The following is a 55,132-nucleotide window of genomic DNA, read 5'->3' as shown; positions in this document are numbered from 1 at the left end:
ACCTCGCCGTCCTGGACGGCGTCGACACGCTGTTCCTGGAGAAGGTGAGCGGCCGCCGGTCGATGCCGATCATCTCCCGCGTCGGCGGCCGGCTGCCCGCGTACTGCACCGCGACCGGCAAGCTGTTCCTCGCGCTCGGGCCGCAGGAGCGGCTGGACCGGGTGCTGGACGCCGGCCTCGTCCGGCACACCCCGCACACGATCGTGATGCCGGGGCTGCTGCGCCGCGAGCTCGCCCGCACCGCCGACCGCGGCTACGCGGTGAACCGGGAGGAGTCGGAGGCGGGGGTGTCCGCCGTCGCCGCGCCCATCCTCGACCGCCGCCGCCGGGTGATCGCCGCCCTGTCCATCACCGGCAACGTGTGCCGGCTGGACCTGGACCGCCTCGCCCCCGCCGTGCGGACCGCCGCGCTGTCGCTGTCCCGGGAGCTCGCCCGCGACGGCGCGCCACCGCTGCCGCCGCGGTTAAGAACCTCCTGAGCGGCGTCTAAGCGTCCTCTCACCCTCCGCTCAGAATCGGTGGCCCACAGTGGTGGCCGGACCTACCGAGGGAGTGCGGATGACGGAGGCGGGCGCGGGCGCGCCGCGGATCCTGGTGGCCGACGACGACCCGGCGGTGCGGTCGGCGCTGGAGCGGGTGCTGCGCTTCAACGGCTACGAGGTCGAGCTCGCGGCGGACGGTCTGGAGACGCTCGAGGCGATCGACCGGGCCGCTCCGGACGCCGTCGTGCTCGACTGGATGATGCCGAACCTGGACGGCATCGGCACCTGCCGGATGCTGCGCGGACGCGGCGACGACCTGCCGGTGCTGCTGCTGACCGCGCGGGACGAGCTGGACGACCGGATCGCCGGGCTCGACGCGGGCGCCGACGACTACATCGCCAAGCCGTTCGAGCTGGAGGAGCTGACGGCGCGGCTGCGGGCGCTGCTGCGCCGCTCGCGCGGGTTCGGCGCGGAGCCCGGCGGCGACGAGGTGCTGCGGTTCGCGGACCTGGTGCTGAACGTCGACACCCGGGAGGTGCGCCGCGGCGGGCGGCCGCTGCACCTGACCCGCACCGAGTTCGACCTGCTGGAGCTGCTGATGCGGCGGCCGCGGCGGGTGCTGGAGCGGGCCCGGATCCACGAGGAGGTGTGGGGGTTCGACTTCGGCCGGTCGTCGAACTCGCTGCACGTCTACATCGGCTACCTGCGCCGCAAGACCGAGGAGCACGGCGGGCCGCGGCTGATCCACACGGTGCGGGGCGTCGGGTACGCGCTGCGGGAGGGCCCGGTATGAGGGTCCGGTGGCGGCGGCGGTGGCACGGGCCGTCGCTGCGGGCGCGGGTCGCGCTGCTCGCCGCCGGGACGGTCATCGCCGCGATCGTGGCGACGTCGTGGGTGTCGTTCACCATGTTCACCGGGCGGCTGCACAACGAGATCGACCAGACCCTCATCGGGCAGGCGCAGACGCTCGCCGACAACGTCAACGGCCGGCCCGGCGACCGGCACGACGGCGACCTGCTGGCGGCGCTGGACATGAGCGCCGCGACGGTCCGCGACGGCCGGGCGGTCTCCCCGCCGGGCACCCGGACGCCGCCTCCCGTCGACCAGGCCGCCGTGCGCCGCGTCTCGGCGCCCGGCGGTCCGCCGTTCGTACTGGCGGACGGCGAGTCGGGCGGCGTGCACATGCGGGTCATCACGGTGCGGGCGCAGGACGGGACGGTGATCGTGCTGGGCCGCTCGCTGACGATGGTCGACGAGACCGTCACCGGCTTCCAGTACATCACGATCATGGTCGGGGCCGGCGCGGCGGTGCTGGCGGCCGGCGCGGGCATCGCGGTGGCGGGCGCCGGCCTGCAGCCGGTGCGGCGGCTGACCCGCGCGGTCACGGCGATCGCCCGCACCCAGGACCTGAACACCGAGCCGATCCGGGTGTCGGGCGACGACGAGATCAGCCGGCTGGCGGGGAGCTTCAACGCGATGCTCGCCGCGCTGAACCGGTCGCGGGAGCGGCAGCGGCGGCTCGTCGCCGACGCCGGGCACGAGCTGCGCACCCCGCTGACCAGCCTGCGCACCAACATCGACCTGCTGATCCAGTCGCGCGCCCACCCCGAGCGGACGCTCCCGCACGGCAACATGGACGCTCTCCTCGGCGACGTGAAGGCGCAGCTACGGGAGCTGACGAACCTCGTCGGGGACCTGGTCGAGCTGGCCCGCGACGACGAGCAGGGCGCGGTGCGCACCGAGGTCCGGCTGGACCGGGTCGTCCCGCAGGCGGTCGAACGGGTCCGGCTGCGCGCGCCGGCGGCGACGTTCGAGACGCGGCTGGAGCCGTGGCTGGTGCGCGGCTCGGAGCCGGCGCTCGTCCGCGCGGTCACGAACCTGCTGGACAACGCGGTGAAGTTCAGCCCGCCGGACGGCACCGTCCGGATCGACCTGCGGGACGGTGAGCTGCTGGTCGCCGACGAGGGTCCGGGCATCCCCGAGTCGACGCTCCCCTACGTCTTCGAGCGCTTCTACCGCGCGCCCGAAGCCCGCGCGCTGCCGGGCTCCGGGCTGGGGCTGGCGATCGTCCGGCACACCGCCGAGCAGCACGGCGGCACGGTGTCGGCGTGCAACCGGCCCGAGGGCGGCGCGCTCATGCGCCTGCGCCTTCCTGGAACACCGCGGGCGTCCGCGAGCCCGCCGGGCCGAGCATGACGATCCGGTCCGCCTCCGGCGCCAGATGCAGGTCGTGGGTGATGAGGATGGTCGTCCGTCCGGCCATCAGCCGCCGCAGCGGGCCGAGGACGTTGCGGGCCGTCCGCGCGTCCAGGCCGGTGGTGGGCTCGTCGAGCACCAGGACCGGCGCGTCCCGCACCATGGCGCGGGCGATCCCGATCCGCTGCCGCTGGCCGCCCGACAGGAGCCGTCCCCGCTGCCCGATCTCGGTGTCGTAGCCGTCCGGCAGCGCGCTGATGAAGTCGTGGGCGTCGGCGGCGACCGCCGCGGCCACGATCTCCGCCTCGGTCGCGTCCGGCCTGCCGTAGGCGATGTTGTCGCGGACGGTGCCGGAGAACATCAGCGTCTCCTGCTGCAGCACGGTGAGGGTGTCGCGGAGCGCGGCGAGCGACAGCTCCCGCAGCGGGATCCCGTCCAGCCGGATCCCGCCGGAGTCGGGATCGTAGAACCGCAGCAGCAGCTTGGTGACCGTCGACTTCCCGGCGCCGCTCGGCCCGGCCAGCAGCACCAGCTCACCGGGCCCGGCCCTGAAGTGCAGGTCCTCGATGACGGGACGGTCGGCGCCCGGGTAGCGGAACGTCACGTGGTCGAAGGCGACGCGGCCGCGCCGCGCGACCCGGGTCCGGGCCGCCGGATGCTCGGCGACCGCAGGGCGGGTGCGCAGCACCTCCTGGACGCGGTCGGCGCCCGCCGCCGCCTCGGACGCGGTGAGCGCGAGCTCCCCGAGGCTCTGCACGTTCGGGTACAGGTAGCCGAGGTAGGCGGCGAAGGACAGCAGCCCGCCGAGCGTGATCCGGTGTTCCTGCAGTTCCCACGCGCCTGCTCCGAGCACGACGAGCACGCAGACCGTCTCGACGACCTCGACGAGCGGCCCGTACAGGCTGGACAGCCGGGTCTCGGCCATCTTCGCCGCCAGCCAGGTGCGCCCCTCGGCGTGCAGCCGCCGCGCCTGCAGCTCCTGCCGGTTGTAGGCCTGGACGAGCGGCTGGTTCGACAGGCTCTCCTCGACGGTGCCGACCATCGCGCCGTTGCTGAGCCGCTCCTGCCCGGCCGCCGCCCGGAACCGCCCCGAGAATCCCCGCGTCACCAGCAGGAAGACCGGGACGAGCGCGCACGCCACCAGCGCCAGGTCCCACCGGACGGCGAACGCGGCGGCGACGAAGAACACCGCGCTGACCACCGCCGTCACCAGCCGGACGAGCCCGGACGCCACCAGTTCCTCGATCGCCTCGATGTCGTCGGTCAGTCGCGCCATCAGATCGCCGAGGCGGCCCCTGTCGAAGAACTCCGGTGACAGCGTCTGGACGTGCGCGAACACCCGGTCGCGCAGCCGCAGCAGGAACCGCTCGCCCGCGAGCGTCGTCACGTAGTCGCCGACGAAGGTCATCAGCGCGGCCACCACCGCGATGGCGAGCCATTCGGCGGCCGGCGTCCAGAAGGCGGCCAGGTCGCGGGCGGCCAGCGCCTCGTCGGTGATGACGCCGAACAGCCGGATCGCCGCGACCTCGCAGCCGGCCGCCGCGACGGCGAGCGCGCCGCCGAGCAGCAGCAGCCGCCGGTCGCCCCGCATGAGCGGCCAGAAATGCCGGAACGTCGTGCGCACCGACACGACGGGCGCGGCCTCCGAAAGAGATGTGCGGGCCACGTCCCCTCCCATCATTCCCGCGCGTTCCCGCGCATGAAAAAAGGACGGGAGCCGGCAGGGCGAGTCCGCTCTCTCCCCCGCCGGCTCCCGCCCGGCTCGGCTGTCGCCCGTTACTTGGCGTTCGTCCGCGGGGCGGGCTTGCGGCGGCGGTGCTTCTTCGGCGGGACCGGCTTGACCGGGCGCTTGCGGGGCTTGGGAGCGATCTTCTTGAAGCTCATCTCGGCTTCCCTTCGGTTTTCTCCTCGCCGCGTTCGCGGCCTTGCAGAAATGAACTTACCGGGCCGACCCGATGACCATTCACAAATGGAACTGAACTGCACCGAAGAGAAAGATAAGAGAATGCTAAGCGCCATTCCGGGAGCGCGCGAAGGCCCCCGGCGCGGCGCACCGGGGGCCTTCGTTCCGCGGTCAGCCGTAGACGGCGTCGTGGAAGGCGATCTCCGCCTCCAGCATCCCGCCGAACCAGCGGATGAGCAGGTCGTCCGGGACGCTCTCGGGCAGGGCGTCCACCTGGCGGGCGAGCGCGTCCACGCCCTCGCGGAACGCCGCGGTCGCGTGCAGCGCGACCCAGTCCGCGATCGGTCCGGACGGTGCGCCGCCTCCCGCGTGGGCACGGCCGCACCACGCGAGGTACAGGCTCTCGGCGGCGAAGAGCACCGTCGTCACCGCCCCGTAGCCGCCCTCACGGGCCGCGGCCAAGGCGAAGTCGGACAGGATCCGCGCGCGCTCCGCGGCACCCGGCCGCGCCTCGACGGGCCAGGCCGCGCGGGCGGCGCGGAAGTAGTCCGCCTGCTCGGTGGTCAGCGCATAGACGGCCCGCGCGTTGCGTTCCATGGCCGTCCAGCCGGGCGCGTCCCACACCGCGAGGCCGTGCAGCCGGGCCGCCGTCGCGACGAACGACGCCTCGATCTCCAAATAGTCGGCGTAGTCCTGGTCGCCGATGGCGCCCGTCGCGACCTCCTGGACGAAGCGCATGGCCAGCGCCCGTTCCATGGTCTCGGAACAGGCGTCGAGCAGCCGCTGGGAGCGGGTCACTGCGCGAGCCACTCGACGAGGCCGCCGAACACGCGGGCGTAGCCGTCCCATTCCTCGCAGAACGGCTTGGGAGCCCAGTGCGGGGAGCAGTCGGAGGTGAACACCGCGGACCGCCCCTCGCCGTATCCGGCGACGGCGACCAGCGGGTCGCCGTTGAGCGTGGCGAGGACGTCGGTGTTCTCCCGGGCGCGGACCCGGTTGTAGCCGAGCAGCGCGGGCCACTCGCCCTCCACCCCGCCGAGCGCGGCGTGGCCGGCGGCGGTGACCTCGGCGTTGGCGCCCGCGGGCAGCTCGACGCGGTCGTCCTCGGGGAGCAGCTCGACCGGCAGCGCCTCGTGCAGCGCCGTGTTGCGGAAGGCGGCCTTGCCCTCGAAGCCGGTGAACGACAGGTACCCGCCGACCATCAGCAGCCCGCCGCCGTCCGCGACCCACGCGCGCAGCGCGCCGAGCCGGTCCGTGCCCGGCACGGCCTGCTCGAACACCTGCGGGGCGAGCTGGATGGAGTTCGCGCCGATGTCGGACAGCACGACCACGTCGTAGCGCCCGAGCGCGTCCGCGTCCCCGGGGAACTCGGCCGGCACCAGGTGGGCGGGCATGTGCTCGACCTCGTGGCCCCGGCTCTCCAGGGCCCGGCGCAGCGGCTCGACACCGGTCACGTACGAGCTGGTGGTGAAGGAGTCCACCCCCTTGATGTGGGTGGACTGGGAGACCCAGCTCTCGCCGGCGATCAGGACGCGGCTCACTATCGATCCTCTCTCTCGGGTGGGAAAACGCGGGGGGACGGGGCGCCGGCGGCCGGTCAGGCCGCGGACTCGAAGAGCCGGGCGGGATTGCCGCGCAGCAGGCCGTCGACGGTCTCCGGCGCGACGCCGAGCGCGGCGAGCCGCCGCGCGAACAGCAGCGGCACGTACTGGAAGCCGTTGCCCCCGTAGGTGGTGAGCATGCTCTTGAGGAACACGTCGTGGCTGAGCAGCAGCCGCCCGCCGTGCCCGCGCGCGACCAGCCCGGCGACGGCGCGGGCGGTCTCGTCCGGGGAGGGCGACTGCCCCTCGCCCGGGTACAGGAACGGCATGCCGATCATGTCGAACTCGAGCCACACGCCCCGGTCGGCGACCGACAGCTGGTAGCCGAGGTCGCCGCCGGACGGGTCCATGTGGCACAGCACCACCGCGCCCGGCGGCACGCCGTACTCGTCCAGGACGATGTCGAGCACCTCGTGGGCGCGGCGCTGCCAGCCCGGCAGGTGGACGTACAGCGGGACGCCGGTCTCGCGCTGCGCGCGGGCGGCGGCGCGCAGCGCGACGTGCTCGGCCGGGGTGAAGCCGGGCGACACCCCGATCTCCCCGATCACGCCGGGCCGGACGCCGGTGCCGTCCACGCCGTTCGCGAACTCGGCGACCAGCTCGGCCGCCATCCGCTCCTCGCCCGCCGCCGCCAGGTGCGCCGGGTGGTACTGCTCCAGGTACCAGCCCGAGCCCATGACGATCCGCAGGCCGCTGCGCTCGGCGAACGAGCGCAGCGCCACCGGGTCGCGGCCGAGGCCGCCGGGCGTGACGTCCACGACCGTGCCGCCACCCGCCGCGGCGAACGCGCGCAGGTCCGACAGCATCGCCGCGTCGTCGTCGAGCGTGCAGTGGTCCAGGCAGTCGTACGGACGTTCGCGCAGCAGCCACGCCAGGCCCGGCGTCGTGCGGGCGTCGCGCAGGAAGGCGAGCGCCGGATCGGTCGCCGGCTTCACCGCCTTGCGGACGTCGTTGCGCAGGTGCTCGTGGGTCAGGGTGAGCCCGAGCCCGTCGCTCGCGACGGGCCCGGACACCGTCATCACGGGCACGGCGCCCGGCCGGGTCTCCGGGACGGTCATGTCCGTCCCAGCAGCTTGGCGCCCAGCTCGGAGAGCGTGCGACCGCGCAGGTTCAGCCAGATCGCGGCGAGCAGCACCAGCCCGGTGACGATCGGGGTGAGGAACGGGCTCACGCCGAGCAGTGTCAGCCCGTTGGCGATCACCCCGGTGATCACGGCGCCGATGATGCTGCCGATCATGGTGCCGCGGCCGCCGAACAGGTCGGTGCCGCCGAGCACCACCGCGGCGATCACGGTCAGCTCGAAGCCCTGCCCGGAGTTGGCCGAGCCGGAGCCGAGCCGCGCCGCGGTGAGCAGCCCGGCGACGCCCGCCGCGAGGCCCGCCAGCATCAGCGTGACCATCTTGATCCGGGCGGTGTTCACGCCCGCGCGGCGCACCGACTCCTCCTGCGAGCCGATGCCGTTGACGTAGTTGCCGAACCGGGTCCTGGCCAGCAGGGTCCCGCCGACCACGACGGTGGCCAGCGCGATCCACGCCAGCGCGGAGAAGCCGAGGAACTTCGCCTCGCCGATCTTGGCGACGTACAGCCGCCGGTCGATCGGCACCGAGAACCCCTTGGTCCACAGCTGCGCGAGCCCGCGGATCACCGACATCGTCGCGAGCGTGACGATGAACGGCGGGATCTTCTGGTAGGCGGCGAGCCAGCCGTTGACCGCGCCCCAGAACAGCCCGGCCGCCAGGGCCGCGACGATCACGATCGAGGAGTCCCAGCCGGCCTTCAGCATCTCGGCCGTGCCGACCGCGACGAACGCGACCGTGGAGCCCACCGACAGGTCGATCTGCCCCGTCGTGATCACGAACGTCATCGCGACCGCGACGATCAGCGTGATCGCCACCTGGGTGGCGAGGTTCGACATGTTGTCGAAGCTCAGGAAGTTGTCCGCGCCGATGCCGAAGCCGACGAACAGCGCGACGGTGACGCCGAGCATCGCCAGCGTCGCCTTGTTGGCGCGCTCCCAGCGGCTCGGGGTCTTCGCCAGGACGGTCGGGGCGGGCGGGGCCTGCACGCTCATCAGGCCACCTCCTCGGTGTGCTCGCTGCCGGAACGGGTGATCATGGCGACGAGCCGCTCGATGTCCAGCGCGGACACCGGCTCGTCCTCGACGCTGCGGCCCTCGTACATGACGGTGATGCGGTCGCAGACCTCGAACAGGTCCTGCAGCCGGTGGGTGATCAGGATGACCCCGACGCCCTGCGCCGCCACGTCCTTGATCATGGCGAGCACCTGGCGGACCTCGGCGACCGCCAGCGCGGCGGTCGGCTCGTCCAGGATCAGCACCCGCGGCTTGAACGACACGGCGCGGGCGATCGCCACGGCCTGCCGCTGCCCGCCGGACAGGTGCCCGATCTCCTGGTAGGTGGACTTGACCCGGACGTGCAGGTCCGACAGCGTCTCGGCGGCCTTCTCGTGCATGGCGCGCCGGTCGATGAACGGGCCCTTGCGCGGCTCGCGGCCGAGGAACAGGTTGCTCGCGACGTCGAGGGTGTCGCACAGCGCGAGGTCCTGGTAGACGATGCCGATCCGCTCGCGGCGCGCGTCCGCGGGGCTGGCGAACCGCACCTCCCGGCCGTCGATCGTGATCTGGCCCGCGTCGTGCTGGACCGCCCCGGCCAGCACCTTCATCAGGGTGGACTTGCCGGCGCCGTTGTCGCCGACGAGGCCGAGCACCTCGCCGGGCGCGAGGGTCAGGTCGACGCCGCGCAGCGACTGCACCGCGCCGAACGACTTGGTGATGCCCTTCAGCGTGACCAGCGGTTGATCGCCCATGATCACTTCTCCAGGTAGTACAGGTAGTCCCCGACGTTGGCGGGGGTGACGATCTGGGTCGGGACGGGGACGTCCTTCGGCGCCGAGCGCTTGCACGCCAGGTCGATCGCGGCGTTCATCGCGTCGTAGCCGAACTGGAAGGTGTTCTGCTGGACGACGCCCTTGATCCAGCCGGCCTTCAGCCCGTCCACCGCCTGGCTGGACAGGTCCCAGCCGACGACCTGGAGGTCCTTGGTGCGCTGCTGGCTGACCACGGCGGCGGCCAGGCCGATGAGCGCGGGCTCGCCGGTGGCGTAGGCGTAGGGCAGGTCCGGGTTGCCGGTCAGCAGGTTCTCCGCGGCGGTCTGCGCGTTCTCCTGGATGTTCCGGCCGTCCACGACGTTCTTGATCTTCATGCCGTGCGCGGTGACCTCGTCGGAGAAGCCCTTCTGCCGCTCGTTCTGGATCGTGCTGTTGAGCGCTCCGACCACGCCGATGTCGCCCTTGCCGCCGGAGATCTTCAGCAGCGCGTCGGCGAGCTGCTTGCCGCCCTCCGCGTTGGCGGTGCCGACCTGCGTGGACACCGCGGGGTCGTCGACGGTGGCGTCCACCGCGACGACCGGAATGCCGGCGTCCTTGGCGCGCCGGATGGCGGGCTTGATGCCCTCGGTGTCCACCGCGTCCACGATGATCGCGTCGTAGTGGCCGGCGACCATGTCGTCGATGGCGTTGGCCTGCGTGGTGGAGTCGTCGTTGCCGTTGACGACCTGCACCTGCGCGCCCGCCTTGGCCGCGACGGTCTTGGCGCCCGTGTTGATCTGGTTGAAGAACAGCGCCTGGAGGTTGATCGGGACGAGCCCGATCTTGGGCGCGCGCCCCTGCACCTTGCAGGCCTGCGCGATCCGCTGGGGCGGCGGCGGGCCCTGCTCGGTCGCCTTCTTCTCGGCCGCGATCTCCTTGCGGGCCTGGACGTCGCAGGCGGTCGTCGCCGTCAGCAGCAGGCCGAGCGCGACCGCGGCCGTCACCGTGCGTCGCATCATGTCTCCTCTCCATGGCGCCACGCGAGCGCGGGGGACGCGTCCGGACCGGTTCCGGGACGAACCGTGTCCGTGGGGGCCGTATGTGCTTGAGCTGTGGTCGCCTCGGCGGGGTGCGCTCCGGCGGAGTCGATATAGGCGAGGACGGTCTCGCGATGCGGCAGCCCCGCGCGCGCGCCGGGCCGGGTACACGACAGGCCCGCGGCGACCGCCGCGACCCGCGCCGCCTCCAGCGGGCCGGAGCCCCGGTCCAGTTCCGCGCAGTAGGTGCCGGCGAAGCAGTCCCCGGCGCCGGTGGCGTCCACGGCGGTCACCTCGATCGCCGCGCCGGCGTGCCGGGCGCCGTCCGGCGTGAACAGCGTCCAGCCCCGGGAACCGTCCGTGACCACCAGGTTTACCCGATGCTGGGTAGCGGTCGCGGCGAGCGCGTCGTCGCCGCCGAGGAACGCGGCGGCCTGCGCGCGGCCGACGATCGCGTGGTCGGCGGCTTCGAGCGCGGCACGGGCCGCCGCGGGCCCGTCGCAGCCGTCGAGGTCGACGACGACCCCGGGCGGGCCCTCGCCGAGCACGCCGGCCGCCGCGGGGAAGCGGTAGCCGTCGAGGTAGAGCCAGTCCGCGCCCGCCGCGCGCGCCTGCGCGGCGACGGCGGCGACGTGCTCGGTGGTGACCAGGTCGTCCTGGCTGATGATGGAACGTTCCCCGTCGGGGGTGAGCAGGACGACCGCGGTCGTCAGGACGCCCGTCCGGGACGTCCACTCGGTGCCGACGCCGTCGGCGGCGAGCGCGTCGAGGAACGCGGTGCTCGCCGCGTCCGGCCCGACGACGCCGGCGAACCGGACGTCGGCGCCCATCCGCGCGGCCGCCACCGCCGCGTTCGCCCCCATCCCGCCCTCGCCGCGGCGCACCGCGGTGGCCTGGACGCGGGCGGCCGGCCCCGGCAGGACCGGGACGGCGACCGTGAGGTCGACGTTGGCGTAGCCGCAGAACACGATCATGGGAGGACCACGCCCGCCTTCGCCGCGGCGGCGGTCAGCTCCCGCACCTTCGCGGCGTCGACCCGGCCCCACCAGCGGCCGTTGTCCTTCACCGAGGACGCGACGATCACCCCGTCGCAGGCCGGCAGCAGCTCCCCGACGTTGCCGGCGCTGATCCCCGAGCCGATGACGACCGGCAGCGTGGTGTGCGCGGCGATGCCCTCGACCTCGTCCAGCGCGGCGGCGTCGCCGGTCCGGGAGCCGGTGGCGATCAGCACGTCGGCGCCGAAGAACTCGGCGTCCTCGGTCTGCTCGGCGAGGGTCCGGTCCGCGACGATGGCGTGCGCGCCGTGCTTGACGTGCACGTCCGCGAAGATCTTGACGGGGTTCGCGCCGATCCGGCTGCGGTAGCGGGTGGCGTGCGCGGCCTGTCCCTCGATGATCCCCTCGTTGGCGACGTAGGCGTTGGCCCACTGGTTGACGCGGACGAACCCGGCGCCGCCCGACCAGGCGGAGGCGATCGAGCACTCCGCGGCGTTCGACAGGACGCTGACGCCGACCCGCCCGGCGGTCGCGTGCCGGACCCGGTCGGTCACCACGGCCATGGCGGCGGCGGTCTCGTAGCCGTGCTCGCCCGGCTTGAGGAACGGGATGTCCCAGTGGTTCTCGACGATCACGCCGTGCGCGCCGCCGTCCAGGTAGGCCCGGGCCTCCTCGATCGCGAACGCGCAGATCTCGTCGAGCGGCACGCCCTCGTAGTGCGGGCTGCCCGGCAGCGGCGGCAGGTGCACGGCGCCGATGACGACCTTGGGGGTGCCGAACAGCTCCTCGACGGCGTTCGGCTTCGGCGGGAACACGCCCAGTGCCCGCTCGCTCCCCGTCGCCCTCACCATGTCGCCTCCTGTGTAATCGATTGCAGTCGTGTTGTCCTGCACCGTAGATACGGATCCCGCAGGCCGTCAAGGGGGTATGATCGGGTCGTCTGTTGTCGATCTGCCCAGCACCCGGGCTTCCGCCAAGCTGGAGAGGTAAACGATTGCAGCGGGTCACGATCGCCCAGGTCGCCGAGCGCGCCGGGGTCTCCACCGCCACGGTGTCGCGCGTGCTGTCCGGCCGCGGGCCCGTGTCGGCGGCCGTCCAGCGCAAGGTCCGGAAGGCCGCCGACGACCTCGGATACCAGGTCAACTCCATCGCCCGGGCGCTGCGCAACAGCCGCACCGACACCGTCGGCATGGTCGTGCCGAGCATCTCCAACCCGTTCTTCACCTCGCTGGTGGAGAGCGTCGAGCACGCCCTCGGCCGCGAGGGCAAGGAGCTGCTGCTCTGCGACGCCCGGTCCGACCCCGAGGTCGAGGCGCGGCGGCTCGCCACCCTCGTCGCCCGCAACGTCGACGGCATCATCGTCAGCCCGAGCCACGGCACGCTCAGCGGCGCCGCCGTCCAGGAGACCGCCGGGCGGCTCCCCCTGGTCCAGCTCGACCGGTTCGTCGGCGGCACCAGCACCGACTGGGTCGGCGTCGACGACGTCGCCGCGATGCGCCAGGTCATGGACCACCTGCACGCGGGCGGGGCGCGGTCGGCGGCGTTCGCCGGCTCGCTGCTGACCAACTCCTCCACCGAGCAGCGCTTCGCCGGGTTCCGCCGCCGCTCCGAGGACCTCGGCATCACCGTGGACCCGGACCAGATCCTGCTCGGCGACTACAGCGTGGAATGGGGCGAGACGGCCGCCGCGCGGCTGATCGCCGCCGGCGACCTGCCCGACGCCATCGTGTGCGCCGACGACCTGATCGCGCTCGGCGTGACCCGGGCCTGCCGGGCGCACGGCGTGGACGTCCCGGGCCGGGTTCAGGTCACCGGATACGACAACATCGAGTTCTCGCGGCTCAGCGAGCCCGCGCTCACCACCGTCGACCAGCCCCGCGACCGGATCGCGACCGAGGCCGTGCGGCTGCTGGCCGCGGCCGCCGGCGAGGCCGACGGGGACCGCGGGCCGTCGGCGCACATCGCGCTCGTCCCGACCCTGGTGGTCCGGGAGAGCACGCGGGCAGAGGCCTGAGACGTCCCGGCCGCCCGGCCGGGCCCGGAGAGGGAGGTCAGGAGATGGGCGACGCGCTCGAGCTCGCGCGCCGGCTGGTGCGGATCGACACCCGGGGCGGCGGCGAGCGGCGGGCCGCCGACGTCGTCGCGGACGTGCTGGACCGGGCGGGATTCGCGGTGCGGGTGGGCGAGCCGGCCCAGGGACGGGCGAACGTCGTGGCGCAGCACGGCCCCGAGGCGGCGCGCGTCCCGATCACGTTCACCGGGCACCTCGACACCGTGCCCGCCGACGCGTCCGGCTGGTCATTCGACCCGCTGTCCGGCGACGTCCGCGACGGGCGCCTGCTCGGCCGCGGCAGCAGCGACATGAAGGCGGGCGTCGCCTGCCAGGTCGAGGCGGCCGTCCGGGCCGTCCGCGACGGGCTGCCCGCGCCCCAGCTGGTGTTCACCTTCGGCGAGGAGACCGGCTGCGACGGCGCGGCCGTCCTCGATCCGGCCGCCCTCGCCGCCACGGACCTGCTGATCGTCGCCGAGCCGACCGGGAACCGGACGGTCCTCGGCCACAAGGGCACACTCTGGCTGAAGGCCACGGCGCGGGGCGTGTCCGCGCACGGCTCCCGTCCCGAGCTCGGCCGCAACGCCCTCGCCGCGCTGGCCGCCGCGGCGGTCCGCGTCCACGCGCACGAGGACTGGCCGGTGAGCCCGACGCACGGGCCCGCGACGGTCAACGTGGGCACCTTCCACTCCGGCGTGCAGCCGAATCTGGTGCCCGACCGCGCCGAGATGCGGCTGGACGTCCGGACCGTCCCCGGCTTCGGCGCGGACGAGGCGGTCGCGGTGATCTCCGGGCTGTGCGGCGAGGAGGTCGCGCTGGAGCGGCTCGTGGACCTGCCCGGCGTCGCCACCGACCCGGCCGCTCCGGGCATGCCCGAGGTGCTGGAGCTGCTAGCCCCGGGCTCGTCCGGGGCCGCGCCGGAGTACGCGACGTACTTCACCGACGCGTCCGTCCTGGCGGGCCTGCTCGGCGGGCCGGACGTGGTGATCTACGGGCCGGGCGACCCCGAGCAGGCCCACGTGACCGACGAGACGTGCTCGGTCGCGCGCATCGACGCCGCGGCGGAGGCGCTGTACCGGCTGCTGTCCGCTCGTCCGCGGCACGCCGAGCACTGACTTCTCGGGCACCTCTCCGCAGGTGCAGGAAGGCCCCGCACGCGCGGGAACACCCTGCAGACACAGGAACGCCCCGGCGATCGTTCTGATCGCCGGGGCGTTCCCGTTCCATGCGTTCCGGCGGTCACGCCGGAGAAGCCGCTGGGGCTCGTGTGGTGCGGCTCACGGAGCCGTCGCTGAGAGGTGGCCCGTGAGTCTCCTCACGGACGTCAGCCCAGAGGCTGCGGCTCGCCCTTGGTGCCCGCGCCGGAGCCCCAGGACAGGACCTGCCACTTGACGCCCTGGAGGTGTCCCTCGCCGGTGCCGGCGTCGTACTTGCTGTCGGGCTTGCCGCCGTCCAGCAGGTAGCGGAAGGTGTAGGTGTCGAGGTCGAGCATGACGCCGTCGTGCGAGGGGGCGCCGGGCCCGCGGTCGCCGATGAAGCCGGTGACGCTGCGGCCGTTGTAGGTGACCTTGACCTTGGTGTTCATCGGCCAGCTCGGGCTGGCGAACAGGCCCTTCTGCATCGGCTTGCCGCTCGCCGGGGCGCCGGTGTCGCCGTTGATGCCGGAGCCGTCGTCCCAGAAGTAGGACGCGGTGGTCGTGCCGCTGAGGATCGCCTTCGGGCCCTTGTCGGCCTTCTTCTTGGCGTCCTTGGAGGTGGAGGCCTTGGCGTCCGCCTTCTTCGCGTCCGACTCCGTGGACGCGGACTTCGAGCTGGACTCGGCCAGGGTCTTGGACGAGGTGTTCTTCTCGGGGGCCTTCTGCTTCAGCGCGGCCATGTCCTGCTGCTGCGCCAGGAGCTTGTCGGGCTTGGGAGCGGAGTCGTCGTGGCTGGCGGCCGCCACGCCGCCCACCAGCATCCCGGCAAGAGCCGCGCCGGTGACACCGGTCAACACGCGATTGATCGTCCGCTGCTGCATGAAAATCCTTAGTTCGGCGTACAGGGCAGCCGTTCCGGAGCCGGAGCACAGGGAGGATCCGGGCATGCGGAACGGGTTCCGAGACTCGGGACTCGGGAATGCCGCCGCGGTAAGGAACCCGCAGGGACGGCCCGCGGACATGGCGGACCGCGCTCGCGTCCGTCCGCGCACGGCCCCTTGCGGGCATGCGTGCGACGCGGGCTTCGATGAAGCGGGAGAGAGTGCCGACCGGGGGCTCACTGGCCCCGCGCGGTCACGGCCGGTGCATGGTACGGCCGTGGTTCGGCTGAGGGTTCCCGCCTGGCGGGCGGGAGGCGGCGGCTATGCGATTGGCCAGGTCAACGGTGCTTTGACCTCGACCTGGCGTTGACTATATCCGGCATTACCGCTCTTGAGTCAAATGGGCGATTTCTTTACCTTTGGCCAGGTAGATCGTTTTTTCTGCCGATCGTCGGGATCGCCTTTCCCGCAGGGGATCCGGACGGGGCGCGCGGACCGGCGCCCGGACGGAAAGATCTTAAAGAACGATCTTTATGCGGCCGGGAAACGATCTTTTATGCCGCCGGAGCGCCGATCGCGGCCGCCCGGAAGCAGAGATCGACAAAGGCGCGGCGAGGCGCCGAAGTGAGCCGGCGCACAAGAAAACCCGGCCGGGCGAACCGGCCGGGTGAATGCCAGAGAGAGGGCCCGGAGAGGACCGTGGACCACGGCCACGGCCCGGCGGCGGCGCCGGGCCGCGGACCGCGCACGGCGCACGGCGCACGGCGGTCCGGAGTCGAGTGAAGGGGACCCGGGTCAGTGCGTCGGGTAGACCGACGGCACCAGCGGCGTCGGCCCGGTCCCGCCGGCGAACACCGGGTTGACCGCGGGCGCCTCCGCGAACGGGGCCTGCGCGTAGGCGGGCTCCGGGAACTGCGCCGCCGCCACGATCGGCTGGTACGGCGCGGGGGCCGCCTGGGGGGCGCCCGGCGGGGGCACGGGCGGCGGGACGGTGCCGTCGGCCCGGCGCGGTTCCGGCGCCGGAGCGGCCGTCCGGTCCGCGCGGCGCTCGGCCAGGACGGCCATCAGCGCGCGGGCGGTGTCGGCGTCCATCCGGAGCAGGACGCTGGGCGTCCCTCCCTGGTCGACGAACGGGGAGACCGAGGGCGCGGAGGGGAGCTGGGGCAGCGCCGCCCGCATCTCCTCGCGGAGATCCTGGGCCAGCCGCAGCGCCTGTCGGTCACTGTCGCTCAAGTGTGCGGTCATCGCGATCTCCGGCGAGTTCACGTGCGGGGGTCCGGGGCAATCCTGCTAGGAATGGCGTGCAGGTGCAAGGGCTGATGCACGTGCATTTTACGAAATATCGCCCCGTAACCCCCGCCCTCGCCGCTCGTTGGCGATCAGTCCATCCCGCGCCTGCCGGGCGTCCAGTACGGCTTGACCTGCACGGATCTGCGCGGCCAGCCCCGTTCCCGGACGAGATGGGCGCGCACGGCCTGTACGGTCCGCGCTTCCCCGGCTACGTAGGCGAACCCCGGCTCGTCGGGAAGATCGAGCCGGCGCACCGCGTCGAGGAGGATCCCCGACGACGCGGCCGAGGCATCCCCCCGGCGGCACCACACCAACTCCTCGCGCCTCGGCAGCGGCAGCCCGTCCTCCGGCTCGGCGACCTCCACCGCGCCGTACACAGGCTCGTCGGGCCCGGCGGCCCGCAGCATCGCGCCGAACGTGACCGAGGCCGTCTCCTCGCCCGCGAACAGGTGGTACGGCGCCGGACGCAGCACGAACGAGCCCTCCGGCTTGTTGAAGACGACCTCGTCCCCCGGCCGGACGGACCGCGCCCAGCGCGCCCCCGGCCCGGCTCCCTCGTGGTCCATGACGCACAGCTCCAGCACCCCGGACGCCGCGTCGTAGTCCCACACGGAGTAGGTGCGCAGCGCGTCGCGCACCTTGCCGCTGACCCACGTCCGCGCGGACGTGATGTCCGCCATGTGTACGCGGACGTGCTGGCCGGGCGTCCAGTCCAGGCCGGGGACGCCGCCGATGCCGATCCACCGCATGCGGCCGGGCGCGGGCCGGACGTCCTCGACCCGTCCCCGGACGAACATCCGGTCCAGCAGCCGGCCGCGGACTCCGCGCGCGGTCGGGCTCTGCGCCACGGTCATCGCCACCTCTCCGCTCATCGCGTCATATCTCGTCTGTGCGAAGTCACGATATATCTCATTGACCGCCAGGGCCAGCCCCGTCCGACCGGTCCCGCCGGGTGAGCCCTGGGGCGATCAGCACCGCCGCCACGCAGGCGATCAGCGCCACCACCCGGAACCCGGCCGACATCGCGTCGGTGAAGGCCGAGACCACCTGGGCATGCGCGCCCGCGCCCGCCGCGTCCGCCGCGGCGATCGCCTCGCCCGCCGAGTGCGCGTGGCCGGCCAGCGCCGGCGGCAGGGCGCTGGTGAAGTGCCCGGTGAGCACCGTCCCGAGCACCGCGACGCCGAGCGCGCTGCCGATCTCGCGGGCGGCGCTGTTCAGCCCAGACCCGAGCCCGGCGCGCCCCGGCGGGAGCGCGGACATGACGCCGACCGACAGCGGCGGCACGCACAGTCCCATGCCGGTCGACATGACCAGCAGGCCCACCGCGTAGAGCGGGTAGGGCGTGGACGCGTCGGCGAAGGAGAGCAGTCCGAGCCCGCAGGCGATGACGAGCAGCCCCGCGGTGATGACCGTCCGGTTCCCGAACCGCCGGGCCAGCCCGACGCTCCGCCGGGACACCACGATCATCCCAACCACGATCGGTGCGACCGCCACGCCCGTGAGCAGCGGCGAGTACCCCTTGGCATACTGCAGATACTGGGCGTTCACGAAGAACAGCGCGAACAGGCAGAAGAAGCCCGCCCCGATGCCCAGCACGCCGCTGCGCAGCGAGGCGCGGGCGAAAAGGCGCGGGTCGAGCAGCGGATGCGCGGCGCGCATCGCGTGGACGGCGAACGCCGCCAGCAGGACGGCGGCGCCCGCGAACCCGCCGAGCACCGGCGCGGACGACCAGCCCCGCTCGGAACCCTCGATGATCCCGAAGAGCAGCGCGAACAGGGCGCCGGTGAGCAGGGCGGCCCCCGGCACGTCCAGGTCGGCGTGGTGCCGCTCGCCCGCGGGGGCCGCCCAGGTCACTAGCGCGGCCAGCGCGCCGGCGGCGAGAGCCCCGGCCAGGAACAGGCACTGCCAGGGCAGCCACTGCAGCACCGCTCCCCCGGCGAGGTTGCCGACGGCGCCCGCGATACCGGTCGCGGCCGTCCAGACCGCGATCGCCTGCGGGCGCCGCGCCGGCTCGGTGACCTGCATCAGCAGCGACAGCGTCGCGGGCATGATCAGCGCGGCCCCGACCCCGGTGACCAGCCGGCCCGCCAGCAGCACGGCGACGGCGGGCGCCGCCGCGGACAGCAGGCAGCCGGCGGCGAAGACGCCGAGGCCGGCGAGCAGGGCGCCCTTGCGCCCGAACCGGTCGCCCGCGGCGCCCGCCGGGATCAGCAGGCAGCCGAACACCAGGACATAGGAGTCGACGATCCACAGCAGGCCGGTGGCGGACGGGTGCAGGCCGCTCGCCGACAGCTTGGGGATCGAGAGGTTGATGGCCGCGACCATCGCCACGACCAGGACCACGCACGCCGACATCAGCGGCGGCACGGCGCGCCGGGCGGCGCGTCCCCGGTCCGGCGGCGCGGCGGCACGGACGGCATCGATCGTCATGAGGGGTTCCTCTGGGTTCCTCGCGGGCGCGCCTCGGGCACGCCGGAAACGGCTGAACAGGAAGGTGGGGTGGGGGCGGGAATCCGGCCGCGCGCGCCGCCTCCGCGATCTCCAACGTAGGCTGGCGGTGACTTGCTTTCAAATGCATCTTTTGCACGTGAGGAATGCGTCTGATGCAATCCAGACTCGATCTCAACCTGCTCGTCGCGCTCGACGTCCTGCTCGACGAGGGCAGCGTCACGGGCGCGGCGGAACGCCTGCACCTGTCGAGCCCCGCGATGAGCCGGACCCTCGCCCGGATCCGCAAGGCCCTTGGCGATCCCGTGCTCGTGCGCTCGGGCCGCGGCATGGTGCCGACCCCGCGCGCGCTTGCGATGCGCACGGAGGTCCACGACCTCGTGCAGCGCGCCTACACGCTGTTCTCCGCGGACGACGCCTTCTCCCCCGGGACGCTGGAAGGCACCTTCACACTGCAGGCGGAGGAGGGCACGATCGCCGTTCTCTCCGGCCCACTTCTGGAACGGATGGCGCGGGACGCCCCCGGCGTCACCCTGCGATTTCTGGGCGAGGGGCCGCGCGACACCCATCTCCTGCGGCGCGCCTCCATCGACCTGGAGATCGGCATCATCACCGAGGCGACCGGCACCCGGGTCGAGCCGCTCTTGGAGGACCGGTTCTCCTCCGTCGTCCGCCCCGGGCACCCGCTCGCCGGCCGGGAGGTGACGCTGGACGAGTGGTGCGCGACCACGCAGCTGACCAACACGCGGCGCGGCCGCATCGCCGGTCCCATCGACGAGCTCCTCGCCGGGATGGGACGGTCCAGGAGCGTGGCCGGGACCGTCCCGACGGTCAGCACCGCGCTGCTCGTCGTCCGGGAGACCGACCTGATGGGGTTCGCGGCGGAACGGCTGCATCGGCCCCTGGTGGAACGGCTGGGCCTGGTGTGGGTGCCGATCCCCCTGCCCATGCCGCCCCTGCGGCTGTCGATGGCCTGGCACGCGCGCTACGACGCCGATCCCGCGCACGCGTGGCTGCGCCGCTGCGTCCGCGAGACGACAGCGGACGTGGCCGGCGACGTCGCCCGAGGCTAGGGGCGCCGGTGGGCGTCAGTGAGCGTCGGTGGGCGTCGGTAGTGTCGACATCCCTGACCATCCCGAACCATCCCCGCCGCACCGGGCCCGGTGCCGCCGGGGCCCGGCGAGAAGGCGGACACGATGGTGGACACTCTCAGCGTCCAGGCCCTCAACAGGGCCACGCTGGCCCGGCAGCTGCTGCTCTCGCGGGAGCGCGTCCCGGTCGCCGAAGCCGTCGGGCAACTGTTCGGGATACAGGCGCAGGAGCCCAAGCCCCCGTTCGTGGGGCTGTGGTCGCGGCTGGAGGGCTTCCAGCCGCCCGACCTCCACGCGGCCCTGCACGACCGGACGCTCGTCCGCGCGACCATGATGCGCGCGACCCTGCACCTCATGACCGCGCCCGACTACCTCGCGTTCCGGACATCGATGCAGCCGATGCTGGACACGGCGATGCGCGTCCTCGGCGACCGCGCCAAGGGCCTCGACCTTGACGAGGTCGTCCCCGCCGCCCGCTCCCTCCTCGACGAGCGGCCCCGCACGTTCAACGAGGTGCGCGCCCTCCTGCAGGAACGTTTCCCGGACGTCAACGACCGCGCCCTCGGGTACGCCGTGCGGATGTGCGTGCCGCTGGTCATGGTCCCGACCGCGGACCGGTGGGGCTTTCCCCGCTCCGCGGAATTCGCCTCGGCCGAGGGCTGGCTCGGCGCCGCGCCGTCCGCCGACGCCGCCGACGACGACCTCGTCCTGAGGTACCTGGAGGCGTTCGGCCCCGCGTCCGCCGCCGACGCGCAGACCTGGTCCGGGCTGCGCTCGGCGGGCGACGCCCTGGAACGGCTGCGCCCGCGCCTGGCCGTCTTCGCCGACGACAAGGGCCGGGAGCTGTTCGACCTGCTCGGCGCGCCCCGTCCGGACGAGGACGTCCCGGCTCCGGCGCGCTTCCTGCCGGAGTTCGACAGCCTGGTCCTCGCGCACGCGGACCGCCGGCGGATCATCGCCGACGCGCACCGGCCGTCGCTGACCACGAAGAACCTCCGGGTCCGGGCCGTGTTCCTCTGGGACGGGTTCGCCCGCGGCGTCTGGGAGACCGAGTACAAGCGCAAGGTCGCCACCCTGCGGCTGCGGCCCTTCGAACCCCTCCCGCGGGCCGCCCTCGACGAGCTCGCCGCCGAGGGCGAGGCCCTGCTGCGCTTCGCCGAGCCCGACGCCAAGGACACCGTCGTCACCGTCGCCGAGGACTGACGCCCCGGCGGTGGCTAGGCGGCGTCAGCCGGGGGTCAGGCGATCGTCCGGCCGAGGCCCTCCCAGTACGGCGCCCGCAGGTCCTTCTTGAGGATCTTGCCGCTGGGGTTGCGGGGCAGCGCGTCCACGAAGTCGACCGAGCGGGGGCGCTTGAAGCCGGCCAGCCGCTCGCGGGCGTAGCCGATCACCTCGTCCTCGGTGAGCACGGCGCCGGGCGCGGGGACGACGACGGCCTTCACGGTCTCGCCCCACCGCTCGTCGGGCACGCCGATGACCGCGACGTCGGCGATCCCGGGATGCGCCGCGAGGACCTCCTCGACCTCGATCGGGTACACGTTCTCCGCACCCGTGACGATCATGTCCTTGATCCGGTCGGTGAGGAACAGGTAGCCCTCGGCGTCGACGTAGCCGGCGTCGCCGGTGCGCAGCCAGCCGTCCCCGGCCAGCAGCCGGGCCGTCTCCTCCGGCCGGTTCCAGTAGCCGGGCGTGTTCTGCGACGACCGGATCAGCACCTCGCCGACCTCCCCCGGCGCGCGTTCCGCGTCCCCGCCCGGCTCGACGATCTTGACCTCGACCCAGGCGTAGGGCCGTCCGGCCGAGCGCATCAGGTGTGCGCGCGGGCCGTCCGGGTCGTGGTCCTCGGGCTCCAGCTGGACGATGGCGCCGGTCGTCTCGGTCATCCCGTACAGCTGGAACAGCGGGGCCTTGAACGTCTCCAGCGAGCGCCGCAGCACCTCGCTGGTGATCGGCGACGCCCCGTAGGTGATCGCCCGCAGCGCCGAGTAGTCCCGCTCCGCCGCGCCCGGCACCTGGCACATGAACTGCAGGACCGCCGGGACGATGAACGCGTTGGTGATCCGCTCCCGCTCGAACGTGTCGACCAGCGCGACCGGGTCGATGTCGCGGACCAGGACCTGCCGGCAGCCGGCGTACAGCCCGGCCAGCGCCCAGCCCGTCCCGCCGATGTGGAACAGCGGCATCGGCACCAGGCTCACCGACGACCCGTCCAGCCGCCAGCGCCGCGCCATCCGCTCGCCGACCTCGAAGTTGGCGTTGCTGAGCTGCACGCCCTTCGGCACGCCGGTCGTGCCGGAGGTGTAGAGCTGCACGACGACGTCGCCGGGCTCGCCGACGAACCCGGGGTCGTCCGCGGGCTGCCCCGCCAGCCACGCCTCGAAGTCCTCGCCGGTCACCACGGTCCGGCCGGGGAGCGCCGCGGCGAGCCCGGCGAACTCGGCGTCCAGCACGGTCACCGGGGCCTGCGCGTCCGCGACGATCGCGGCGATCTCGGCGGGGGTCAGCCGCCAGTTCACCGGCGCCGCCACCGCCCCGATCTTCGCGGCGCCGAACAGCAGGTCGAAGAACTCGGGCGCGTTCTTGCCCACGTAGGCGACGCGCGACCCGGCGCCGAGCCCGGCGGCCAGGAGCGCGCGGGCGGCCCGGCTGGAGCGCTCGTCCAGCTCGGCGTAGCTGATCGTCCGGCCGTCGCCCGTGATCGCGGGGGCGTCGCCCCGGTCCCGGGCATGGTCGCGGACGATGGACACGACGCGGTAGTCCAACTCCGACCCCTTCCGAATCAGATTCGGTTCTGCGTGTCCGACCCTACCGAGCGGTCCGCGAACCGGGAAGCGCTCACTCGCCTCACGTGCGAACATGACGCTATGCCCGTACGCGGTGTCTAATAGTGATCAATCCGAGACCTGTACTGATTGAAAGATCCATCAAATCAGCGCAAGCTGTCCCCTGATGCCTGGAATGCCCCGCCCGTTCCTTCCGACCCACCGCCGACAGGACGCGACCATGTTCGAGATCTGGGAGACGAGTGAGCCGGCACGGCTCATCAGCGACGCGGGCAGCCTGAAGGTCGCGCTGGAGAAGGTCGACACCATGTGCCGCCTCCGCCACGACCAGGCCGTGGCGCACGTCGGCGACATCGCCGAGGGCTACCACTTCGAGATCAGGGACCACGACGGCAAGGCGCTCGCACGGCTCAGCTATGTGCCCGACACCACCCGCGCCTACCAGAGCGTGGTGGTCGAGGAGATGCGCGGCGAGGACCTCAGCCGGTAGCCCCCGCGCCGGCACAGTTCAGGCGCGGTGCAGGCGCGGTGCATCAGCGGTGAAATCTCCGTTTCGCACGGATGTCCGCGCCCGGGCACCCGGCCATGCGTGGCAGTATGCCTCGTGGTCAGGTGACGGAGCCTCGGACGACGGGAGTGGCGGTGCGGAAGGCGTGGTGGCGGCCACGGCAGGCTGAATCCTCATCCTCTTCCGATGCGGGCCCCTGCGGCCCCGGGCCGTCGCTCCCGGACGAGGCCGAGGAGCTGATGACCGAGACCGTCCGCGCGCTGGCACGCGGCGACGACGCGGCGTTCCGGCTCCTCGTGGCCGAACTGGCGGACCGCCCGGACGTGCCCGGCTGGACGCTCGTCACCGGACGATGCCTCGCCGCCCGGCTGCGGCGCGGCGTCACCCTCGCGTGGGAACGCGGCTGGCAGCCCGCCGACGTCGTCCGGTACGCCGCCCGCCGCCGCGGTCCCAGGCACGGCCGCCTCGCCGCCGACGCGATCGCCGCCGAGATGCGCGCCTACTCCGCCGCGACCGTGGCCGCGCAATGGCGCGAGCAGCTCGCCCTCGTCGGCGCCGAGGTCTGGTGGGAGGACGACGACGAGCACCCGGACGCCTGGTGCGACCGCGAAGGGACCGACCGGGCCGGGTTCGTCGCCTGCGGCGCCGAACTCGTCCACCTGCTGGAGGGCCTGCCGAGGCTCGCGAGCATCGGCCCGCCCCCGGGAACGCCGCTGCGCGAGACGCCCGTCCGGGACGGGTTCGAGGGCGTCGACCAGCGGATGCTCGGCAAGGTCCGCGCCCTGCTCGCGAAGGCGGAGTCGACCGAGTTCCCGGAGGAGGCCGAGGCGCTCAGCGCGCGCGCCCAGGAACTCATAGCGCGGCACAGCATCGACCACGCACTGCTGGCCGCCGAGACCGGCGATCTGGGCGCCCCCGCGGGCCGCCGCGTCGCGGTGGACAACCCCTACGACGCGCCGAAGGCCGTACTGCTCACCGTGGTGGCGGACGCCAACCGGTGCCGTGCCGTCTGGCACAGGGAACTGGGGTTCTCCACGGTCCTCGGGTTCCCCGCCGACCTCGCGGCGGTGGAGATGCTCTTCACGTCGCTGCTCGTCCAGGCGACGGCGGCGATGGTGCACGCCGGGCCTCGCCGCGACGCGCGCGGGCGGTCACGGACGCGGTCGTTCCGCCACGCCTTCCTCAACGCCTACGCGGCGCGCATCGGGGAGCGCCTGCGGGACGCGGCCGGTGAGGCGGCGAACCGGGCGGCCGCGGACGCCGGCGGGAAGGATCTGCTTCCCGTCCTAGCCGCGCGCGACCTGGCCGTGGAGAAGGCCGTCGATGCGATGTTCCCCAACCTGGCCAAGGGCCGGGCGGGGTCGGTGTCCAACTACGAGGGCTGGGTCGCCGGCCGCGCGGCGGCCGATCTCGCCAGCCTGAACGGGCGCTCCGAGGTCTCCGGGGCGGCCCGCCGGTCCTAGCGCGCGGGGTCCCCCCGGGGGGCGAGGGGGACGTCCGGCCATGGTTCCTGCTTCCTTCTGTGCGTTCTCGGCTGCGGGTCTGCGTCGGGAGCGGGGTCAGTCCTTCTTGCGCCGGGTGTTGCCGCCGCGGCCGCGCAGCGGGACGCCGGCCTCCTTCAGGACGTTGTAGATGAACCCGTACGACCGGCCCGTCTCGGCGGCCAGGTCGCGGATGCTCTCGCCGCCCGCGTAGCGGGGTGCGAGCTCCGCGGCGAGCTGCGTGCGTTCGGCACCGGTGACGCGGGTGCCCCTCGACAGCGTTCGGGTCACGGGGACCTCCTGTTCCCAGAGCTGGGCCGCGGGACCGTCCCCGCAGCTCACAGCAGTGTTGATCTACCCAACGTACACATTCCCCCTGAATCCGCCCCTGATGCGGCGCCAATCCGCACTAAATCGGCCGAAGCTGGTCTTTTCCGTGGTCAACGGCGTGTCGGAACTAGACAGACGGCCCCTGGACGGCCTTCGGCTGGGCGTTCCGCAGGATCAGCGGCGTGAGCGGGCCTCGGACCGGAACCGCCTGCGCTCCCCCGCCCGCCGCCGCGCCCCGCAGCGAGGCGACCTTCACGCCCTGGACGGCCTCGCTTGGGACGGCCGTCTGCTGCGACGCGGCCTCCCGCGCCGACAGGTCGGAACGGCGCAGCGGATACCGGGGCGGCTCGAACGGGAACAGCGACGTCTCGGCCAGCCCGTCCACGACGAGCAGCTCACCGGGCTCCAGCAGCCGCCATCCCGGCCGGTCGTCCATCGGCTCGCTCGCGATCACCACGGCGGGCACCGCGGCGTCCTCGGGCCCGCTCGTGCCGCCCTTGCCGGGCGACAGCACCCACAGCTCGTTGCTCTCCGGGTAGCGCAGCGCCCACAGCCGCCCGGCCTCGGCGATCAGCAGGTTGACGGCGAACACCGGCAGTTCGGTCCCGATCCGCCGCACCGCCTCGATGATCCCCTCGGTCGTGTCGCCGCGCCGCCGGATCTCCGCGGTCACGAAGGCGAACACCAGCTCCGAGTCGGTCTCGCCCGCGACGTGCGCGCGCTCGACGTCGGTCAACCACGTCCGGAGCGTGTCGAGCCCCTTCACCACGCCGTTGTGCGCGAACAGGCGGTCGTTCATGACGAACGGGTGGCAGTTGTGCACGGTGAGGCCGCCGACCGAGGCGTCGCGCACGTGGGAGACGAACGTGTGCGACGGGACGTTGCGGGCGTGCAGGTCGAAGTCGGCGTTCTCGAAGGCGGCCAGCGGCGCCCGGTCGCGGACGGGCTCACCGCCGAGGGAGAACCAGCCGAGACCCGCGCCGTGCGGCATCCGGTGGCTCTGCGCCCGCAGGCTGGACGGCGCGTCCAGCAGCCAATGAGCCGCCCTCACGCGGGGCCCGCCCGTGCTCATCCCGAACAGTCGGCACATGCCGTTCGCCTTTCGATATCGAGAGTGATCCCGCGCCCCGGGTCCCCGGCCGGCGGCGCGAAAGGAAGATCATAACTGCGAGTGATGGTGATTTTACCCAACGTTGCATCGGGCGTCCGGCGATTCCCGCCAGTCGGTCGAGGATCCGCTCCATCGCGGCGGCCCTCGCGGCAGGGGCCTGCGAGGCGCACCCGGCCGCGGCAACCCCACCGGATCACGATTCGGCGGTCGACGATGGCCGCAGAGAACCGATTTTACGCCGCGCTGTCCATGCGTTGACCTGGTTGTCCACAGAACGCTGTTCTGCTTCCGTCTGTTCCGCCGCGGCCGCAGGCTGGTCGGCGTCGGCCCCCTCCAGCGAGGAGAAACCATGATCGCCTTCCCTGTCCCGGCCACCACGACCACCCGGTTCGCCGTGGCGGCCGAACACGTCCCGCACGACCTCACCGGCCTGCTCCGCGACGCGGCAGGCCCCTACGCCGCGCACATCGCCGGCCGCCTCGGATCACCCCACCTGGAGGTCGACCGCGAGGACCTCACGACCCTCCGCTGGGACCCGCGCGGCATCAAGGCCCCCCGCGCCGAGGACCGCCGCCGCGAACGCGCGTTCCAGGACGCCCCCGAGTTCGCGGTCGTCACCGCCTGCGCCCCGATCACCGACCAGCCCCGCGCCGTCCAGGTCGCCCGCGCCGCCGCCTTCCACCTGTCCGCCGCTCTCGGCGGCGTCCCCGCCGACCTCGTCACCGGCCACGTCCTGACCCCGCCCACCGAGGAACGGACCCGCTTCGTCCTGGCCGATCAATGGATCGGCGACATATTGCCGCCCTTCCGTGCCAACGGCCGCTGCACCGCCCCCGATCCCGACCGCGATCCCGAAGGCGTGAACGGCTGCTCCTGCGTCCGCCTGCGCACCCGCGGCCTGCGCCGCTTCGGCCTGCCCGAACTGCAGATCACCGACGTCGCCTGCCCGCACGACCTGGCCGCCCTGAACGTCCTGCGCACCGCCGCCCGCCGCCTCCTGACCGACCACTGGTCGTGGCTGTCCACCGGCCCCGCCGACCGCACCCGCGAGATCGACGCCGACCTCCCGCTCGCCGAGGCCGACTTCAACGCCTTCTGGGGCGGCCGCCGCACCCACCTCGCTCCCCCGTCCCCGTTCCAGGTCCGCCTGACCTTCCTCACTCCTCGCCTCCTCGCCGTGGCCCCGCCCGACGACCTCCCCGGCAGCGTCAACGACTGGCTCTACGGAGACACGCTCCCCCTCGGCATGTACGACGTCCTCCACTCCCCCGCCCCAACCCCCCAAGCCGCCTAACCCCTCACAGCGCCTCCACCGATAGCAGCAACCCCAAACACGTTCCTGGCAGCGCTACCCGCCACTCCATCCCCGCCCCGCCCCCGCAAGCCGCACCCCGTCCAACACCGGTTCCGCCACCAAGAAGAAACGCGCATACCTGCCCTCCCCCACCTTCCAGCCCCCCGTCCACACAAGCCACCTCCAACGGGGCCCCACAGAGAACCCACCCACCACACCGCACCGACGGACGACACGAGGCACCTTCAACACCAGGCGACGCACAACCGACCCACGCCCCAGTACGCCCCCACCGGACGCTAACGGCACACTGCAACTGGCGTCCTCCCACCGCATACGGCCCACCCAATGGAGGCGACGACGCCGGACGAACCACGCCCCCAATGCGCACGCGACAGGCCGCCCACGACGTCAGACGCGCCGGCCCCGCCCCAGTAGGACACCCGCGCACGGTCTGAGCCGCCACCGGCGCCCGCCCACAACGCAGAGCACGTCCAATGCTGCCCCACGCGCCAACCCATGCCCCGCAGGGTGCTCACGGCGCATGGCACATCCACCGCACACCCAATAATTCATCTCGGCGGGCGCCCACAGTGAAGGGCGCCGCCAGCACACGCAGCACGAGACGCCTCTTGCGCCTGCCCGCGTGACAGAACACGTCCGGCGCCCATGGCCTAATACGCAAGCAACCGAGTACTCATGGCACCTGACGCGCCCGGCCCCGCCCTAGCAAGGCACGCACGGCGGGTGCTTTCAAGGCAAGGCGTCCCCGGGCGTAAGGCATATCCGTTGGCACCCACCGCAAAAGCACGCACGGCGCCTTCCCGCAGCGCGACACCTTCAGCGCCCGCCCACGGCACGGACCACGTTCGTCCACACCCATGCCCCGACCCGCGCCGCGCATGGCGCTCACGACACACGGCAACCCAATCCCCTCGGGGTTCTTTCGGCGCAGGTGCGCCGACGCATGCGCTACTAAGGCGCATGCTGCGGACGCATGGCGCAAGGCATACCGGGCTCCATGTCTGACAAACGCGCCAATAGGGCACATCTGACCGAAAGCCCTGTCGCCCGCACCGCCTGCCGCAACTCCGCCACCGTCGGCCGCACCCCCACCACGCTCGACAGCGTCGCGACCGCGCGCCGCACCTCCCGCACGTCCAGCCCGGGCGCCCGCGTAAGGCATGTCGGCGCAGGGCCGGCAATCGGCGCAGGGCCAACATGTCGGCGCAGGGCGCCTGCGGCGGATAACACGCCTAGTGCCACTCACGGCGCGATCCGCCTTTGGCGCTCACTCGTGGCTCTGGGGCGCGGGGCGCCTTTAGTGCCCGCCCTCGGCGCAGGGCGGTGGGCCCGCGCGTCCATTGCGTAGAGCGCACGTGGTGGATGCTCGCCGCGTTTGTGTCCCGCGCTTGCTCACGAGGTTGGGGCGTCCGTGATGCAGGCTCGAGGTGGTGGGTTTGTGAAGCGCCGGTCGGATGCGACGCCATGTGTTGTGTTCGCGGCACACGCCTGCAGGATGCTGAGGCCCAGCAGGATGCTGGCCGACTGGGGTTTGGCTGCAGGTGGTTGGAGGGGAATCGCTGGTCAGGTGGATGCTTCGCGACGCGCCACCGGGATTGGCACGGAGGCCAGGGCGGAACGTCAGCGTTGTTCGGTCTTGTTTGCTTCTATGACCTTTGCAGCTTTAGACGGATGTACCCGGGTTCTAGGGTTTTTGAGGTTAATGTCTTGGGGCGGGGTCGGGGAACCTTACTTTCCGGTTCGCATGCGTGAACCTTCGCGTTGGTCAAGTGTGGCTGCGCTCGGGACGCCCGATGACGCTGGTTATATCCGGACGATTATGGATGTGCAGCACATTTCGCTGGTGTGGTGACCGGACGATCGGTGAGTCGAGTGCGAGCAATGGTCAACGCTCCGTAGCCAAATTGACTACGATCGGCATTCTGACGGTGACCAACGCGATCCCCCGGGGCGAAGATGACCCGTTTCCTGGCAGATCCCAGGATGACAGACATATTCGGCGAAATCGTCCGCTGCACCTGCGGACTGCTCGGCTGCACCGCGGCGGCGGGCGTGATCTCCTTCAGCGCGGCGCCCGCCGATGCCGCGTCCGGGCCGCAGCCGGACCCGCGAAGATCGGCGCCGGTCCCCTGCCGGAACGTCCTCGACCGCGACTGGTACACCGCGCAGCTGTGCAGGGAGGCGTGGCTGGCGATGTTCGACGGCTCGCGGAGGAGGGCGGCGGGCCCCGGAGACGCCGCTCGCAGGCGGGGCCCGTTCGAGAAGGGCCCGAGGAGCGGACGCCGGCGACCCGCGCCGCCGAAAGCTATCGACCACCCGAGTCCCCGCCCCGCGCTGCAGGCCCCGGACGGCGTTCCCCAAGCTCCCGTGCCGACGCCGGTTCCGACGGTGACCGCCGGGGGTGAGGACACCAGTCAGGCCCCGGTGCGTCTGCGTGAGCAGGCCGACGACGAGCCGCAGATCCGTCCGGTGCAACCGGTCCTTCTGCTCGGCCTCCTCCTCCCGGCGGCCGCCGCGATCTGCTATCCGTTCCGGCACCGGATCCTCGCTGCGGCGACCGCGGGGATGCCGGTGCTCAGCGCGTCCACCGGCGGCCCTGACTCGCGGCCCGTCCCGTTCACCTACCGTCCGTCCCTCGACCCGTTCGCCGTGCCGGCGCTGGCGCTCGCGGGAAGCGGGGCGGCGGACAGCGCGCGGGTGCTCGCCCTCTCCGCGCTCGATGAGCACGGTGACAGTTCCCTGGTCGTGCTCCCACGGCCCGATGCGGGCCGCCTCTTCGGGCTGGCCGAGGACGAACTGCTCGACGAGAACGCAGCGGGGCTGTTCATCCCGGGCAACCTCGATGCCGCCCTGGCCTACCTGGAGACGGAACTCGCGATCCGGCGGAACGCCGGGACGCCCGCGGCCCGGCGCCTTCTGCTGGTCGCCGACTGCGCGGAGGAGGCCGGCCGGATCACCGCGCTCCTCGACCGCCACCCGGGCGGTCTGTCCGCGGTCCTCCTCGGGCCGTGGCCGGGTGTCCAGGCCGTCGTGGACGACGACGGCCTGGTCGACGCTCCCGCCACACTGGCGGCCCATCTCCCCCAGCGCCTCCCTGCGATGTCCCGGACCGAGGCCCGCGACCGGCTCCACGCCGCCATCGCCCGCCAGGCCAAGGACCGGAGGCGCCCACCCGGGCGGCGTTACAACTCGCGGCGGACGTGAGCACGTCCGCCGCCGCCGGTTAGAAGGCGCAGCGGTCTCTCGCCGCCATCGCGGGTCGTGAACGCCCTTCACAGGGTCTCCCGCTCGTATCTGGCGCTCTCGGCCCTGGTCCCCACCAGGTTGCGGATCGCGCGGCCGAGGAGGGCGGGGTCCGGAGGCTGGTCTGCGTCACGGTCGAGATAGGCGGTGCAGCGCAGCATCCAGCCGCGCACGACGTCCTCGATGTCGGTCTCGGCCCGTCTCGCCTTCGCCAGTGCCCTCCGGAGCTTCTCCTCGCGAACCTCCTGTGCGAGTTCCTCGTCCGCGGCCAGGGCGTGGATGTCAGCGAGCGCGTAGCGTCCGAACCGGTCGGTCCCCAGGGCGCGCTCACCGGCGACGCGATCGAAGGTCTTGCGGGGCCAGTCGAGGATCGTCACCGCCCCGCCGGCGTCGACGCTGTCGAACAGCGGCCCCTTCCGGGCGGAGACGACGTCCCGGACCGCACTGGAGTCGAGGGCGTCGAGGTCTCGCAGGAGGTAGAGCGGGTGTCCGCGGAAGGTGCTGACGACCTCGAGGTCCTCCTGGGCCACCAGCACTTCGACGTCGCGGCGCTCGACGTCGAGGCCCGTGCGCACGGCGAGCCGGGCCGCCGCGCGGATCGCGCCGACCGGAGGTTCCTCTCCGAACCGGGCGACCACCTGGTCGCGCCGGTCCGCGCATTCGTCGACGAGCCGGGCCGACCAGCGTTCGCCGTCGAGGTCGGGTTCGGGGAGCAGGCCGTGCTCCCGGCCGAGGCGCAGCTGCCACCGGGTCAGTCGGAGCCGGGCGGCGAGCTGGTTCGGTCCGAGGTCTGCGCTCGTGGTCTGTACGGGCATGGTCGCGCCTTTCCGTGTACCGGGATGTGACGCGGAACAGCCTCGTGCATGGCGGCGCGCCGCGATAGTGGAACGCCATTCTGTGGACAAGCCCAAGAAAGTCGCGACTAATGTCCTATTTTGCGCCCTTCAGAAGGCGCAGGGAAGAGACTTGATCCCGTTGATGAAGCTCGTACGCTGCCGGACCGGAGCCGACGTTGCGTGCAGATCGGGAAGGCGTGTATAGAGCTCCCGCAGCAGGACCGTGACCTCGCGGCGGGCGAGATGCGCGCCGAGGCAGAAATGCGGCCCCGGCGCACCGAAGCCGACGTGGGGATTAGGCGAGCGCGTGATGTCGAACGCGTGCGGGTCCTGGAACATGGCCTCGTCACGGTTGGCCGAGTTGTAGTAGAGGACCACCCTGTCGCCGGCCTTGTACGTGTACCCGCACAGCTCATAGTCCTGCGAGAGCGTGCGCCGCATCCACGTCACCGGTGTCGCGTAGCGAACGACCTCCTCCACCGCACCGGGGAGGCGGCCCTCGATGTCACCGACAAGCAACGCCTGCTGATCGGGATGCCGCGTGAGGAGGTCGAGCGCGTGGGACAGGGCGTTGCGGGTCGTCTCGTTCCCCGCGACGACCAGCAGAGTGAAGAAGCGGGCCAGCTCGACGGTCGTGAGCGACTCTCCGTCGACGTTCGCGTGCGTGAGCGCCGTGACGAGATCGTCCGCTGGCTCCTTGCCGCGCAGCCGCCCCAGATCCCCCATGAGCTCGTGGAGGTGCGCGAACTTGTCGCGCAGCATCGCGATGCGGTCCTCGCCGGCCGGGCCGACGTAGTCGGGATCGCCGATTCCCAGGATCATGTTCGTGGCGTCGATGACCCCGTCGTACTCCGAGTCCGGGATGCCCATCATCGAGCAGATGATCCGCAGGGGCATCGGCATGGCGACGTGCTCGACGAAGTCGCACGGGCCGCGTTCGGCGAGTTCGTCGACGATCCGGCGGGCGAGGACGGTGACGTCCCCCGCGAACCGCTCGACCATGCGCGGGGTGAACGAGCGGGAGACGATCCGCCGGAGCCGCGCGTGCCGGGGGTCGTCCATGCTGATCATGGAGCCGGAGTACTCGGCGATCGCCGGCGACGGGTCCACGAGACTGACCGCCGTGGGCTGCGAGCTGAACACCTCGGGACGGCGGCTCGCCTCGGCGACCTGCTCGTAGCGGGTCAGGGCGTAGAAGCCGGGTTCGTCCTGCAGGGGGCAGTAGACGGGATCCTGAGCGGATCTCAGCCCGGCGAACACCTCGTCGCGTTCGGCCTGGGACGTCGCCCAGAAGTCCAGGCTGGACAGTCGCGTCTCGACAAGGGAGGGCATCGACCGGGCCGCCTTCCGCCGGGGAATCGCCGTCCACAGGCTAACGCGGAGGGCCCCCGGAATGCGATCAGTCGAGCGCCCTGTGCCTCGGAGGGACAGGGACGTGTATCGCAAGCGCGCGCGGGCGGGCCGTGAGCCCGCCCGCTGCCCACTCAGTCGTCGCTGGGGCGATGCCGGCCGTCAAGAGGGTGCCGAGGCTCCCCTCGTGGACCGGAGATGTGGCCGAGGCCGGTCAGCGCGCGGACGGCTCCACGTAGTGGCGCTCGCCCGGCCCCACGTACACCTGCCGCGGGCGGCCGATCTTGGTGGTGGTGTCGTTCATCATCTCGCGCCACTGCGCGATCCAGCCGGGGAGCCGGCCGAGCGCGAACAGCACGGTGAAGGCGTTCGTGGGGAAGCCCATCGCCTTGTAGATGACGCCGGTGTAGAAGTCCACGTTCGGGTAGAGCTTCCGCTCGACGAAGTAGTCGTCGCTGAGCGCGACCTCCTCCAGGCGCATGGCCAGGTCGAGGAGCGGGTCGGACTTGCCGAGCGCCTCCAGCACCTTGCCGGTGGCCTTCTTCACGACCGCGGCGCGCGGGTCGTAGTTGCGGTACACGCGGTGCCCGAAGCCCATGAGCTTGACGCCGGGCTCCTTCTTCTTGACCCGCTCCACGAACGACTCGATGTTGTCGCCGTTCTGGTGGATGCGCTCCAGCATCTCCAGTACGGCCTGGTTCGCGCCGCCGTGGAGAGGTCCGAACAGGGCGTCGACGCCCGCGGACACGGACGAGAACAGGTTGGCCTGGCTGGAGCCCACCAGCCGCACCGTGGAGGTGGAGCAGTTCTGCTCGTGGTCGGCGTGCAGGACGAAGAGCATGTCCAGCACCCGCACGATCTCGGGGTCGATCTCGTAGGGCTGCGTGGGCAGCCCGAACGTCATGCGGAGGAAGTTCTCCACGTACCCCAGCGAGTTGTCGGGGTAGAGCAGCGGCTGCCCGTTGGAGGTCTTGTACGCGTAGGCCGCGATGGTGGGCAGCTTGGCGATGAGCCGGATGCTGGACTGGTCGACCTGCTCGGGGTCGAACGGGTCGAGGCTGTCCTGGTAGAAGGTCGACAGCGCGCTGACCGCCGACGACAGGACCGCCATCGGGTGCGCGCGGCGCGGGAACGCGGAGAAGAAGGCCCGGAACTTCTCGTCGAGCAGCGTGTGGTTGCGGACGCTGTCGGTGAACTCGTCCAGCTGGGCGGTCGTCGGCAGCTCACCGTAGATCAGCAGGTAGGCCACCTCGAGGAAGGACGATTTCTCCGCCAGCTCCTCAATGGGATAACCCCGGTAGCGGAGGATGCCCGCCTCACCGTCGATATAGGTGATCGCCGATGTGGTGGACGCGGTGTTGGTGAAACCGGGGTCGAGTGTGACGTGCCCCGTCTCCTTCAGGAGGCTCCCCACCCGCAGTCCCGAAGGTCCCTCGGTCGACTCAGTGACCTCGAGGGGCATCCGGCCGCCCGCGTGGTTGAGTTCGAAATCCGACATATGCGCTCGCTCCCAACTCCGTCCACACCTGCGTAGACGTTCCGGTCTTCATCGTATCGAGGTGATCACATGGCCTGATCGGCGGCCGTCTCGTTGACGCCGGGGCCGTGCGGATGTTGCGCTGAGTACATGACCGACAACAGTGCCGCGGAACTGGTCGCCCGAGCGCGCGCGGACGTCGCGGCGAAGGCGGACGGCAACCGCTTCCTGGGCCTGCTCGAAGCGGGCGAGGTACCCCGGGAACGCCTGGTCCGGCTGGCAGCCGAGGAACATCGGATCGTCAGTAGCGACCAGCGCAGTTTCGCGCTGCTGGCGGCACGTTTCCCGGCGCCGCCGGCGGGCGGCTTGTTCCTGAGGCTGGCGCAGGGTGAGGCGGAGGCGCTGGCATTGCTCGGCCGCTTCGCAGCGGCCCTCGGCGAAAGTGAGAAGAATCTCAGCGCGTACGAGCCCCTCCCGCTCGCGCAGGCTTACCCGGCTTACCTCGCGCAACGTGCGGCGTTCGGCACCTCCACCGAGGTCGCCTTGGCCATGCTGGCCAATCTGGAGGAGTGGGGCGCCTACTGCGCCCGTACCGCCACGGCGCTTCGCGAACGCTACGGATTCGACGAGGAGACCGTCGGGTTCTTCTCCTTCTTCGCCGAGTCGCCGCCAGGATTCGAGGAAGAGGCTCTCGCCGTCATCGCCGCGGGCCTGGCCTCCGGCGACGATCCCGTGGAGGCGTCCCGCGCGGCCCGCCTCCTGCACGCGTACGAGAACGCCTTCTGGGACGCACTGGCCGACGACCTGCCCTGACCCGACTTCTGGACGGACGGCGCGTCGTTCTCGCACGGAGGCCTATGCCTCATACGTGCTCAGGCGGCTCGAGCAAGGTGGGCTGCTCTCCGTCCACCTCGATCAAGGTGGGTTCCTGAACGTCGATGAGGTCCCCTATCTCGTCGGTGAACTCGTCCTCCCCATAGACCGCGTCGAGAAGCGTGGAGAGCGCGGTGAGGACCTGCTCCGGTGAAGGCCGTTCCTCTGGATCCTTGACGAGGCAGCGTGTCACGAGGCCCCGCATAGGGTCCGGCAGACGGTCGAGGTCGGGACGTCCATAGACGATGCGTCCGCGCACCTTGTGGCCCGTGCCGAACGGCGCGGACCCGGTCGTCGCGTAGACGAGCGTGGCACCGAGCGAGAACACGTCGCTCTTGGGAGTGACGGGCTCGCCGAGTGCCTGCTCGGGCGACATGTAGGCGGGCGTACCCAGGATCTCCGAACGGGCGAGCGGCAGCGCGTCGAGTGGCCGCGCGATGCCGAAGTCGATGACGCGCGGGCCGTCCGATGCCAGCAGGACGTTCGAAGGCTTCAGGTCCCGGTGGACGATCCCTGCGCGGTGGATGGCGATGAGTGCCTCCCCTAGGCCCGCCCCCAGCCTGCACGCCGCCTGCTCGGGCAGCGGTCCCTTCTCCCGGACGACCTTGGCCAGGCTCACGCCGCGGATGTACTGCGTCGCTAGCCACGGGCGTTCCGCGTCGGGGTCCGCGTCGACGACGGCCGCGGTGTAGAAGCCGCTGACCGCCTGGGCGGAGACGACCTCGCGGCGGAACCTCGCCCGCCAGCGCGGATCGTCCAGCAGCTCGTCCCTGATGACCTTCACGGCGACCAGCCGCCGGCTCGGTGAAGCGCCGAGGAACACCTCGCCCATCCCGCCGGAACCGAGCCGTGCGACCACACGGTAGGGGCCGATCATCCGGGGGGCTTCAGGCTGCATGGGCACGGAATCCGATCATGGTGGGCGCGGCTTCATCGTGCCACGGGCGGCCCTCCGCTCCGGCCGGTCAGGTCCAGCGGAGCTCGCTCCGTTCCCGCCAGTAGAGCTCGGGCGCGACGCCGAGGCCGGCCAGTGTGTCCGACTCCCGCTCGTTCAGGGACAGGTGCGTCGCCGCCAGGTTCGCCTCCATCTGGCCCGGGGTGACGGCTCCGATCAAGACCGTGTCCGCCCAAGGCCGGCTCAGCGCGGCCGCCAAGGCCAGAGCGTCGGCGCTGGTGCCTTTGTCGGACGCCATGGCGGCCAGCGCGCGCGGAGGCCGTACGGCGAGACGGCCGTTCGCGAGCACTTCCTTGAGCAGGACGTGGAGACCGGCCGCATGGGTCTCTTCGAGGGCCGCCTCAGCGGACGTCTCGAGGAGATTCCACGTCGATTGCACGGTGCTAAAAAGCCGCCGGCCGGAAACCTCGAGGCGCATGGCACGGCGGATGGTGCCGGCCTGTCCAGGCCCCGACGTGGAGAAGCCGACTCGAACACCCTGGGCGGTCGCTTCGGCCAGGGCTTTCTGAAGCCCGACGTCTTCGAAGAGCGGGCTGTCCTCCGTGAGCGAATGGACCTGATAGACCGAGAGGCGATCGCCGAGCAGCGCGCGCGTCTCCGTGTACTGGGCGCGGTAGCGGTCGAGGCTGTGCTCCTTGACCTCGTGCGCTGGAGCATCGAGGCGCCAGTCTCCGACGTACGTGTAGCCCCACTTGCTGGAGACGGTCAAACCGCGCGGCATACGCGCGGAGAGCCATTCCCCTAGGAACTCTTCAGCTCGTCCGTACGACCGCGCGGTGTCGACCCACCGGATCCCTGCCGCGTAGGCACCGTCCAGAAGACTCCAGGTCGCGTCGCGCATCTGCTCGACGCTGCGTTCTTCGGGCAGCTCTTCCGTCCTGCCCACGTTGATATAGGCGGGGCGCCCCACTGCTGCTAGGCCGATCCCCAGCCGTCCTGTCGCATTCATGTTTTCAGCCTCCCATGCCGGACGTGACCCGCGGCGCGGGTGGTGATCGATCGCTTCCACGAACCGACCAACGGACATTTCTCCATTTTTCAACGGCAAATGGCGGGCCTTATCCACAGAACCGCGTTCAGGTCTCCTTTCTGCCGCGTCTCCCCGAGGCTTGACGACGTCACGCGAACCCGCAAGGGCCCGAAGGAGGCTCCCTTTGCCGATCACCATCACCGTTCCCGAGGAGACCACCACCCGGTTCGTCGTCGCGGCCGACCGGACTCCCGACGACGTCGCCACCGCCCTCCGGCAGGGGCTGCCGGGCCGGCTCGGCGCCGCGATGTTCCAGCGGCTCGGCACGCCGGCCCTCATGGTCGCCGCACACAAGGCCGAGGTGTCGCCCTGGGACCTCCGGTCGGTGACGAGCACAGACCCGGACGACGCCGAACGGGTCAGGCGCAGCGACTGGCACGTCGGAGTGACCTCGGTACTGCCGGTCGCCGATCTCCCGGCCGGCCCGCACATCACCCGCGCCACGGCCGAGGCGCTCGCCGGATCGCTCGGCGGCGTCCCCGTCGACCTCGACATGAACCGGGTCGTACACCCGCTCCCCGTACCGCGCCCGGAGACCTTCGTCCTCGCGGACGACTGGACGGGCGCCACGCTCCCGCCCTACCGGAACGCGGGCCGGTGCACGGCCGACGAGGACGAGATCGACGGCTGCTCCTGCGTGGGCATCACCACCCGGGGCCTGCGTCGCTTCGGCCTCCCCGAACTGGAGATCACAGGAGTGGCCTGCCCCCATGACCTCGCCGCACTGAACATCGTCCGGACCGCGGCGCAACGGCTGCTGCCTCTCGGAAGGCACCGGGGCGAGCATGTCCTGCATTCGGAACTCATGCTGACGAGCGCCGACTTCTCGGCGTTCTGGGGCAGCCGGGAGCAGGTGTGGGACGACGGGCCCGTCCCCGTGAAACTCGTCCAGACCGGGCCCCGCCGCCTCTCGATCCAGGCACCGGAGGACTTCCCCGGCTCTCTCAACGAGTGGCTCTGGGACGAACTGCCGCCCGTCCTGCACCATTACCTGAGCTGCGAACCCGACGACGCCGACCCGGACTGAGCGGCCCAGTGCCGTCACCTACGGGTCACCTGCACAGCTGCGGCACGCCGGTTAGCGTCGGTCGCCATGCGGAACGAACAGGAGCCGGGGTCCTTGGAGAAGGTCCTCGCCGACATCGCCGACGAACGCGCCGCCCAGGATCGGATGTGGGGCGTCCAGGAGTTTCCCGACGGCACCGGACCAGCGTTCGCCGGTGAAGCCGACAAGGCCAAGGACGACTGCGCCGGCGCCTGGACGCGCGGCGAGCTGACGTGGCGGCACGTGCTCGCCGAGGAGTTCTACGAGGCGCTGGCCGAGACCGCCCCGGCGCCGCTGCGGAACGAACTGGTGCAGACGGCGGCCGTGGCCGTGAAATGGATCCAGTCGCTGGACCGCCGGAACGGCGTGACCGAACATCGCACCAAGGAAGGTGGTGGGCGCACCGAGAAACTGGTCCGCGACCGGATCCCCGACCTCATCCTGAGCACCGGCCGGCGGCCCGAGACCCGGGTCGCGGAGCGCGGCGAGTACACGTCGCTGCTGCGCGCGAAGCTCTACGAGGAGGCCGGCGAGTACATGGAGAGCGGAGACCCCGCCGAACTCGCCGATGTACTGGAGGTCGTCCACGCGCTCGCAGCGCTCCACGGCCTGACGCCCGCCGACCTGGAGGCGAGCCGATCCGCCAAGCACACCGCCCGAGGGGGTTTCTCAGAGCGCATCGTCCTGCGGCTACACCCGTAGGCGCTGGCGGCTGCGGTCAGCGGAGTGGCCTGGCGTCAGGGCCAGATCCGGCGAAGCGTCCACGGGCCGGCGGCTCCCGCGGCCGGCCCGACCACCTCCGCGATCGCCGGGCCGTCCGGCGTCGTGACCTGGAGCCGGTAGAAACGGGCCTCGCCGGGTTCCTGCCACTGCTCCAGGACCCGGCGCACCCGGAAGCACCCGCGCGCACCGGTGATCTGAGAAGGATGGCCCACCGGGGTGGTCTCCGCGGAGACGGGTTCATCGATCAGCACGAGACCAGACCCTAGCCCGAACAAGTGTTCGAGCAAAGCCCACCAAGCCGTCCGACCCGACATCCCCCACCCCAAGCAAGCCACCATCCGATACCCGCAAGGCCGGCTCGCAGGTCAGCGCACACGGGCAGCGCACGTGCGGCGCTCCATGCGGAGCGGCGCCCGCAGGACCATGCCCATGGAGCGGTACAGCGTGCGCTTGCATGGGGCGGTTCACAAAGGGCGGCGCCCGCGAAACAGACCATGCGAGGCCCTGCGTCCGGAGCGACGCCCGCGAGGCCGCACTGTGGGCCGCACGTGGTGGGTGAGCATGGGCCCGCGTGCGTGGAGCGGGGATGTACGGGCAGCGCATGTGCGGCGCTGCGCATGGAGCGGCGCCCGACCACCGTGCCGTCGGCCCGCGCCGTCGGGCCGCGCGGGTGCACGGTGCGTGGGACCGTGCCTGGGGAGCGGTGCCCATGGAGCCGTGCTATGGAGGCGTGGGCGTGCACAGTTCCTTGTGGGTGCGCGTGGCAAGCGGGCGTGATGGGCGGGTGTGATGGGCGGGCGTGGTGAGCGCGCGTGATGGGCGCGCGTGATGGGCGCGCGTGATGGGCGCGCGTGATGGGCGCGCGTGATGGGCGCGCGTGATGGGCGCGCGTGATGGGCGCGCGTGATGGGCGCGCGTGATGGGCGCGCGTGATGGGCGCGCGTGATGGGCGCGCGTGATGGGCGCGCGTGGGGCGGCGTAGCAGAGGCAGGGTGTGAGGGCACCGTGCGCGGAGCAGGGGATGTGAGGCGCTACGTGTGGAGCGGCGGCGGGGGCTGTGCCGTCGGGCTGTGCGGGGGCACGGTGCGTGGGGGGTGATCGTGGAGCGGCTGTTCTATCAGTGCCCGCCTGTAGCGTCGGCCACGGCGGCAGCGAGAAGAGGAGCGCGAGCATGTCAACGTACGTTCTTGTGCCTGGGGCGGGCGGAAGCGCCTGGTTCTGGCATCTCCTCGTTCCCGAGCTGGAGGCCCGGGGGCATGAGGTCATCGCCGTGGACCTGCCGGCCGCCGACGAATCGGCCGGGCTCACGGAGTACGCGGACACCATCGTCGAGGCGATCGGCGACCGCACCGAGGTCATCCTGGTGGCGCAGTCGATGGGCGGGCTCAGCGCGCCGCTCGTGTGCACCCGCGTGCCGGTGGCGCTGCTCGTCCTGCTCAACGCGATGGTCCCCGTACCCGGCGAGACCGGGGGCGCCTGGTGGGCCAACACCGGGCAGGCCCAGGCCATGGCCGAACAGGCGGCCCGGGAGGGGCGGGAATTGCCCGCGGAGTTCGATCCCGAGGACTGCTTCTTCCACGATGTCGCACCGGAGGTGACCGCCGAGGCGTTCGCGCGAGGCGAGGACTCGCAGTCGGACAGGGCCTTGGAGGAGCCCTGGCCTCTGGAGAAGTGGCCGGACACGCCGACCGTCTTCCTCCAGGGCAGGGACGACCGGCTGTTCCCCCTGCCGTTCCAGCGCCGGGTCGTTCGCGAGCGCCTGAACATCCCGGTCGACGACATGCCGGGCGGGCATCTCGTCGCGCTCAGCCGCCCCAAGGAGCTCGCGGACCGGCTGGAGGCGTACCGGATCCGGCACATCGGGCCGAACGTTTCGTGACACGGGCCACGCAGGGACAGCGGCTAATCGGCGCCGATGCCGCGGGCGAGAGCGGGAGGCAGCGGGTAGAGGCGTTCCTTGGGCAGTAAGGCCTTGGCCTGAGCGGTCCGGCCCGCCTGGAGCAGCCCATGGATCCTGCGGACCAGCGGTGTTTGGTCGTCAATGCCGAGGATCCAGTCATCGACGTAGCGGTCCACGATGTGGCGGCTCAGCCCCACCTGAATGCTGCGCGTCTCCAGCTTGCGGCCGTTCAGCGACCGCTCGGGGTCCCATTGGACGTGGACCGTCGCCCGTGCGAAACGGCGGCGCCATTCGTCGGAGCTGCGGAAGACGCGGCGGTCCGGGTCGGTCGGGACGGCCTGCGCCAAGGCCTCCTCCCAGCCCGCGCGGGTGATCCTGACGGCCAGAACCGTCTCCTGCCCGGGCTTGCGCGCCCAGTTGCTGCGCGCCATCAGCCACAGGAACGACGGCTTGATCCAGGTCATGCGGGTGCGGGAGAACGGAGGGACGAAAGTGCCGTGCCGCGCCGCCGGGAGACCGATCTCCGGGCCGTAAGCCTGGTAGACGGTGATCGAGTCACGGTCATGGAGGGCGCGGATCTCACGTGTGCGCATGGTGCCGCCACGGTGCCGCAGGGCGCCCGGCGGGTTCAACCGGATTTCGTGGCCGCGGACCTGCGGCGGTGGGCCTTCTGCCGGCACGCGGCGCCGCAGAATCGCGCCGGGCGGCCGGTGCGTGCCGCCGCCAGCGGCGTCCCGCAGACCTCGCACCTGCTTTCGTTACGTGACGGCGGCGGGCTTTCGTCACGGACTTTCGTTACGGCAGAGGGGCGGAGCGCGTCGCAGGCCAGTGCGGTCATGCGGCCGGGCGGCCCGTCGGCGCGCCGCAACCGTTCGGTGACGACGCATCCGGCCATCAGGGCCCGCACGTCCCGCAGGTCGACGTCCGCGCGCACGTCGCCGGCCGCCTGGGCCCGCCGGAGCAGCGCATCGAGGGCCTCGTTGAACTCCTCCTCGACGCCGGCGGCGAACGCCTTGATCCCCTCCTCCAGCGCCAGCGCCTCGCAGATGGCGTGGTTGAACATCGCCCGCTCGACGACCCACATCAGGAAGCCGTAGAACCGCTCCCCGGGGTCGTCCGCACCGGCCAGCGACCTCGCCTCCTCGATGATGCTCTCGAACCGGTCGGTGATGACAGCGGTGAACAGCGCCTCCTTGGTCGGGAAATTGCGGTAGACCGTCCCGGCGCCGACGCCGGCGCGGCGGGCGATGTCGTCGAGCGGGACCAGCCGCCCCTCGGCGGCGAACGCCTCCAGCGCGGCCTGGAGGATCCGGCTCCGGTTCCGCCGCGCGTCCGCACGCCGCGGCTCCGCCTCCTGACCGCGGCGCGCCCCCGTCTCGACACCACGGCGCGCCCCCGTCTCGACACCGCCGCGCGCCCTTGTCTCGACACCGCCGCGCGCCCTTGTCTCGGCACCGCGGCGCGACTCCGCCTCACTGCTGCGGCGCGATCCTGCGTCACTGCGGCGCTGCGGTTCCGCGTCGGTGCGGCGCGGCTGGGCGTCGGTGCGGCGGCGCGGCCGTGGCTCGGCGCGGCGGCGCGGGCCCGGCGCGGCCTCGGTGCGGCGGGGCGGTTCCTCGGGCACGAACGACTTCCCTTCCTTTGACAAACGGGGCGAGCGTTCCGGTAATGTCTCAACCGGGTCGATGGTTCCGATTGTAGGTCCGGAGGAGACGGCGATGGGCGAGGACGCGGTGGTCGAGGCGAGGCGGCGGCTGGGGCGGATCGGGGTGGGCCTGATGACGCCCCTCGCACCGGCGGAGGAGTGGCGGCGGGCCGCCCGCCGGGTGGAGGACGCCGGATACGGATCGATCTGGGTGAACGAGGCGATCGGCGGCCGGGAGGTGTTCACGCAGCTCGGGGTGATGCTCGCGGCCACCGAGCGGATCGTGCTCGGGTCGGCGATCGCGAACCTGTGGGCGCGGCATCCGGCCGCGATGCAGGGGGCCGCGTCGGTGCTGGCCGACGCCTACCCGGGACGGTTCGCGCTCGGCGTCGGCGTCAGCATGGGCGCGATCGTCGAGCAGAGCGGCCAGACGTGGAGCAGCCCGCTCGCCCGCATGCGCGGGTACCTCGAAGCGATGGACGCCGCCGTGGAGGCGGCGCCGAAGCCGGAGGTGCCGTTCCCGCGGCTGCTCGCGGCGCTGGGTCCGAAGATGCAGGCCCTGGCCGGCGAACGCGCCGACGGGATGCTCCCCGCGATGATGCCCGTCGAGCACACCCGCCGGGCGCGGGAACTGCTCGGCCCGGACAAGCTGCTGATCGCACTGCAGCCCGTGATCCTCGAGACCGATCCCGGGAAGGCGCGGGCCATCGCCCGCCAGGCCGGGGCCTTCTCGATTCCCGGTTCGCCCTACATCGGGGCGCTCAAGAAGCTGGGCTTCTCGGACGCGGACCTCGCCGACGGAGGCTCCGACGAGCTCATCGACGCCTGTTTCGTCCGGGGCGACGAAGCCGCGGTGGCCAAGGGCGTCGAGGCCTATCTGGACGCGGGGGCCGACCACGTGTGCGTGTCGGTGTTCCAGCCCGACCTCGCCTCGTCCGCCGACCAGTTCGAGCGGCTGGCCCCGTACCTGTTGAACGACTGACCCCGCGGCCCGCGTCCGGGCGGAGCGCCGGTGAGACGTCAGCGGGGGCGGACCAGGCCGGTCTCGTAGGCGGCGATCACCAGCTGGGCCCGGTCGCGGGCCTGGAGCTTGGCTAGGAGGCGGCCGATGTGGGTCTTCACCGTGGCGGGGCTGAGGTGCAGGTGCTCGGCGAGTTCGGCGTTGGAGAGGCCGCGGGCGATGAGGGCGAGGACCTCGCGCTCGCGGTCGGTCAGGGCGTCGAGTCCGTCGGGCGGCGGCTCCGCGGGGGCGGGCCGGCGGACGAACTCGGCGATCAGCCGGCGGGTCACCGTCGGGGCGAGCAGCGACTCGCCGGACGCGACCACGCGGACCGCCGACAGCAGGTCGGCGGGCGGGGTGTCCTTGAGCAGGAAGCCGCTGGCACCGGCCCGCAGCGCCGCGTAGACGTAGGAGTCCAGGTCGAACGTCGTGAGGATGAGGACCCGGACGTCCGGCAGGTCGCGGCAGATGCGCCGGGTCGCCTCGATGCCGTCCATCTCCGGCATCCGGACGTCCATGAGGACGACGTCGGGCCGCTCCCGCTCGGCGAGCTCGACGGCCTCCGCGCCGGTGCCGGCCTCGCCGACGGCGTGGAGCCCCGGCGCGGTGTCGATCAGGACGCGGAAGCTGCCGCGTACCAGGGCCTGGTCGTCGGCGACGAGGACGCGCAGTTCCAACGTGCTCCTAGGCCTCGTAGGGGAAGGCGGCGGCGACGGCGAAGCCGCCCTCCGGGCGGGGACCGGCGGTGAAGTCGCCGCCGTACATCATGACGCGTTCGCGCATCCCGATGAGTCCGTGGCCGGGGACGCCGTGGACGCCGGGGAGGACGCGGACGCCGGGCCCGTCGTCGTCCACCTCGATCCGGACGCGCCCGCCGACGGCCTCGACCAGGACGCGGCAGCGGGCGGGCGCGGCGTGCTTGACGACGTTGGTGACGGCTTCCTGGACGATCCGGTAGGCGGCGAGCGCGACGCTCTCGGGCAGGTCGTCCGCGCGGACGTCGAGGTCGACGTGGACGCCGGCCATGGCGGCGCGCTCGGCCAGGCCGGACAGGGATCCGAGGCCGGGCGAGGGGGCGAGGCCTGGCTCGTCGGCGCGCAGGACGCCGAGGAGGTGGCGCATCTCGCCGAGCGTGCCGCGGCTGGTGGACTCGATGACGCGCAGGGCATCGAGGGCCTCCTCCGGGCGGGCCTCGGCGACGTGGACGGCCACGCCGGCCTTGACGGCGATGAGGCTCATGCTGTGCGCGACGATGTCGTGCAGTTCGCGGGCGATGCGGAGGCGTTCCTCGCCGACGGCGGTCTCGGCGAGGCGGCGGGCGGCCTGGGCGGTGTACGCACGGCGGTCGCGGACGGCGCGGCCGAGCGCCCAGGACGCGCCGAGGACGGCTACGCCCAGCAGCACGCGGCCGAGCTGTTCGGCCTGCCAGTTCTTCGGCCCGACGAGGGCGCCGCCGAGGATGACGATCGCGCTCAGCACGCCGATCGCCCGCGTGGGGACGAAGCGCGCGCGGGGCAGTTGCAGCGCGACCGGGTAGAGCGCGTACGCGGCGGCGGCGTAGAAGTCCCATGGCAGGTCGAGAATCAGAGCCAGGGTCGACGCGGCGAGGACCCCGCCGAAGACGGGCACGGGCCATAGCCGCCGTACTGCGAGCGGCAGCGCCATGGCCGCGGCGACGGGCACGGCGAGCAGCGCCGGCGTCTCGTGGCCACCGGAGAACACCAGTAAGAACAGCGTGTAGAGGACTGCGACCGCAGCGTCCAAGCGGATCGGCCGCCGGAGGCGGTTCCGCCAGGGGCCGGGCTGATCGTGACGCGGTGGCTCGTGGCCGGGGGGCCGGGCGTGCGGGGAGGCCGGCTCGGATTCGTGCACGTCACGACGGTAGCCGGACACCGCGGCGCGGCGCGTCGTGCCGGCGGACGTCAGACCTGGGTCCGATGCGGCGGCGTCGTCTCGGAGCACGGTCGGACCGGCGGGTCCCGACCGGGTTCCGATGTGCGGGGACGGTGTCGGGCGGGAGCGTTGGCCGCATGATCGAAGTGAGGGAGCTGACCAAGCGCTACGGCGGGACCGTCGCCGTGGACGCCCTGTCGTTCCGGGTGCGCCCGGGGACGGTGACCGGGTTCCTCGGCCCGAACGGCGCCGGGAAGTCGACGACGATGCGCGTGCTGCTGGGGCTGGACGCGCCGTCGTCGGGCGCGGCGCTGGTGAACGGCGGCCCGTACGCGGCGTTGCGGCGGCCGATGCACGAGGTGGGGGCGCTGCTGGACGCGGGCGCGGTGCACGGCGGCCGCCGTGCGTTCGACCACCTCGGCTGGCTGGCGCGCAGCAACGGGATCGGGACGCGGCGGGTGGCGGAGGTGCTGGAGCAGGTCGGCCTGGCGGGCGTCGCGCGCAAGCGGGTGGGCGGGTTCTCGCTCGGGATGCGGCAGCGGCTGGGGATCGCGGCGGCGCTGCTCGGCGATCCGGGCGTGCTGATGTTCGACGAGCCGGTGAACGGGCTGGACCCGGACGGGGTGCGGTGGGTCCGGCGGTTGATGCGGGCGCTGGCCGCCGAGGGCCGGACGGTGCTGGTGTCGAGTCATCTGATGAGCGAGATGGAGCTGACGGCGGACCGGCTCGTCGTCATCGGGCGGGGCCGGTTGATCGCGGACACCTCGGTGCGGGAGCTGGCGGACCGGTTCGCGCGCGGGGTGCTGGTCCGGTCGCCGCGCCCAGAGGACCTGGCCGCGGTGCTGGTGGCGGCGGGCGGCACGGTCGAGCCCGCGCGAAGCGGCACGGCCGAGGACGCGCCGAGCGGCACGGGCGAGGGCGCGCCGAGCGGCACGGGCGAGGGCGCGCCGAACGGCACGGGCGAGGGCGCGGCGAACGGCACGGGCGAGGGCGCGCCGAGCGGTGCCCTGTCGGTGACGGGGCTCGACGCGGCGGAGATCGGTGAACGGGCCGCCGCGCACGGCATCCCGCTGTACGAGGTGACGCCGCGGAGCGCCTCGCTGGAGGAGGCGTACATGGAGCTGACGGCGGGCAGCGCCGAGTTCGGGGCGGTGGCGTCGTGATCGACGCGTTGGCGGCGGAGTGGTGGAAGCTGCGTTCGGTGCGTTCGACGTTCGCGGTCTTCGGCACGGTCGCGGTGTTCGTGATCCTCTGCGTCGTGTGGTCGTTGTACGCGGCGCACTATTGGGACGGACTGTCGCAGGCGAGGCGCGCGACGTTCGAGTCGGCGCCGCCGGAGCAGCCGCTCGCGATCGCCCTGCCGGTCTGCGCCGTGCTGCTCGGGGCCTTGCCGATGACGTCGGAGTACGCGTCGGGAATGATCCGGACGAGCCTCGCCGCGATACCGCGCCGTCCCGTGCTGTTCTGCGCGAAGGCGGCGGTGCCGGGAGCCGCGATGCTCGTCGCCGCGCTGGTGGGGCTGACCGCCGGGGTCGTGGCGGGCGAGGCGGCCGCGAACGGTCGTCCGATGCGCGGGTTCGACGCCTCCTTCCTCGACCACGTCCCGTACCTGCTGGCCATGGCGGTGACGACGGCGGCCATCACGCTGATGACGGCCGGCCTGGCCGTCGTGCTCCGCTCCACCGCGGGGACGATCACGACCGGGATGGCGGTGCTGTTCGTGGTGCCGCCCGTCGCGAACCTGCTGCCGGGTCCGTGGGGCGAGCGGGTCTGGGCGGTTCTGCCGGAGAGCCTCGCGGGGCAGATGGCCTCGCCGCCGGGCGCCTCGCCCACCCGTGACGACCTGTCCCCGGCGGTCTCTGCGCTGCTCTTGGCGGCGTACGTGCTCGTCGCGTTGGGCGTGGGCGTCCGCGTGTTCGGACGGCGGGACGCGTGATGCTCGACGCCGTCGCCGCCGAATGGTGGAAGCTGCGGTCGGTCCGCTCGACCCACGTGATCGTTTCGGTCGCGGCCGGGTTCGCCGTGTTCGTCGTGCTGCTGGCCGTCCAGCAGGCGCACGTGTGGGACGGTCTCGACGCCGCCCAGCGCACACGGTTCCTGCTTCGGCCGCTGCAGGAGCTGGGCGGATGGGTCGCCCAGCTGTGCCTCGGGGTACTCGGCGTGCTCGCGGCGGCGTCGGAGTACCGGACCGGGATGGTGCGGACGAGCCTGGTCGCGGTGCCGTCCCGGTCCCGGTTCCTCGCGGCGAAGGCCGTGGTGGTGGCGCTGACCGGGCTGGCCGTGGGCGAGGCGGTCTCGATCGGGTGCTTCCTCGGCGCCCGGCTCGCGGTCGGCGGCCGGCCGTTCCCCGACCAGCGCGCGCCGATCGCGCACGACCTGCCGGGGTTCGCGGTCTCCGGTGTCGCGGTGGCGGTGTTCGCGCTGCTCGGCCTGGCCCTCGGCGTGCTGCTGAGGTCGGCGGCCGGGGCGATCGTCGCCGTCGTCCTGCTGTGGCATGTGGTGCCGCTGCTGGTCTACCACCTGCCGGGGCCGTGGAACGAGCGGCTCGGGTCCGTGATGCTCTCCGGGCTCCCGACCGAGATCGCGGGCCTGAGCGCGCGGCAGTCCATCTACGGAGACCTGCTGTCACCGCCCGCGGCGGCGGCCGTCCTGCCGGCCTACGCGCTCGTCCCGCTCGCGTTCGCCGGACTGGCGCTCGCCCGACGGGACGCGTGAGGCGGCCGGAAAGTCCGGAAACGGGTGGGCGGCGGCGCCCATCGAGGACGCCGCCGCCCGTCAGTGCGGGTCGGTTCGGGTCAGTGCGGGTCGGTGCTGGTCAGCCCGCGCGCCGGTAGGACGCGCGGACCGCGAGCCGGTGCCGGAGCAGGCCGATGGCCTCCTCCAGCGTCGGCGCGGCGGCCTGCGCGCGCAGCTGCTGCCCGTCCAGCTCGGCGACGGCCCTGGCGAGGGCCGGCCTGGGCAGCGCCGGGTCGGCCACGATGCTCAGCGTGACCTGCACGGACGCGGCCCCGGTGCCGTCCAGCGCCGCGCGGACGGCACGTTCGGCCTCCGCGCGCTGGGCCTCCGTGACCTCGCCCGAGGTGAGAAACCGGACCTCCGGTCGCTCGAGGGTCGCGTTCATGGTTCCCCCAGAATGGATCTCGGTGATGTTCCGGGAAGTGCGAGGGCGCCACGGGCGTCACCGCGGTGCGGCGCCCTTCCTACAAGTGAACGCCGTCCGGGACCGGGAGATCGTCCGCACGGGACGAGAGCTTGGTCACCCGCCCGCGCTGTAGAGGACCTGATCAGGCGTTATGCGGACGGTGAGGCGCACCTCACCCTCCTGGACCGGATAGGTGTCGTTGCCGGTGTACTTCTTGGCGAGCCCGTTGATGACCTCCACGGCGCCCTCCGTCTCCAGCTTCGCCTCGCCGGAGACGCTGACCCAGTGGAACGGGTCGTCGGGGTCGAGCACGCTGACCGAAACGCGCGCGTCCTTGCTGAGGTGCCGCTCCTTGGCGCGCCCGGCGGCGGTGTTGATGAGGACGTCGTCGCCGTCGAGGCCGATCCACACCACCGTGTTGTGCAGCGAGCCGTCCGGCCGGACGGTCGTGGCCCACCCGGGCAGCGGGCGGTTCAGCAGTTCCTTGGCCTCGTCGGACAGCTTGCTCATGACGTCCTCCTCGTAGGGCTGGCTTCCTGGCTCGCTGGTCGCCAACCCGCAGGCCGCGCCGTCTGTTCCCGTCCCGGCGATATTCACCGAACGATGTGACCGCCGTCATTTGCACGTCATACGACGAGCCCCGGAAAGCCGGTGCCGATTGGCGGGCACAAGACCGCGAAACGCCAGGCAATTCATGGGCCGGCAGTGACTCCGCCGCTATGGAAATGACCTCCCGGTCAACGAGATCGTCACCCCGTCGCCACGTTCCGCACCCGTGCGGCGACCGACGGCACTGGTCACGGCCCGTGGTCACGCTCCAAAACACCGATCCGGCCCGCGGGACACCGCCCCGGTTCGATCCACGGGCCCGGCGGGAGTATCCTCACCCGCGCCGATCGGCGCACGGACCGTCCAGCCCGGCCGTTCTAACACGGATGGGTCGTTTTGCCGAAGACGCGCTTTTTCATACTTCCCAAAAACGTGCTTCGATCCTCTAACATAGGGCGGTGCCGTGCCGCCCCAGAACAGACCCGTCGACTGGCTGGTGACCCCTTGCCCCAGGATTCAGCCGCCCCCACGCCTCCGGCCGAGGGCGATCAGTCCGGCAGACTGATCGACTACCCGCGGCGCGGCGGTCCCACGGTCCTGCGCATCCTGCTCGGCGCCCAGCTGCGGCGGCTGCGGGAGGAGCGCGGCATCTCCACCGAGCAGGCGGGCTACGAGATCCGCGGCTCGCACTCCAAGATCAGCCGGATGGAGCTGGGGCGGGTCGGGTTCAAGGAGCGCGACGTCTCCGACCTGCTCACCCTCTACGGGGTGAACGACCCCGCCGAGCGGGCGCCGTTGCTGCAGCTGGCCAAGGAGGCCAACACGCCCGGCTGGTGGCACCGCTACGGGGACGTCCTGCCGAGCTGGTTCGAGGTCTACCTCGGGCTGGAGGAGGCCGCGTCGCTGCTGCGGACCTATGAGCTGCAGTTCGTGCCGGGCCTGCTGCAGACCGAGGACTACGCCCACGCCGTGGTACGGCTCGGCTACTCCGACGCCTCCGACGAGGAGGTCGAGCGGCGCGTGCAGCTCCGCACGACCCGGCAGCGGCGCTTCACCTCCCCCGGCGCCCCGACCCTGTGGGCCGTGCTGGACGAGGCGGTGGTGCGCCGCCCGCTCGGCGGCCGCGACGTCATGCGCCGGCAGCTCGAGCACCTCATCGCGATGTCGGAGCTGCCGAACGTCACGCTGCAGATCGTGCCGTTCGGCGCGGGCGGGCACGCCGCCGCCGGCGGCCCGTTCACCATCCTCCGGTTCGCCGAGCCCGGCCTGTCCGACGTCGTCTACCTGGAGCAGCTCACCAGCGCGCTGTACCTGGACAAGCCGACCGACGTCGACACCTACATGCGCGCGATGAACAACCTGTGCATCACCGCCGCGCGCCCCGACGACACGGCCCGGCTGCTCACCGGCATCCTGAAGGAACTCTGACCCCGCGCTAGCGGGACGGCTCCGCCGACGCACCGCCGGGCGGTTCCGCCGCCTCGTCCAGGACGCGCTCCCTCCGGCTGCGGCTTCCACCGCGGAACTCCGCGATGACGTCCCCGTCCGGGACCCGCCGGACCGTCACGTCGTACACGCCGCTGCGCCCGTACCGGGTGCGTTCGACGGCGGTCGCCTCCAGCACGTCACCGGCGCGGGCCGGCGCGACGAACACGACGTCGGCGGACGCGGCGACCGTCACATCGCCGTGGGTGTTGCACGCGTAGGCGAACGCCGAGTCGGCCAGCAGGAACAGGTAGCCGCCGTGGGCGATCCCGTGCCCGTTCACCATCGCCGGGGTGAGCGTCATGCGCAGGACGGCGCGTCCCGGCGCGATGCCGGCGATCTCCATGCCGAGGTCCTGCGCGACCTTGTCGTCCGCGTACATCGTCTCGGCGCATCGCCGCGCCAGCTCCGCCGGGTCGCTCACCGTCCCCAGCGTAATGAGCGTCGGGGCTTTGGGCCCCCGGGACGGGGAAGGTCATCCAGCGTTCGGGAGTTCACACAGGTGGCCGTGGTACGGCCGAAGCCGGATGGAGGAGGACTCGATGCTGTACGGCAAGGAGCACGTCGCCCGTTACCAGGAGACCGACGGCGCGGAGGGACACGACTGGCAGGGCACCGTCACGCTGCTGCTCACGACGACCGGACGGCGCAGCGGCAAGGAGTACACGACGCCGCTCATCTACCAGCCCGAAGGGGACGTCTATCTCGTCGTGGCGTCCAAGGGCGGCGCGGACGAGCCGCCGGAGTGGTACCTGAACCTGGAGGCGAATCCCGAGGTGAAGGTGCAGGTGAAGGGCGACCGGTTCACCGCGCGGGCGCGTACCGCGACGGCGGAGGAGAAGCCCGCGTTCTGGAAGAAGATGACGGCGACGTGGCCCGCCTACGATGAGTACCAGGAGAAGACGGACCGCGAGATCCCCGTGGTCGTCCTCGAGCGGGTCTGAGGTCGGGGGCGTGCCGGGCGCGGGCGCGAACCGCCCGGGCCCGGCCGGTTCCCTTTCGCCGGGACGCCGGGGCGTGTAGCGTCGGGTGGGAACATCCGTTCGACCGCCGTCCGTCCGAGGCCGCCGAGGTGCGAAGGTGCCGACGTCCAGCAGCGCTGATGAGCACGTCGCCGAGAAGCACGCCGCTGAGAAGAGCAGCGCCGCCGTGCCCGGTGCCGGTGACGGCGCCGCAGGTGAGAACGGCGCGGGCGAGGGTCCGCCGCCCCGGCTGCTGAAGCGCTGGGGGCTCGACACTGTTCGGGCTCCCGAGGCCATCGACGGCACGTCCGGCCGGAGGTGCTGGCGGGTCGGCACGTCCGGCGGCCCGTTCTTCCTCAGGAAGTACGCCGCGCCGGAGCGGAGACGCGTCCTCGTCCAGCACGAGATGACGGGCGCGCTCGACGCGGCCGGGCTCCCCGTTCTCGCGCCGCTGCCCGCCAAGTCCGGACGGACGCTCGTCACCGCCGCCGGCCACGCCTATGCGCTGTACCCGTGGGTCGCCGGGCGCAGGCGCGGCGGGCTCGAACTGACCTTCCGGCAGTGCGAGGAACTCGGGGAGCTCCTCGGCCGGCTGCACGCCGAGCTGGAGCGGATCACGCCGCCGGTGCAGCAGAGCCTGCTCGTGCCGACGCCGCGCGCCGCGGACGCGGCGGCGGCCGTCGACGCGATGCTGGAGGCCCTGCCCGCGGACGGCGGCCGCACCGACTTCGACGCGCTGACCGAGCGGAGGCTGCGGGAGCGGCGCGCGCTGCTCGCCGAGTTCGCCGGGCATCAGCCGCCGGAGATCGAGGTCAGCACGGTCGGGCACCTGCACGGCGCGTTCCACGCGGAGCATCTGCGCTATGCGGGCGCGGGCAACGTAACGGCGGTGCTCGGCTGGGACGCGCTGACCACGGGCCCGGTAGCGGGCGAGGTCGTGCGGGCGGCGGCGCGGCTGTTCGCCTGCGAGGACGAGCGCGGGCTCGACCTGGACCGGGTGCAGGCGTTCGTGCGGGGGCACCGCGCGGCGTTCCCGCTGGACGCGGGGCAGATCCAGTCGGCGGTGCACCGCGAGTGGTGGGAGCGGCTGTGCGACGTCGCGCCGCTGCGGCACCGCTACCTGGGCGAGGAGGGCGCGGGCGAGCGGGGCGCGGCCGGGCTCGTGTCCTGGTGGTCGGCGCAGCTGGAGCGCACGCTCGACGTGTTCGCGGCGCCGTACACCGACGCCTTCGCCGAAGTGCCGGACGGCAGCCCCGCCTTCGGCTGAGGCCCTCCGCCGCCGCAGCGCGAAAGGACCGCGCGGCGCCGCGATGAGCGGCCGCCGGCGGGGAAGGACATCCGGGATGCGCGACGCGCGGCCGTATGCCAGGCTGGTCCCGCACCATTATGTATCGAACAGTCCAAAAGGAGCCGGAGATGACGCAGATCGCAATGCTCGGCACCGGGATCATGGGCGCCGCGATGGCCCGGAACCTGCTGAAGAACGGCCACGGGGTCACCGCCTGGAACCGCACCCGGGAACGCGCCGAGCCGCTCGCCGCGGACGGCGCGACCGTCGCGGGCTCCCCCGCCGAGGCCGTCGAGGACGCCGACGTCGTCATGACCATGCTGAACGACGGCGACACGGCGCTCGCCGTGATGACCGACGCCGCGCCCGCACTGCGGGACGGGCGGATCTGGGCGCAGATGGGCACGGTCGGCGTCGACGACGTGCCGCGGCTCGCCGCGTTCGCCGCCGAGCACGGCGCCACCTTCGTGGACTCCCCCGTGCAGGGCACGAGGCAGCCCGCCGAGCAGGGCAAGCTGATGGTCCTCGCGGCCGGCCCGCAGGACGCCCGGACGGTCCTGGACCCGGTGTTCGGCGCGATCGGCAGCCGGACGCTCTGGCTCGACGAGGACGGCGCGAGCGGCGCCGGCACCCGGCTGAAGCTGGCCGCGGTGAGCTACGCCATCTCGCTCACCTCCGTCATCGCCGAGTCCGTCGCGCTGACCAAGGGCCTCGGGCTCGACCCGGCGCTGCTCGGCGAGGTCCTCACCGGCGGCCCGCTCGACAACGCCTACCTGCAGATCAAGATGAAGGCGATGCTCGCCGACGACTACGCGACGAGCTTCGCCGTCCGCAACGCGGAGAAGAACACCCGGCTGATCCACGACGCGGCCGCGGCGGCGGGCGTGCGCGTCGACGTCAACGACGCCGCGGGCGACCGGTTCCGCCGCGTGATCGAGCAGGGGCACGGCGACGAGGACATGGCCGCGACCTACCGGGCGAGCTTCGGCGGCTGATCCGTCCGGGCCCGTGGGCGTGGCGGTGCGCGGCGGCGGGCGAAGCGGGGCGAGGATGGGTGCATGGAGGTACTGAGCAGCCGCATCCTGCTGCGCCCGGCCGACATCGAGCGCAGCCGGCGGTTCTACCGGGATGTGCTGGGGCTGGCGGTGTACCGCGAGTTCGGGCCGCCCGACTCGCCCGGCGTCGTGTTCTTCCTCGGGCCGGGGTTCCTGGAGGTGTCGGGGCACGGGCCGGGCGGCGCCGGCCCGTGCCCGATGATCTGGCTGCAGGTCCGCGACGTCCGGGCCGAGCGCGACCGGCTCGCGGCGGCGGGCGCGCGCGTCGTCCGCGAGCCGCGCGAGGAGCCGTGGGGCCTGGTGGAGATGTGGATCGAGGACCCGGACGGTGTGAAGATCGTCATCGTGGAGGTCCCGGAGGGGCATCCGCTGCGACGCGACCCGCGATCCTGAGCGAAGGTGCGATGACCGAGACGCCCGCCGAGTACTGGAACCACAACACCCACTACCACGGCGTCGTGCTGCGCAACGTGCCGCGCGGCTGCGGCGAGGCGCTCGACGTCGGCTGCGGGGACGGGCTGCTCGCGCGCCGTCTCGCGCCGCGCGCCGCGCACGTCACCGGGCTCGACCGGTCGGCGGAGATGGTCGTCAAGGCGAAGACGCTGAGCGAGGGCGTCGGGAACGTCGACTTCGTCGAGGCGGGGCTGCTGGAGTACGACCTGCCGGAGCGGCACTACGACTTCGTGTGCTGCGTCGCCGCGATCCACCACATGGACTTCGCGGCCGGGCTGACGGCGATGCGCGACGCCGTCCGGCCGGGCGGCGCGCTCGTCGTGATCGGCCTCGCGAACAACGCCGGCGTGAAGGACTTCCTCTACGGTGCCGCGGGTTTGCCCGGGCATCTCCTCCACAGCCGGGTCCTCAAGCGCAAGGCCGCGGGCGAGCCGGGCGCACCGCTCGCCGATCCCGACATGACCTGGGGCGAGGTGCGGGACGAGGCGCCGCGGCTGCTGCCGGGCGCGGTGTTCCGCCGGCATCTGCTGTGGCGGTACTCCCTCGTCTGGCACCGGCCGCGCTGACCCGGGCCACCGCCACGAAAACTGGAAAACGCTGGAACTGTCTGGAAGCTCCTGTACTGTCTGCCGCATGCCCCGGTCCCCCGGCGTCCCGGCCCCCGACGCGCTGGAGGCGCGCATCGCCGAGCTGCGCGCCGGCGTGCGCCGCGCGATGGCGACCGGCGACCGGCGCACGGCCCGCGCCCTGCGCGCCGACCT

At 72.5% G+C, this 55,132-nt stretch carries 54 protein-coding genes (1 of these 54 cut by a window edge); 25 read left to right on the top strand and 29 right to left on the bottom strand.

Going from position 1 to position 55,132, the window contains the following annotated elements; all coding sequences use genetic code 11:
• The 3 genes from F9B16_RS05995 to F9B16_RS05985 all read left to right on the top strand — a co-directional run.
• Positions 1 to 479 carry the 3' portion of an IclR family transcriptional regulator gene (locus F9B16_RS05995; RefSeq protein WP_151538841.1) on the top strand. Its footprint begins 331 nt before the window's first position, so only the last 479 of its 810 coding nucleotides appear in the window; its start codon lies beyond the left edge, outside the window; it ends in the stop codon at positions 477 to 479.
• A gap of 79 nt (positions 480 to 558) precedes the next feature.
• Positions 559 to 1,275, top strand: a complete 717-nt coding sequence (locus F9B16_RS05990) for a response regulator transcription factor (protein ID WP_151538839.1) — start codon at positions 559 to 561, stop codon at positions 1,273 to 1,275.
• Entirely contained in the window at positions 1,272 to 2,678 is a 1,407-nt protein-coding gene (locus F9B16_RS05985) for a sensor histidine kinase (RefSeq protein ID WP_151538838.1), read from the top strand. Before F9B16_RS05990 ends, F9B16_RS05985 begins: the two co-directional genes overlap by 4 nt.
• Here F9B16_RS05985 and F9B16_RS05980 read toward each other — a convergent pair.
• The 9 genes from F9B16_RS05980 to F9B16_RS05940 form a co-directional block, all read right to left on the bottom strand.
• Positions 2,617 to 4,344 carry an ABC transporter ATP-binding protein gene (locus F9B16_RS05980; protein ID WP_225991399.1) on the bottom strand — a complete coding sequence of 576 codons (1,728 nt, stop codon included), beginning with the start codon at positions 4,342 to 4,344 and terminating at the stop codon, positions 2,617 to 2,619. The two genes, F9B16_RS05985 and F9B16_RS05980, sit on opposite strands and share 62 nt — an antisense overlap.
• 408 nt (positions 4,345 to 4,752) lie before the next feature.
• Positions 4,753 to 5,391, bottom strand: a complete 639-nt coding sequence (locus F9B16_RS05975) for a TenA family protein (RefSeq protein ID WP_151538834.1) — start codon at positions 5,389 to 5,391, stop codon at positions 4,753 to 4,755.
• Positions 5,376 to 6,122: a glutamine amidotransferase gene (locus tag F9B16_RS05970; RefSeq protein ID WP_225991398.1), complete on the bottom strand. Its 747-nt coding sequence runs from the start codon at positions 6,120 to 6,122 to the stop codon at positions 5,376 to 5,378. Before F9B16_RS05970 ends, F9B16_RS05975 begins: the two co-directional genes overlap by 16 nt.
• Positions 6,123 to 6,178: 56 nt before the next feature.
• A complete protein-coding gene (locus F9B16_RS05965) occupies positions 6,179 to 7,240 on the bottom strand; it encodes a phosphotriesterase family protein (RefSeq protein WP_151538832.1) in 1,062 nt (353 codons plus the stop codon).
• Complete coding sequence (locus F9B16_RS05960) at positions 7,237 to 8,253, bottom strand: ABC transporter permease (protein ID WP_151538830.1); 1,017 nt, start codon at positions 8,251 to 8,253, stop codon at positions 7,237 to 7,239. The genes F9B16_RS05965 and F9B16_RS05960 overlap by 4 nt, the downstream gene beginning before the upstream one ends.
• Positions 8,253 to 9,008 (bottom strand): ATP-binding cassette domain-containing protein, encoded by a 756-nt coding sequence (locus tag F9B16_RS05955; RefSeq protein ID WP_151538828.1) that lies wholly within the window; start codon positions 9,006 to 9,008, stop codon positions 8,253 to 8,255. The genes F9B16_RS05960 and F9B16_RS05955 overlap by 1 nt, the downstream gene beginning before the upstream one ends.
• Positions 9,009 to 9,010: 2 nt before the next feature.
• On the bottom strand, positions 9,011 to 10,027 hold the full coding sequence (locus tag F9B16_RS05950) for a substrate-binding domain-containing protein (protein WP_225991397.1): 1,017 nt from the start codon (positions 10,025 to 10,027) through the stop codon (positions 9,011 to 9,013).
• A complete protein-coding gene (locus F9B16_RS05945; RefSeq protein WP_151538826.1) occupies positions 10,024 to 11,019 on the bottom strand; it encodes a carbohydrate kinase family protein in 996 nt (331 codons plus the stop codon). The genes F9B16_RS05950 and F9B16_RS05945 overlap by 4 nt, the downstream gene beginning before the upstream one ends.
• Positions 11,016 to 11,891: a BtpA/SgcQ family protein gene (locus F9B16_RS05940; protein WP_151538825.1), complete on the bottom strand. Its 876-nt coding sequence runs from the start codon at positions 11,889 to 11,891 to the stop codon at positions 11,016 to 11,018. Before F9B16_RS05940 ends, F9B16_RS05945 begins: the two co-directional genes overlap by 4 nt.
• Positions 11,892 to 12,034: 143 nt before the next feature.
• Here F9B16_RS05940 and F9B16_RS05935 point away from each other — a divergent pair, with 143 nt between their 5' ends.
• Both F9B16_RS05935 and F9B16_RS05930 read left to right on the top strand, forming a co-directional pair.
• Entirely contained in the window at positions 12,035 to 13,054 is a 1,020-nt protein-coding gene (locus tag F9B16_RS05935; RefSeq protein ID WP_151538823.1) for a LacI family DNA-binding transcriptional regulator, read from the top strand.
• A 44-nt stretch (positions 13,055 to 13,098) separates the two neighbouring features.
• Positions 13,099 to 14,205, top strand: coding sequence for a M20 family metallopeptidase (locus F9B16_RS05930; protein WP_151538821.1), 1,107 nt, complete (start codon positions 13,099 to 13,101; stop codon positions 14,203 to 14,205).
• 209 nt (positions 14,206 to 14,414) lie between these two features.
• Here the strand turns inward: F9B16_RS05930 and F9B16_RS05925 are convergent, their stop codons facing one another.
• From F9B16_RS05925 to F9B16_RS05910, 4 genes are all read right to left on the bottom strand, one after another.
• Positions 14,415 to 15,083, bottom strand: a complete 669-nt coding sequence (locus F9B16_RS05925) for a septal ring lytic transglycosylase RlpA family protein (protein ID WP_225991396.1) — start codon at positions 15,081 to 15,083, stop codon at positions 14,415 to 14,417.
• An 819-nt stretch (positions 15,084 to 15,902) separates the two neighbouring features.
• Positions 15,903 to 16,340: a hypothetical protein gene (locus F9B16_RS05920; protein ID WP_151538817.1), complete on the bottom strand. Its 438-nt coding sequence runs from the start codon at positions 16,338 to 16,340 to the stop codon at positions 15,903 to 15,905.
• Positions 16,341 to 16,486: 146 nt separating this feature from the next.
• Entirely contained in the window at positions 16,487 to 17,269 is a 783-nt protein-coding gene (locus tag F9B16_RS05915) for a siderophore-interacting protein (protein WP_225991395.1), read from the bottom strand.
• Positions 17,270 to 17,306: 37 nt separating this feature from the next.
• A complete protein-coding gene (locus F9B16_RS05910; RefSeq protein ID WP_225991394.1) occupies positions 17,307 to 18,827 on the bottom strand; it encodes an MFS transporter in 1,521 nt (506 codons plus the stop codon).
• Between the two features lie 173 nt (positions 18,828 to 19,000).
• Here F9B16_RS05910 and F9B16_RS05905 point away from each other — a divergent pair, with 173 nt between their 5' ends.
• Both F9B16_RS05905 and F9B16_RS05900 read left to right on the top strand, forming a co-directional pair.
• Positions 19,001 to 19,918, top strand: coding sequence for a LysR family transcriptional regulator (locus F9B16_RS05905; RefSeq protein WP_225991393.1), 918 nt, complete (start codon positions 19,001 to 19,003; stop codon positions 19,916 to 19,918).
• 123 nt (positions 19,919 to 20,041) lie between these two features.
• Positions 20,042 to 21,139: a winged helix DNA-binding domain-containing protein gene (locus tag F9B16_RS05900; RefSeq protein WP_151538813.1), complete on the top strand. Its 1,098-nt coding sequence runs from the start codon at positions 20,042 to 20,044 to the stop codon at positions 21,137 to 21,139.
• A 35-nt stretch (positions 21,140 to 21,174) separates the two neighbouring features.
• Here the strand turns inward: F9B16_RS05900 and F9B16_RS05895 are convergent, their stop codons facing one another.
• Positions 21,175 to 22,698 carry a long-chain-fatty-acid--CoA ligase gene (locus F9B16_RS05895; protein WP_225991392.1) on the bottom strand — a complete coding sequence of 508 codons (1,524 nt, stop codon included), beginning with the start codon at positions 22,696 to 22,698 and terminating at the stop codon, positions 21,175 to 21,177.
• A gap of 241 nt (positions 22,699 to 22,939) precedes the next feature.
• Here F9B16_RS05895 and F9B16_RS05890 point away from each other — a divergent pair, with 241 nt between their 5' ends.
• Together F9B16_RS05890 and F9B16_RS05885 are read left to right on the top strand one after the other, a co-directional pair.
• Positions 22,940 to 23,209: a hypothetical protein gene (locus F9B16_RS05890; RefSeq protein WP_151538809.1), complete on the top strand. Its 270-nt coding sequence runs from the start codon at positions 22,940 to 22,942 to the stop codon at positions 23,207 to 23,209.
• 257 nt (positions 23,210 to 23,466) lie between these two features.
• Positions 23,467 to 24,690, top strand: coding sequence for a DUF2786 domain-containing protein (locus tag F9B16_RS05885; RefSeq protein WP_225991391.1), 1,224 nt, complete (start codon positions 23,467 to 23,469; stop codon positions 24,688 to 24,690).
• A 96-nt stretch (positions 24,691 to 24,786) separates the two neighbouring features.
• On the opposite strand, the gene F9B16_RS05880 is transcribed toward F9B16_RS05885, so the two are convergent.
• Both F9B16_RS05880 and F9B16_RS05875 read right to left on the bottom strand, forming a co-directional pair.
• Positions 24,787 to 24,999 carry a helix-turn-helix domain-containing protein gene (locus tag F9B16_RS05880; RefSeq protein ID WP_151538805.1) on the bottom strand — a complete coding sequence of 71 codons (213 nt, stop codon included), beginning with the start codon at positions 24,997 to 24,999 and terminating at the stop codon, positions 24,787 to 24,789.
• A 166-nt stretch (positions 25,000 to 25,165) separates the two neighbouring features.
• Complete coding sequence (locus tag F9B16_RS05875; protein ID WP_151538803.1) at positions 25,166 to 26,128, bottom strand: class II glutamine amidotransferase; 963 nt, start codon at positions 26,126 to 26,128, stop codon at positions 25,166 to 25,168.
• A gap of 370 nt (positions 26,129 to 26,498) precedes the next feature.
• Between F9B16_RS05875 and F9B16_RS05870 the strand changes: the two genes are divergently transcribed.
• Together F9B16_RS05870 and F9B16_RS50685 are read left to right on the top strand one after the other, a co-directional pair.
• The gene (locus F9B16_RS05870; RefSeq protein WP_151538801.1) at positions 26,499 to 27,443 is read left to right on the top strand and encodes a hypothetical protein; all 945 of its coding nucleotides are present in this window, start codon (positions 26,499 to 26,501) and stop codon (positions 27,441 to 27,443) included.
• 2,007 nt (positions 27,444 to 29,450) lie between these two features.
• The gene (locus tag F9B16_RS50685) at positions 29,451 to 30,671 is read left to right on the top strand and encodes a hypothetical protein (protein ID WP_192808639.1); all 1,221 of its coding nucleotides are present in this window, start codon (positions 29,451 to 29,453) and stop codon (positions 30,669 to 30,671) included.
• A 68-nt stretch (positions 30,672 to 30,739) separates the two neighbouring features.
• Here the strand turns inward: F9B16_RS50685 and F9B16_RS05860 are convergent, their stop codons facing one another.
• From F9B16_RS05860 to F9B16_RS05850, 3 genes are all read right to left on the bottom strand, one after another.
• Positions 30,740 to 31,525, bottom strand: a complete 786-nt coding sequence (locus tag F9B16_RS05860) for a hypothetical protein (RefSeq protein WP_151538798.1) — start codon at positions 31,523 to 31,525, stop codon at positions 30,740 to 30,742.
• 129 nt (positions 31,526 to 31,654) lie between these two features.
• Positions 31,655 to 32,878: a cytochrome P450 gene (locus tag F9B16_RS05855; protein ID WP_151538797.1), complete on the bottom strand. Its 1,224-nt coding sequence runs from the start codon at positions 32,876 to 32,878 to the stop codon at positions 31,655 to 31,657.
• Positions 32,879 to 33,110: 232 nt separating this feature from the next.
• Positions 33,111 to 34,394, bottom strand: coding sequence for a citrate synthase (locus F9B16_RS05850; RefSeq protein ID WP_151538796.1), 1,284 nt, complete (start codon positions 34,392 to 34,394; stop codon positions 33,111 to 33,113).
• Positions 34,395 to 34,523: 129 nt separating this feature from the next.
• On the opposite strand from F9B16_RS05850, the gene F9B16_RS05845 reads away from it, so the two are divergent.
• A complete protein-coding gene (locus tag F9B16_RS05845) occupies positions 34,524 to 35,186 on the top strand; it encodes a thiaminase II/PqqC family protein (protein ID WP_151538795.1) in 663 nt (220 codons plus the stop codon).
• A gap of 49 nt (positions 35,187 to 35,235) precedes the next feature.
• Here F9B16_RS05845 and F9B16_RS05840 read toward each other — a convergent pair whose 3' ends face one another.
• Positions 35,236 to 36,123: a serine/threonine-protein kinase gene (locus F9B16_RS05840; RefSeq protein WP_225991390.1), complete on the bottom strand. Its 888-nt coding sequence runs from the start codon at positions 36,121 to 36,123 to the stop codon at positions 35,236 to 35,238.
• A gap of 88 nt (positions 36,124 to 36,211) precedes the next feature.
• Complete coding sequence (locus F9B16_RS05835; RefSeq protein ID WP_225991389.1) at positions 36,212 to 37,210, bottom strand: aldo/keto reductase; 999 nt, start codon at positions 37,208 to 37,210, stop codon at positions 36,212 to 36,214.
• Positions 37,211 to 37,355: 145 nt separating this feature from the next.
• On the opposite strand from F9B16_RS05835, the gene F9B16_RS05830 reads away from it, so the two are divergent.
• Together F9B16_RS05830 and F9B16_RS52430 are read left to right on the top strand one after the other, a co-directional pair.
• On the top strand, positions 37,356 to 38,258 hold the full coding sequence (locus F9B16_RS05830; RefSeq protein ID WP_151538794.1) for a hypothetical protein: 903 nt from the start codon (positions 37,356 to 37,358) through the stop codon (positions 38,256 to 38,258).
• Between the two features lie 66 nt (positions 38,259 to 38,324).
• On the top strand, positions 38,325 to 38,978 hold the full coding sequence (locus tag F9B16_RS52430) for a nucleoside triphosphate pyrophosphohydrolase (RefSeq protein ID WP_225991388.1): 654 nt from the start codon (positions 38,325 to 38,327) through the stop codon (positions 38,976 to 38,978).
• 35 nt (positions 38,979 to 39,013) lie between these two features.
• On the opposite strand, the gene F9B16_RS05815 is transcribed toward F9B16_RS52430, so the two are convergent.
• Positions 39,014 to 39,250: a hypothetical protein gene (locus F9B16_RS05815; RefSeq protein WP_151538793.1), complete on the bottom strand. Its 237-nt coding sequence runs from the start codon at positions 39,248 to 39,250 to the stop codon at positions 39,014 to 39,016.
• A 920-nt stretch (positions 39,251 to 40,170) separates the two neighbouring features.
• On the opposite strand from F9B16_RS05815, the gene F9B16_RS05810 reads away from it, so the two are divergent.
• Positions 40,171 to 40,878, top strand: a complete 708-nt coding sequence (locus F9B16_RS05810; RefSeq protein WP_151538792.1) for an alpha/beta fold hydrolase — start codon at positions 40,171 to 40,173, stop codon at positions 40,876 to 40,878.
• Positions 40,879 to 40,901: 23 nt separating this feature from the next.
• Here F9B16_RS05810 and F9B16_RS05805 read toward each other — a convergent pair whose 3' ends face one another.
• Entirely contained in the window at positions 40,902 to 41,492 is a 591-nt protein-coding gene (locus F9B16_RS05805; RefSeq protein WP_151538791.1) for a DUF4291 domain-containing protein, read from the bottom strand.
• Positions 41,493 to 41,527: 35 nt separating this feature from the next.
• A complete protein-coding gene (locus F9B16_RS05800) occupies positions 41,528 to 42,523 on the bottom strand; it encodes a TetR/AcrR family transcriptional regulator (protein ID WP_225991387.1) in 996 nt (331 codons plus the stop codon).
• Between the two features lie 94 nt (positions 42,524 to 42,617).
• On the opposite strand from F9B16_RS05800, the gene F9B16_RS05795 reads away from it, so the two are divergent.
• Positions 42,618 to 43,526 (top strand): TIGR03620 family F420-dependent LLM class oxidoreductase, encoded by a 909-nt coding sequence (locus F9B16_RS05795; RefSeq protein ID WP_151538790.1) that lies wholly within the window; start codon positions 42,618 to 42,620, stop codon positions 43,524 to 43,526.
• A gap of 38 nt (positions 43,527 to 43,564) precedes the next feature.
• Here F9B16_RS05795 and F9B16_RS05790 read toward each other — a convergent pair whose 3' ends face one another.
• Both F9B16_RS05790 and F9B16_RS05785 read right to left on the bottom strand, forming a co-directional pair.
• A complete protein-coding gene (locus F9B16_RS05790; protein ID WP_225991386.1) occupies positions 43,565 to 44,221 on the bottom strand; it encodes a response regulator transcription factor in 657 nt (218 codons plus the stop codon).
• A 7-nt stretch (positions 44,222 to 44,228) separates the two neighbouring features.
• Positions 44,229 to 45,416, bottom strand: coding sequence for a sensor histidine kinase (locus F9B16_RS05785; protein WP_449698223.1), 1,188 nt, complete (start codon positions 45,414 to 45,416; stop codon positions 44,229 to 44,231).
• A 158-nt stretch (positions 45,417 to 45,574) separates the two neighbouring features.
• Here F9B16_RS05785 and F9B16_RS05780 point away from each other — a divergent pair, with 158 nt between their 5' ends.
• The 3 genes from F9B16_RS05780 to F9B16_RS05765 are packed head-to-tail and all read left to right on the top strand — an operon-like array spanning position 45,575 to position 48,152.
• Complete coding sequence (locus F9B16_RS05780) at positions 45,575 to 46,600, top strand: ABC transporter ATP-binding protein (protein ID WP_225991384.1); 1,026 nt, start codon at positions 45,575 to 45,577, stop codon at positions 46,598 to 46,600.
• Complete coding sequence (locus F9B16_RS05770) at positions 46,597 to 47,373, top strand: ABC transporter permease (RefSeq protein WP_151538789.1); 777 nt, start codon at positions 46,597 to 46,599, stop codon at positions 47,371 to 47,373. Before F9B16_RS05780 ends, F9B16_RS05770 begins: the two co-directional genes overlap by 4 nt.
• Entirely contained in the window at positions 47,373 to 48,152 is a 780-nt protein-coding gene (locus F9B16_RS05765; protein ID WP_151538788.1) for an ABC transporter permease, read from the top strand. Before F9B16_RS05770 ends, F9B16_RS05765 begins: the two co-directional genes overlap by 1 nt.
• Positions 48,153 to 48,252: 100 nt before the next feature.
• On the opposite strand, the gene F9B16_RS05760 is transcribed toward F9B16_RS05765, so the two are convergent.
• Positions 48,253 to 48,558: a hypothetical protein gene (locus F9B16_RS05760; RefSeq protein WP_151538787.1), complete on the bottom strand. Its 306-nt coding sequence runs from the start codon at positions 48,556 to 48,558 to the stop codon at positions 48,253 to 48,255.
• A 135-nt stretch (positions 48,559 to 48,693) separates the two neighbouring features.
• Complete coding sequence (locus F9B16_RS05755) at positions 48,694 to 49,089, bottom strand: PPOX class F420-dependent oxidoreductase (RefSeq protein ID WP_151538786.1); 396 nt, start codon at positions 49,087 to 49,089, stop codon at positions 48,694 to 48,696.
• A gap of 600 nt (positions 49,090 to 49,689) precedes the next feature.
• Here F9B16_RS05755 and F9B16_RS05750 point away from each other — a divergent pair.
• The gene (locus tag F9B16_RS05750; RefSeq protein WP_151538916.1) at positions 49,690 to 50,556 is read left to right on the top strand and encodes a helix-turn-helix domain-containing protein; all 867 of its coding nucleotides are present in this window, start codon (positions 49,690 to 49,692) and stop codon (positions 50,554 to 50,556) included.
• A gap of 7 nt (positions 50,557 to 50,563) precedes the next feature.
• Here the strand turns inward: F9B16_RS05750 and paaI are convergent, their stop codons facing one another.
• Complete coding sequence (gene paaI, locus F9B16_RS05745; RefSeq protein ID WP_151538914.1) at positions 50,564 to 50,995, bottom strand: hydroxyphenylacetyl-CoA thioesterase PaaI; 432 nt, start codon at positions 50,993 to 50,995, stop codon at positions 50,564 to 50,566.
• A gap of 160 nt (positions 50,996 to 51,155) precedes the next feature.
• Between paaI and F9B16_RS05740 the strand changes: the two genes are divergently transcribed.
• The 5 genes from F9B16_RS05740 to F9B16_RS05720 all read left to right on the top strand — a co-directional run bounded on the left by F9B16_RS05740 (position 51,156) and on the right by F9B16_RS05720 (position 54,937).
• A complete protein-coding gene (locus F9B16_RS05740; protein ID WP_151538785.1) occupies positions 51,156 to 51,557 on the top strand; it encodes a nitroreductase family deazaflavin-dependent oxidoreductase in 402 nt (133 codons plus the stop codon).
• 136 nt (positions 51,558 to 51,693) lie between these two features.
• On the top strand, positions 51,694 to 52,842 hold the full coding sequence (locus F9B16_RS05735) for a phosphotransferase enzyme family protein (RefSeq protein ID WP_225991383.1): 1,149 nt from the start codon (positions 51,694 to 51,696) through the stop codon (positions 52,840 to 52,842).
• A gap of 149 nt (positions 52,843 to 52,991) precedes the next feature.
• Positions 52,992 to 53,858, top strand: coding sequence for an NAD(P)-dependent oxidoreductase (locus tag F9B16_RS05730; protein ID WP_151538784.1), 867 nt, complete (start codon positions 52,992 to 52,994; stop codon positions 53,856 to 53,858).
• Between the two features lie 63 nt (positions 53,859 to 53,921).
• Complete coding sequence (locus F9B16_RS05725) at positions 53,922 to 54,311, top strand: VOC family protein (protein ID WP_151538783.1); 390 nt, start codon at positions 53,922 to 53,924, stop codon at positions 54,309 to 54,311.
• Positions 54,312 to 54,322: 11 nt separating this feature from the next.
• Entirely contained in the window at positions 54,323 to 54,937 is a 615-nt protein-coding gene (locus F9B16_RS05720; protein ID WP_151538782.1) for a class I SAM-dependent methyltransferase, read from the top strand.
• Positions 54,938 to 55,132 lie beyond the last annotated feature (195 nt).

Source organism: Actinomadura montaniterrae (assembly GCF_008923365.1).
In the GTDB taxonomy this organism is placed as follows: Bacteria; Actinomycetota; Actinomycetes; order Streptosporangiales; family Streptosporangiaceae; genus Spirillospora; species Spirillospora montaniterrae.
The sequence above is the reverse complement of the archived record's forward strand: the minus strand, read 5'-3'. Positions and strand labels throughout refer to the sequence as shown.

What these genes read in the sequence shown, in the direction of transcription:
- F9B16_RS05780 (WP_225991384.1), top strand. Translation starts at nt 45,575, where the DNA reads ATGATCGAAGTGAGGGAGCTGACCAAGCGCTACGGCGGGACCGTCGCC.
- F9B16_RS05725 (WP_151538783.1), top strand. Translation starts at nt 53,922, where the DNA reads ATGGAGGTACTGAGCAGCCGCATCCTGCTGCGCCCGGCCGACATCGAG.
- F9B16_RS05875 (WP_151538803.1), bottom strand. Translation starts at nt 26,128, where the DNA reads ATGTGCCGACTGTTCGGGATGAGCACGGGCGGGCCCCGCGTGAGGGCG.
- F9B16_RS05940 (WP_151538825.1), bottom strand. Translation starts at nt 11,891, where the DNA reads ATGGTGAGGGCGACGGGGAGCGAGCGGGCACTGGGCGTGTTCCCGCCG.
- F9B16_RS05930 (WP_151538821.1), top strand. Translation starts at nt 13,099, where the DNA reads ATGGGCGACGCGCTCGAGCTCGCGCGCCGGCTGGTGCGGATCGACACC.
- F9B16_RS05945 (WP_151538826.1), bottom strand. Translation starts at nt 11,019, where the DNA reads ATGATCGTGTTCTGCGGCTACGCCAACGTCGACCTCACGGTCGCCGTC.
- F9B16_RS05805 (WP_151538791.1), bottom strand. Translation starts at nt 41,492, where the DNA reads ATGCGCACACGTGAGATCCGCGCCCTCCATGACCGTGACTCGATCACC.
- F9B16_RS05890 (WP_151538809.1), top strand. Translation starts at nt 22,940, where the DNA reads ATGTTCGAGATCTGGGAGACGAGTGAGCCGGCACGGCTCATCAGCGAC.
- F9B16_RS05765 (WP_151538788.1), top strand. Translation starts at nt 47,373, where the DNA reads ATGCTCGACGCCGTCGCCGCCGAATGGTGGAAGCTGCGGTCGGTCCGC.
- F9B16_RS05915 (WP_225991395.1), bottom strand. Translation starts at nt 17,269, where the DNA reads ATGAGCGGAGAGGTGGCGATGACCGTGGCGCAGAGCCCGACCGCGCGC.
- F9B16_RS05840 (WP_225991390.1), bottom strand. Translation starts at nt 36,123, where the DNA reads ATGATCGGCCCCTACCGTGTGGTCGCACGGCTCGGTTCCGGCGGGATG.
- F9B16_RS05755 (WP_151538786.1), bottom strand. Translation starts at nt 49,089, where the DNA reads ATGAGCAAGCTGTCCGACGAGGCCAAGGAACTGCTGAACCGCCCGCTG.
- F9B16_RS05985 (WP_151538838.1), top strand. Translation starts at nt 1,272, where the DNA reads ATGAGGGTCCGGTGGCGGCGGCGGTGGCACGGGCCGTCGCTGCGGGCG.
- F9B16_RS05990 (WP_151538839.1), top strand. Translation starts at nt 559, where the DNA reads ATGACGGAGGCGGGCGCGGGCGCGCCGCGGATCCTGGTGGCCGACGAC.
- F9B16_RS05870 (WP_151538801.1), top strand. Translation starts at nt 26,499, where the DNA reads ATGATCGCCTTCCCTGTCCCGGCCACCACGACCACCCGGTTCGCCGTG.
- F9B16_RS05740 (WP_151538785.1), top strand. Translation starts at nt 51,156, where the DNA reads ATGCTGTACGGCAAGGAGCACGTCGCCCGTTACCAGGAGACCGACGGC.
- F9B16_RS05955 (WP_151538828.1), bottom strand. Translation starts at nt 9,008, where the DNA reads ATGGGCGATCAACCGCTGGTCACGCTGAAGGGCATCACCAAGTCGTTC.
- F9B16_RS52430 (WP_225991388.1), top strand. Translation starts at nt 38,325, where the DNA reads ATGCGGAACGAACAGGAGCCGGGGTCCTTGGAGAAGGTCCTCGCCGAC.
- F9B16_RS05855 (WP_151538797.1), bottom strand. Translation starts at nt 32,878, where the DNA reads ATGCCCTCCCTTGTCGAGACGCGACTGTCCAGCCTGGACTTCTGGGCG.
- F9B16_RS05860 (WP_151538798.1), bottom strand. Translation starts at nt 31,525, where the DNA reads ATGCCCGTACAGACCACGAGCGCAGACCTCGGACCGAACCAGCTCGCC.
- F9B16_RS05960 (WP_151538830.1), bottom strand. Translation starts at nt 8,253, where the DNA reads ATGAGCGTGCAGGCCCCGCCCGCCCCGACCGTCCTGGCGAAGACCCCG.
- F9B16_RS05900 (WP_151538813.1), top strand. Translation starts at nt 20,042, where the DNA reads ATGGTGGACACTCTCAGCGTCCAGGCCCTCAACAGGGCCACGCTGGCC.
- F9B16_RS05760 (WP_151538787.1), bottom strand. Translation starts at nt 48,558, where the DNA reads ATGAACGCGACCCTCGAGCGACCGGAGGTCCGGTTTCTCACCTCGGGC.
- F9B16_RS05850 (WP_151538796.1), bottom strand. Translation starts at nt 34,394, where the DNA reads ATGTCGGATTTCGAACTCAACCACGCGGGCGGCCGGATGCCCCTCGAG.
- F9B16_RS05905 (WP_225991393.1), top strand. Translation starts at nt 19,001, where the DNA reads ATGCAATCCAGACTCGATCTCAACCTGCTCGTCGCGCTCGACGTCCTG.
- F9B16_RS05730 (WP_151538784.1), top strand. Translation starts at nt 52,992, where the DNA reads ATGACGCAGATCGCAATGCTCGGCACCGGGATCATGGGCGCCGCGATG.
- F9B16_RS05885 (WP_225991391.1), top strand. Translation starts at nt 23,467, where the DNA reads ATGACCGAGACCGTCCGCGCGCTGGCACGCGGCGACGACGCGGCGTTC.
- F9B16_RS05810 (WP_151538792.1), top strand. Translation starts at nt 40,171, where the DNA reads ATGTCAACGTACGTTCTTGTGCCTGGGGCGGGCGGAAGCGCCTGGTTC.
- paaI (WP_151538914.1), bottom strand. Translation starts at nt 50,995, where the DNA reads ATGTACGCGGACGACAAGGTCGCGCAGGACCTCGGCATGGAGATCGCC.
- F9B16_RS05845 (WP_151538795.1), top strand. Translation starts at nt 34,524, where the DNA reads ATGACCGACAACAGTGCCGCGGAACTGGTCGCCCGAGCGCGCGCGGAC.
- F9B16_RS05910 (WP_225991394.1), bottom strand. Translation starts at nt 18,827, where the DNA reads ATGACGATCGATGCCGTCCGTGCCGCCGCGCCGCCGGACCGGGGACGC.
- F9B16_RS05720 (WP_151538782.1), top strand. Translation starts at nt 54,323, where the DNA reads ATGACCGAGACGCCCGCCGAGTACTGGAACCACAACACCCACTACCAC.
- F9B16_RS05965 (WP_151538832.1), bottom strand. Translation starts at nt 7,240, where the DNA reads ATGACCGTCCCGGAGACCCGGCCGGGCGCCGTGCCCGTGATGACGGTG.
- F9B16_RS05795 (WP_151538790.1), top strand. Translation starts at nt 42,618, where the DNA reads ATGGGCGAGGACGCGGTGGTCGAGGCGAGGCGGCGGCTGGGGCGGATC.
- F9B16_RS05950 (WP_225991397.1), bottom strand. Translation starts at nt 10,027, where the DNA reads ATGATGCGACGCACGGTGACGGCCGCGGTCGCGCTCGGCCTGCTGCTG.
- F9B16_RS50685 (WP_192808639.1), top strand. Translation starts at nt 29,451, where the DNA reads ATGACAGACATATTCGGCGAAATCGTCCGCTGCACCTGCGGACTGCTC.